Origin of the sequence: Streptomyces sp. S.PNR 29 (assembly GCF_030386795.1) — a bacterium.
In the GTDB taxonomy this organism is placed as follows: Bacteria; Actinomycetota; Actinomycetes; order Streptomycetales; family Streptomycetaceae; genus Streptomyces.
Genome location: NZ_JANUQM010000002.1, coordinates 631352 through 687486, shown reverse-complemented (window position 1 = coordinate 687486; position 56135 = coordinate 631352). Strand labels below are relative to the sequence as shown.

The 56135-nt window shown below is 71.7% G+C and carries 56 protein-coding genes (2 of these 56 running past the window's edge); 25 read left to right on the top strand and 31 right to left on the bottom strand.

All coding sequences use genetic code 11. The features are described from left to right. On the top strand, positions 1-1157 hold the 3' portion of the coding sequence (locus tag NW895_RS07780; protein WP_289934585.1) for an MFS transporter. Its footprint begins 115 nt before the window's first position; 1157 of the gene's 1272 nt are visible here — the last part of the coding sequence; its start codon lies off the left edge, out of view; its stop codon occupies positions 1155-1157. Positions 1158-1293: 136 nt separating this feature from the next. On the opposite strand, the gene NW895_RS07775 is transcribed toward NW895_RS07780, so the two are convergent. The 5 genes from NW895_RS07775 to NW895_RS07755 form a co-directional block, all read right to left on the bottom strand. Continuing rightward, a complete protein-coding gene (locus NW895_RS07775; RefSeq protein WP_289934584.1) occupies positions 1294-2292 on the bottom strand; it encodes a TerC/Alx family metal homeostasis membrane protein in 999 nt (332 codons plus the stop codon). Positions 2293-2589: 297 nt separating this feature from the next. Next, a complete protein-coding gene (locus NW895_RS07770; RefSeq protein ID WP_289934583.1) occupies positions 2590-4623 on the bottom strand; it encodes a TerD family protein in 2034 nt (677 codons plus the stop codon). An 80-nt stretch (positions 4624-4703) separates the two neighbouring features. Next, positions 4704-5279: a TerD family protein gene (locus NW895_RS07765; protein WP_289934582.1), complete on the bottom strand. Its 576-nt coding sequence runs from the start codon at positions 5277-5279 to the stop codon at positions 4704-4706. Positions 5280-5474: 195 nt separating this feature from the next. Continuing rightward, positions 5475-7622, bottom strand: coding sequence for an excinuclease ABC subunit UvrB (gene uvrB, locus NW895_RS07760; RefSeq protein WP_289934581.1), 2148 nt, complete (start codon positions 7620-7622; stop codon positions 5475-5477). A gap of 40 nt (positions 7623-7662) precedes the next feature. Further along, a complete protein-coding gene (locus NW895_RS07755; protein ID WP_289934580.1) occupies positions 7663-8526 on the bottom strand; it encodes an MHYT domain-containing protein in 864 nt (287 codons plus the stop codon). Between the two features lie 277 nt (positions 8527-8803). Between NW895_RS07755 and NW895_RS07750 the strand changes: the two genes are divergently transcribed. Continuing rightward, positions 8804-9679: a glycerophosphodiester phosphodiesterase family protein gene (locus tag NW895_RS07750; RefSeq protein WP_289934579.1), complete on the top strand. Its 876-nt coding sequence runs from the start codon at positions 8804-8806 to the stop codon at positions 9677-9679. Positions 9680-9750: 71 nt separating this feature from the next. Next, on the top strand, positions 9751-10305 hold the full coding sequence (locus NW895_RS07745; RefSeq protein ID WP_289934578.1) for a methylated-DNA--[protein]-cysteine S-methyltransferase: 555 nt from the start codon (positions 9751-9753) through the stop codon (positions 10303-10305). Between the two features lie 91 nt (positions 10306-10396). On the opposite strand, the gene NW895_RS07740 is transcribed toward NW895_RS07745, so the two are convergent. Next, positions 10397-10825: a VOC family protein gene (locus NW895_RS07740; RefSeq protein ID WP_289934577.1), complete on the bottom strand. Its 429-nt coding sequence runs from the start codon at positions 10823-10825 to the stop codon at positions 10397-10399. A 99-nt stretch (positions 10826-10924) separates the two neighbouring features. Here NW895_RS07740 and NW895_RS07735 point away from each other — a divergent pair, with 99 nt between their 5' ends. Both NW895_RS07735 and NW895_RS07730 read left to right on the top strand, forming a co-directional pair. Continuing rightward, positions 10925-11833: a pseudouridine-5'-phosphate glycosidase gene (locus NW895_RS07735; protein ID WP_289934576.1), complete on the top strand. Its 909-nt coding sequence runs from the start codon at positions 10925-10927 to the stop codon at positions 11831-11833. Between the two features lies 1 nt (position 11834). Then, positions 11835-12734 (top strand): sugar kinase, encoded by a 900-nt coding sequence (locus NW895_RS07730; protein WP_289934575.1) that lies wholly within the window; start codon positions 11835-11837, stop codon positions 12732-12734. A gap of 28 nt (positions 12735-12762) precedes the next feature. Here NW895_RS07730 and NW895_RS07725 read toward each other — a convergent pair whose 3' ends face one another. Then, positions 12763-13557 carry a methyltransferase domain-containing protein gene (locus tag NW895_RS07725; RefSeq protein WP_289934574.1) on the bottom strand — a complete coding sequence of 265 codons (795 nt, stop codon included), beginning with the start codon at positions 13555-13557 and terminating at the stop codon, positions 12763-12765. A gap of 305 nt (positions 13558-13862) precedes the next feature. Here NW895_RS07725 and NW895_RS07720 point away from each other — a divergent pair, with 305 nt between their 5' ends. Further along, positions 13863-14990 (top strand): magnesium and cobalt transport protein CorA, encoded by a 1128-nt coding sequence (locus NW895_RS07720; RefSeq protein ID WP_289934573.1) that lies wholly within the window; start codon positions 13863-13865, stop codon positions 14988-14990. Between the two features lie 24 nt (positions 14991-15014). On the opposite strand, the gene NW895_RS07715 is transcribed toward NW895_RS07720, so the two are convergent. From NW895_RS07715 to NW895_RS07705, 3 genes are all read right to left on the bottom strand, one after another. Next, positions 15015-15443, bottom strand: coding sequence for a CBS domain-containing protein (locus tag NW895_RS07715; protein ID WP_289934572.1), 429 nt, complete (start codon positions 15441-15443; stop codon positions 15015-15017). Between the two features lie 127 nt (positions 15444-15570). Continuing rightward, positions 15571-16032, bottom strand: coding sequence for a PPOX class F420-dependent oxidoreductase (locus NW895_RS07710; RefSeq protein ID WP_289934571.1), 462 nt, complete (start codon positions 16030-16032; stop codon positions 15571-15573). Between the two features lie 57 nt (positions 16033-16089). Continuing rightward, on the bottom strand, positions 16090-16722 hold the full coding sequence (locus NW895_RS07705) for a uridine kinase (RefSeq protein WP_289934570.1): 633 nt from the start codon (positions 16720-16722) through the stop codon (positions 16090-16092). Between the two features lie 262 nt (positions 16723-16984). Here NW895_RS07705 and NW895_RS07700 point away from each other — a divergent pair, with 262 nt between their 5' ends. The 3 genes from NW895_RS07700 (at position 16985) to NW895_RS07690 (ending at position 19931) form a co-directional block, all read left to right on the top strand. Continuing rightward, complete coding sequence (locus tag NW895_RS07700) at positions 16985-17686, top strand: DUF2293 domain-containing protein (protein ID WP_289934569.1); 702 nt, start codon at positions 16985-16987, stop codon at positions 17684-17686. A gap of 111 nt (positions 17687-17797) precedes the next feature. Then, positions 17798-18277: an anthrone oxygenase family protein gene (locus NW895_RS07695; protein WP_289934568.1), complete on the top strand. Its 480-nt coding sequence runs from the start codon at positions 17798-17800 to the stop codon at positions 18275-18277. A gap of 163 nt (positions 18278-18440) precedes the next feature. Beyond that, the gene (locus tag NW895_RS07690) at positions 18441-19931 is read left to right on the top strand and encodes a glutamate synthase subunit beta (protein ID WP_289934567.1); all 1491 of its coding nucleotides are present in this window, start codon (positions 18441-18443) and stop codon (positions 19929-19931) included. Positions 19932-19954: 23 nt separating this feature from the next. On the opposite strand, the gene NW895_RS07685 is transcribed toward NW895_RS07690, so the two are convergent. Beyond that, the gene (locus tag NW895_RS07685) at positions 19955-20476 is read right to left on the bottom strand and encodes a carboxymuconolactone decarboxylase family protein (RefSeq protein ID WP_289934566.1); all 522 of its coding nucleotides are present in this window, start codon (positions 20474-20476) and stop codon (positions 19955-19957) included. A 47-nt stretch (positions 20477-20523) separates the two neighbouring features. Between NW895_RS07685 and NW895_RS07680 the strand changes: the two genes are divergently transcribed. From NW895_RS07680 to NW895_RS07665, 4 genes are all read left to right on the top strand, one after another. Further along, positions 20524-21936, top strand: coding sequence for a PLP-dependent aminotransferase family protein (locus NW895_RS07680; protein ID WP_289934565.1), 1413 nt, complete (start codon positions 20524-20526; stop codon positions 21934-21936). A gap of 385 nt (positions 21937-22321) precedes the next feature. Beyond that, positions 22322-24682: a PEP/pyruvate-binding domain-containing protein gene (locus tag NW895_RS07675; protein WP_289934564.1), complete on the top strand. Its 2361-nt coding sequence runs from the start codon at positions 22322-22324 to the stop codon at positions 24680-24682. Further along, entirely contained in the window at positions 24679-25596 is a 918-nt protein-coding gene (locus NW895_RS07670; RefSeq protein WP_289934563.1) for a hypothetical protein, read from the top strand. The genes NW895_RS07675 and NW895_RS07670 overlap by 4 nt, the downstream gene beginning before the upstream one ends. A 101-nt stretch (positions 25597-25697) precedes the next feature. Next, positions 25698-26402 (top strand): dual specificity protein phosphatase family protein, encoded by a 705-nt coding sequence (locus tag NW895_RS07665; protein ID WP_289934826.1) that lies wholly within the window; start codon positions 25698-25700, stop codon positions 26400-26402. A gap of 113 nt (positions 26403-26515) precedes the next feature. Here the strand turns inward: NW895_RS07665 and NW895_RS07660 are convergent, their stop codons facing one another. From NW895_RS07660 to NW895_RS07650, 3 genes are all read right to left on the bottom strand, one after another. Next, positions 26516-27328: an SAM-dependent methyltransferase gene (locus NW895_RS07660; RefSeq protein ID WP_289934562.1), complete on the bottom strand. Its 813-nt coding sequence runs from the start codon at positions 27326-27328 to the stop codon at positions 26516-26518. A gap of 124 nt (positions 27329-27452) precedes the next feature. Further along, complete coding sequence (locus NW895_RS07655; protein ID WP_261682615.1) at positions 27453-27707, bottom strand: DUF397 domain-containing protein; 255 nt, start codon at positions 27705-27707, stop codon at positions 27453-27455. After that, positions 27708-28568, bottom strand: coding sequence for a helix-turn-helix transcriptional regulator (locus NW895_RS07650; protein WP_289934561.1), 861 nt, complete (start codon positions 28566-28568; stop codon positions 27708-27710). Positions 28569-28812: 244 nt separating this feature from the next. On the opposite strand from NW895_RS07650, the gene NW895_RS07645 reads away from it, so the two are divergent. The 3 genes from NW895_RS07645 to NW895_RS07635 all read left to right on the top strand — a co-directional run bounded on the left by NW895_RS07645 (position 28813) and on the right by NW895_RS07635 (position 32163). Next, complete coding sequence (locus tag NW895_RS07645; RefSeq protein ID WP_289934560.1) at positions 28813-29472, top strand: ATP-binding protein; 660 nt, start codon at positions 28813-28815, stop codon at positions 29470-29472. Beyond that, the gene (locus NW895_RS07640) at positions 29469-29903 is read left to right on the top strand and encodes a hypothetical protein (RefSeq protein WP_289934559.1); all 435 of its coding nucleotides are present in this window, start codon (positions 29469-29471) and stop codon (positions 29901-29903) included. The genes NW895_RS07645 and NW895_RS07640 overlap by 4 nt, the downstream gene beginning before the upstream one ends. A gap of 325 nt (positions 29904-30228) precedes the next feature. Further along, positions 30229-32163 (top strand): ABC transporter ATP-binding protein, encoded by a 1935-nt coding sequence (locus NW895_RS07635; RefSeq protein WP_289934558.1) that lies wholly within the window; start codon positions 30229-30231, stop codon positions 32161-32163. Positions 32164-32193: 30 nt separating this feature from the next. On the opposite strand, the gene NW895_RS07630 is transcribed toward NW895_RS07635, so the two are convergent. The 5 genes from NW895_RS07630 to NW895_RS07610 all read right to left on the bottom strand — a co-directional run bounded on the left by NW895_RS07630 (position 32194) and on the right by NW895_RS07610 (position 37205). After that, the gene (locus NW895_RS07630) at positions 32194-32376 is read right to left on the bottom strand and encodes a hypothetical protein (RefSeq protein ID WP_289934557.1); all 183 of its coding nucleotides are present in this window, start codon (positions 32374-32376) and stop codon (positions 32194-32196) included. 247 nt (positions 32377-32623) lie between these two features. Beyond that, positions 32624-34021: an amidohydrolase gene (locus NW895_RS07625; protein WP_289934556.1), complete on the bottom strand. Its 1398-nt coding sequence runs from the start codon at positions 34019-34021 to the stop codon at positions 32624-32626. A 66-nt stretch (positions 34022-34087) separates the two neighbouring features. Continuing rightward, positions 34088-35971 (bottom strand): FUSC family protein, encoded by a 1884-nt coding sequence (locus tag NW895_RS07620; protein ID WP_289934555.1) that lies wholly within the window; start codon positions 35969-35971, stop codon positions 34088-34090. Positions 35972-36137: 166 nt separating this feature from the next. Further along, positions 36138-36926 carry a nucleotidyltransferase domain-containing protein gene (locus NW895_RS07615; RefSeq protein ID WP_289934554.1) on the bottom strand — a complete coding sequence of 263 codons (789 nt, stop codon included), beginning with the start codon at positions 36924-36926 and terminating at the stop codon, positions 36138-36140. Positions 36927-36989: 63 nt separating this feature from the next. Continuing rightward, on the bottom strand, positions 36990-37205 hold the full coding sequence (locus tag NW895_RS07610; RefSeq protein ID WP_354670075.1) for a DUF397 domain-containing protein: 216 nt from the start codon (positions 37203-37205) through the stop codon (positions 36990-36992). A gap of 236 nt (positions 37206-37441) precedes the next feature. Here NW895_RS07610 and NW895_RS07605 point away from each other — a divergent pair, with 236 nt between their 5' ends. The 3 genes from NW895_RS07605 to NW895_RS07595 all read left to right on the top strand — a co-directional run bounded on the left by NW895_RS07605 (position 37442) and on the right by NW895_RS07595 (position 39508). After that, on the top strand, positions 37442-38404 hold the full coding sequence (locus NW895_RS07605; RefSeq protein WP_289934553.1) for an expansin EXLX1 family cellulose-binding protein: 963 nt from the start codon (positions 37442-37444) through the stop codon (positions 38402-38404). 172 nt (positions 38405-38576) lie between these two features. Beyond that, positions 38577-38999, top strand: a complete 423-nt coding sequence (locus NW895_RS07600; RefSeq protein ID WP_289934552.1) for a RidA family protein — start codon at positions 38577-38579, stop codon at positions 38997-38999. Further along, positions 38996-39508 (top strand): GNAT family N-acetyltransferase, encoded by a 513-nt coding sequence (locus NW895_RS07595; protein ID WP_289934551.1) that lies wholly within the window; start codon positions 38996-38998, stop codon positions 39506-39508. The genes NW895_RS07600 and NW895_RS07595 overlap by 4 nt, the downstream gene beginning before the upstream one ends. On the opposite strand, the gene NW895_RS07590 is transcribed toward NW895_RS07595, so the two are convergent. Together NW895_RS07590 and NW895_RS07585 are read right to left on the bottom strand one after the other, a co-directional pair. Then, positions 39457-40176, bottom strand: a complete 720-nt coding sequence (locus tag NW895_RS07590) for an aspartate/glutamate racemase family protein (RefSeq protein WP_289934824.1) — start codon at positions 40174-40176, stop codon at positions 39457-39459. The two genes, NW895_RS07595 and NW895_RS07590, sit on opposite strands and share 52 nt — an antisense overlap. 5 nt (positions 40177-40181) lie before the next feature. Further along, positions 40182-41642 (bottom strand): NCS1 family nucleobase:cation symporter-1, encoded by a 1461-nt coding sequence (locus tag NW895_RS07585; protein WP_289934550.1) that lies wholly within the window; start codon positions 41640-41642, stop codon positions 40182-40184. Positions 41643-41778: 136 nt separating this feature from the next. Between NW895_RS07585 and NW895_RS07580 the strand changes: the two genes are divergently transcribed. Then, entirely contained in the window at positions 41779-42453 is a 675-nt protein-coding gene (locus NW895_RS07580; protein WP_289934549.1) for a GntR family transcriptional regulator, read from the top strand. Here the strand turns inward: NW895_RS07580 and pip are convergent. From pip to NW895_RS07565, 3 genes are read right to left on the bottom strand one after another with little or no spacing between them, the layout of a single operon-like run. Beyond that, the gene (gene pip, locus NW895_RS07575) at positions 42450-43430 is read right to left on the bottom strand and encodes a prolyl aminopeptidase (RefSeq protein ID WP_289934548.1); all 981 of its coding nucleotides are present in this window, start codon (positions 43428-43430) and stop codon (positions 42450-42452) included. The genes NW895_RS07580 and pip overlap by 4 nt on opposite strands. Before the next feature lie 36 nt (positions 43431-43466). Further along, on the bottom strand, positions 43467-44186 hold the full coding sequence (locus NW895_RS07570) for a uracil-DNA glycosylase (protein WP_289934547.1): 720 nt from the start codon (positions 44184-44186) through the stop codon (positions 43467-43469). 33 nt (positions 44187-44219) lie between these two features. Continuing rightward, a complete protein-coding gene (locus NW895_RS07565) occupies positions 44220-45095 on the bottom strand; it encodes an NAD(P)-binding domain-containing protein (RefSeq protein ID WP_289934546.1) in 876 nt (291 codons plus the stop codon). A 157-nt stretch (positions 45096-45252) separates the two neighbouring features. Here NW895_RS07565 and NW895_RS07560 point away from each other — a divergent pair, with 157 nt between their 5' ends. Then, positions 45253-45630, top strand: a complete 378-nt coding sequence (locus tag NW895_RS07560) for a helix-turn-helix domain-containing protein (protein WP_289934545.1) — start codon at positions 45253-45255, stop codon at positions 45628-45630. A 72-nt stretch (positions 45631-45702) separates the two neighbouring features. Beyond that, positions 45703-46323: an RNA-binding S4 domain-containing protein gene (locus NW895_RS07555; protein ID WP_289934544.1), complete on the top strand. Its 621-nt coding sequence runs from the start codon at positions 45703-45705 to the stop codon at positions 46321-46323. 91 nt (positions 46324-46414) lie between these two features. Here the strand turns inward: NW895_RS07555 and NW895_RS07550 are convergent, their stop codons facing one another. The 3 genes from NW895_RS07550 to NW895_RS07540 form a co-directional block, all read right to left on the bottom strand. After that, entirely contained in the window at positions 46415-46852 is a 438-nt protein-coding gene (locus NW895_RS07550; RefSeq protein WP_289934543.1) for a DoxX family protein, read from the bottom strand. Between the two features lie 129 nt (positions 46853-46981). Then, positions 46982-47662: a class I SAM-dependent methyltransferase gene (locus NW895_RS07545; protein ID WP_289934542.1), complete on the bottom strand. Its 681-nt coding sequence runs from the start codon at positions 47660-47662 to the stop codon at positions 46982-46984. A gap of 95 nt (positions 47663-47757) precedes the next feature. Beyond that, entirely contained in the window at positions 47758-48660 is a 903-nt protein-coding gene (locus NW895_RS07540) for an acyltransferase domain-containing protein (RefSeq protein WP_289934541.1), read from the bottom strand. 93 nt (positions 48661-48753) lie between these two features. On the opposite strand from NW895_RS07540, the gene NW895_RS07535 reads away from it, so the two are divergent. Further along, on the top strand, positions 48754-49017 hold the full coding sequence (locus NW895_RS07535; RefSeq protein ID WP_289934823.1) for a DUF6343 family protein: 264 nt from the start codon (positions 48754-48756) through the stop codon (positions 49015-49017). Positions 49018-49030: 13 nt separating this feature from the next. Here the strand turns inward: NW895_RS07535 and NW895_RS07530 are convergent, their stop codons facing one another. The 4 genes from NW895_RS07530 to rpsA all read right to left on the bottom strand — a co-directional run bounded on the left by NW895_RS07530 (position 49031) and on the right by rpsA (position 52890). Next, positions 49031-49411, bottom strand: coding sequence for a tetratricopeptide repeat protein (locus tag NW895_RS07530; RefSeq protein WP_289934540.1), 381 nt, complete (start codon positions 49409-49411; stop codon positions 49031-49033). 49 nt (positions 49412-49460) lie between these two features. After that, a complete protein-coding gene (gene coaE, locus NW895_RS07525) occupies positions 49461-50081 on the bottom strand; it encodes a dephospho-CoA kinase (protein ID WP_289934539.1) in 621 nt (206 codons plus the stop codon). A 214-nt stretch (positions 50082-50295) separates the two neighbouring features. After that, positions 50296-51234, bottom strand: a complete 939-nt coding sequence (locus NW895_RS07520; protein WP_289934538.1) for a PAC2 family protein — start codon at positions 51232-51234, stop codon at positions 50296-50298. A 165-nt stretch (positions 51235-51399) separates the two neighbouring features. Then, positions 51400-52890, bottom strand: a complete 1491-nt coding sequence (rpsA, locus tag NW895_RS07515) for a 30S ribosomal protein S1 (RefSeq protein WP_289934537.1) — start codon at positions 52888-52890, stop codon at positions 51400-51402. A gap of 346 nt (positions 52891-53236) precedes the next feature. Between rpsA and NW895_RS07510 the strand changes: the two genes are divergently transcribed. Further along, positions 53237-54067 carry a class I SAM-dependent methyltransferase gene (locus tag NW895_RS07510; RefSeq protein WP_289934822.1) on the top strand — a complete coding sequence of 277 codons (831 nt, stop codon included), beginning with the start codon at positions 53237-53239 and terminating at the stop codon, positions 54065-54067. A 48-nt stretch (positions 54068-54115) separates the two neighbouring features. After that, positions 54116-56135, top strand: partial view of an ATP-dependent helicase HrpB gene (gene hrpB / locus NW895_RS07505; protein WP_289934536.1) — the 5' portion only. The gene runs 497 nt beyond the window's last position; the window shows 2020 of its 2517 coding nt (coding positions 1-2020); the start codon lies at positions 54116-54118; its stop codon lies off the right edge, out of view.

Genomic DNA, 56135 nt, shown 5'->3' with positions numbered 1-56135 from the left:
CGCCCCTGGCGGGGACACTGGCCGCCTTCGCGGCGTTCGGGGTCGGTTTCGTGGCGCGGCCGCTGGGCTCGGTGCTCTTCGGGCATATCGGGGACCGGCGCGGGCGGCGGCCGGTCCTCGTCGCGTCCCTGTTGCTGACGGGCTCGGCGACGGTGGCGGTCGGCTGCCTGCCGACGTACGGGACGATCGGTGTGGCCGCTCCCCTGCTGCTCGTCGTGCTGCGTTTCCTGCAGGGGCTGGGGCTCGGCGGGGAGTGGGGCGGGGCCGTGCTGCTGACCGCGGAGCACGCGCCCGCCGAACGGCGCGCGTTGTGGTCGAGTTTTCCGCAGGTGGGACCCGCGCTGGGCTTCCTGCTCGCCAACGGTGTGATGCTGGCGCTGTCGGCGACGCTGTCCGACGCGCAGTTCGCGCAGTGGGGGTGGCGGGTGCCGTTCTGGATGGCGGGCGTGCTGGCCGTGGTGGGGCTGTGGCTGCGTTCATCGCTGGTGGAGAGCCCAAGTTTCCTGGAAATCGACGACCACGCGCGTGTGCCGCTGGCCGAGGTCGTGCGCGATCACTGGCGGCTCGTCCTGCTGACCGCCGGGGCGCTCGCGGTGGGGTACGCGATCTTCTACACCGTGACGACCTGGTCCCTGGCCTACGCGACGGAGCGGCTCGGGGTGAGCCGCAGTGTGATGCTGGTCTGCATCATGGCCGCGGTGGTGGTGAAGGGCGCGCTGACGCCACTGGCGGCGCTGTTCGGCGACCGTTACGGGCGGCGGCCGATGTGCCTGGCGGGGTGCGGGGCCGCCGCCCTGTGGATGTTCCCGATGGTCGCGCTGCTGGCGACGGGCGCGCCGCTGTTGATGTTTCTCGGGTTCCTGGGGGCGATGATCGCCTTCATCACGATGTTCGCGGTGATCGCCGCCTATCTGCCGGAGTTGTACGAGCCCCGGGTGCGCTGCACGGGCGCCGCCGTCGGCTACAACCTCGGCGGAGTTGTCGGTGGTGCGCTCACCCCGATCGTGGCGACGGCGCTTGCCGAGCAGGGCGGGCGGGTGCCCTGGGGTGTGGGCGCGTATCTGACGGGGATCGCGTTGCTCAGTCTGGGGTGCTTCGCGCTGCTGCCGGAGACGCGTCCGGTGCCGCTGGCGGCGGCGGAGCCGGCTTCGGGATGACGCTCAGACGAACGCCAGGGCGATGGCGGGATGGTCAGATCGATGCCGGCCATCGACGAACCGACCGCCAGGGAGCGGTGACCGGCACTGCGCCGCGCACCGCCCCCGGGGGTCGTTGTGTCTCCGCCCGACGTGGTCAGACGTCGATGCGGTCCTTCGCAGCACCCTCGCTCTGCCCGTGCGCCGCCTCGGCCGCCTGCTTCCGGGAGGCCCGCAGGCTGGTGATCGTGGTGACGATCAGGACCGAGCAGATGACGCCGAGCGAGACGGGGATGCTGATCTCGGGGACGTGCACCCCGGACTCGTGCAGCGCGTGCAGCACCAGCTTGACGCCGATGAAGCCGAGGATGATCGACAGGCCGTAGCTCAGGTGGACCAGCTTCCTCAGCAGACCCCCGATGAGGAAGTACAGCTGCCTCAGACCCATCAGCGCGAAGGCGTTGGCCGTGAACACGATGTACGGGTCCTGCGTCAGACCGAAGATCGCGGGGATCGAGTCCAGCGCGAAGAGGACGTCGGTGGTGCCGATGGCGAGCATCACGACGAGCATCGGCGTCATGACGCGCTTGCCGTTCTGCTGGATCCACAGCTTGGTGCCGTGGTAGCGGTCGGCCACGCCGAAGCGGCGCTCGGCGGCCTTGAGCAGCTTGTTCTCCTCGTACTCCTCGTCCTCCTCCTCTGCCCGGGCCTCCACGATCAGCTTCCAGGCGGTCCAGATCAGGAAGGCACCGAAGAGGTAGAAGACCCAGGAGAAGCTGGCGATGATCGCGGCACCCGCGGCGATGAAGACGGCACGCAGGACCAGGGCTATCAGTACGCCGATGAGCAGCACTCGCTGCTGGTACTGCGAGGGCACCGCGAACTTCGCCATGATCAGGACGAAGACGAACAGGTTGTCCACGCTGAGCGACTTCTCGGTGATGAAGCCCGCGAAGAACTCGCCGGCGGGCTGGCCGCCGCCGAAGACGAACAGGCCGAGCCCGAACAGACCGGCCAGGGCGATCCAGACGACCGTCCAGATCCCCGCTTCCTTGATCGACACGTCATGGGGCTTGCGGCCGATGAAGAAATCGACCGCGATCAGGGCACACAGGCCCACGATGGTGAGAACCCACAGGTTCAGGGAAACATCCACAGTGCCTCCGGCAGTACGTCACGGCAAACAGGTCGTCGTCACAACCGGAGGTCTCTTCCACCAGGGCTTCCGCGCATCGCGCGCCTCTGAAGCCGCAGGCCGACGCCCCGGGACCCGAACGGATCCGTACTGACGGGCACGCCGCTAACAGACAGGGAGTACTCCCCTCCGTGAGAAGAACAGTACCCCAATCACCAAGGAAAGGTAAAGAGCTTGGCAAAGGAAGAGCCAAGTGTGCAGGTCAGTGGCGCTTTACCGATGCTTGGTGACTTTACGAATGCTTGGTACTGGCGGAGGTCAGCGGTTCCACGTACGGCGGGCGGCGGCGACCTGGGACAGCACCTGCTGGAGCACCTGGCTGCCGGGCGGCACGAGCGAGGGCTCGTACGTCCAGGCATGCCCGACCCACGGATCGGCGAGGTGGTCGTCCGGCACCGGAGTCAGTCGCAGCAGCGAACGCCACAGCGGGTCGAGCAACGGTCCGTAGCCGGCGGACTCCTCGCGGTCGGCCACCATCATCAGGTGGACGCCGACGGCGGGGCCCTCGTCGGCGAGGTAGCGGAGCTGGTTCACGGCCCGGTCGTCGAAGCCGTGCGGGAAGTCGTTGACGATCAGCAGCTGCTCGGAGGTGTCGAGGCCGGGCGGCAGCGAGTCGGCCGCACCGCCGCGCACCGCCATCTGCACCAGGTCGACGCGCTGGGTGAGCCGGGCCAGCACATCCGCCACGCCCGCGGCGCCGAGGGCGGGCGGAGCCGCGAGCACACCGGTCTGCACGAGCGGCGCCAGCGCCTGTGCCCCCGAGCCGGCCGGGTCGATGACGTGCACGGTGAACTCGCCCGCCGGGTAGACGGCGAGCAGCCGGGCCGCGTGCGCCACCGCCGTGTCCAGTGCGAGGCGCCGCAGTTCGTGCGAGTCGGCGAAGGAGCCGTCGAGCGATCCGGCACGCCCGCTGTCGATCCACAGCCCGCGCTCCAGCGGCAGCCGGACCAGCATCGGGATGCGTATCTGTGCGGCCTCGGGCAGATGGAGATCGCCCAGGCGCAGGGCCATGGGTATCTCCATCGGCACCCGGTAGCCCTGCCACACAGGGTTGTCCCAGCGCGCGTACGCCAGGGGCAGCGCGGGCTCGACCACCTCGGACTCGGCGACGAGCTGGGCGAGGTCCCGGTCGAGCGCCTCTTTGGCCTGCGCGACGAGCTGGGTGCGCCGGGCGCGGGCTGCCTCGCGCGCCGCGTCGCCCTGTCCGCCGATCCGGCTGCGCGGGTCGGACAGGACCTGGTCGAGCTCCTTCTCCATGCGCGAGTCGGCGAAGTCGACGGCGCTGCGGTAGGCGGCCGTGGTGCGGGCCAGGTCCTCGAACATGCCCCACACCTGGTTGTAGAGCCGCTCGTCCATGGACCAGCCGGTCGCGTCGCCCGCGACAGGCCGTGCGGGCTGTCCGGGCCGGGCCGGGGGCGCGGTCGGCGGAGGCGGGGGCGGGGCGGCGGTCTGGCGGCCGGGGTGGCTGTAGTTGACCGGGCCGCCGGCCGTGGGCGCGGACGTCGGGGTGACGGCGGAGGAGTCGCCCGTCCCGGCACCGCCCGGATACGGCGACTGCGGCGCGGGCTGTCCGGGCGACTGGGGGCCGTGCTGCGGGTCGTACGGAGGGACCGGCGGTACGGGGCCCGGGGCGCCTTGGGGCGCGGCGCCGCTGGAGTCCGGGCCGAGCGCCGGCGCGGCCGCCTGCCGGGAACGGTCGCCGTCCGTGTGGGGCGGGGGCGGCGGCACCGAGCGGGCCAGGCCGCGCGCCACCGCGTCGTTGATGCTGTCCGCCAGGTCGCGGGCCTGGGGCAGAGCCTGGTCGGTGAAGAGCTCGGCGAGGCCGCCGGCGTACCCCTGACCGACGGCGCGCACCTTCCAGGCGCCCTGCCGCCGGTAGAGCTCCAGGGCGACGACGGCGGCCTCGGTGTCCAGGCCGGTGATCGTGTAACTGACGACCTCCGCGCCGTCGAGTCCGGTGACGGCGACGAAGGGGGCGGCGACGGCACCGAAGCGGACCGGGCCTCCCCCGTCGGCGGCGGGCAGGGCGAGCAGCACGTTGACGCGGTGCACGGCGTCCGGCACGGCGTCCAGGTCCACCGCGAGGCGATGGTCGGCGGCGGCCTGCCGGGAGACCTCCAGGCCCGGCAGCACAGGTGAGCCCGGGTGGGCCACCCACTCGACGCCGTGCACCTTCCCGTTCTCGTCGCCGAGCGTGGCTGCGGTCACGATCGGCGTGCCGGCCGAGACCCGGATCTCGAGACGGGCCTGGGAGAGCGGGTGGTTCTGCCCCCGCACCAGCTCGGCCGTCATCGCCTCAGTCCCCCTGTGTCACTCGTGTGTGTCGTGTGCCGCTCGCGGCGACGTCTTGCGGGAGCGCGGGCCGGTCCGCCTTACAGGACCGGCAGGATCGCCGGCATGAGGTCCTGGAATGTGCGCCCGTTGGCCGGGCTGCCGAGGGCGGTCATCGTCCAGCCCGGGCCCGACCGGTGGACCTTCGCCATGATCTGGGCCGTGTAGGCGCCGCCGCCGGCCAGCGTGTAGCGGGCGAGCTCCTGGCCGTTGGTCTCGTCGACCAGGCGGCAGAACGCGTTCTGCACCTCCTGGAAGGTCTGGCCCGTGAAGGAGTTGACGGTGAAGACGATCTGGTCGATGTGGACCGGCACGCGCGCCAGGTCCACGAGGATCGCCTCGTCGTCGCCCTGGCCGACACCGCCGACGAGGTTGTCACCGGTGTGGCGCACCGAGCCGTCGTCGCTCACCAGGTGACGGAAGAAGACGACGTCGACCGGCTGCTTGTCCGCGAACAGGACGGCGGAGGCGTCCAGGTCGATCTCCCGGGTACGCGAGCCGAACAGGCCGCGCCGGGGAGCCGCCTGCCAGCCGAGACCCATGCGCACCGCGGTCAGGCTGCCGCCGTCGTTCTTCTGCAGACTGATGGCCTGACCCTTGGTCATGTTGACGGTCACGCGCTGATTCCCCTCTCAAGCTGTCCCCTGTTGCCGCGGAGCCCGCGGTTGACCTGAACACTACGCAGGGGTACTGACAGTGACGCACCCAGGCCCGCACTTTGTGTCGGTCTTGCAACACAGCGCGTGCCCGGCGGGGTTACCGGGACGGATGGGCGGCGCCGGTCCCGGTGGACCGGCGCCCGCGCGGGCCCGTCAGGACAGGCCCGCCTCCTGCATCTGGCGCAGTTCCTTCTTCATCTCCGAGACCTCGTCGCGCAGTCGGGCCGCGATCTCGAACTGGAGGTCCGCCGCGGCGGCCCGCATGCGGGCGGTGAGTTCCTCGATCTGCTCGGCGAGTTCGGCCGCGGGACGGTCGGTGGGAACCGTCTCCGCCGCCTTGCCCTTGGCGGGCTTGGTGCCCTTGGCCGCCTTGGGCGCCTTGCCGCCGAGGGCGGGCACGGGAGCCTTGGCGCCCTTGCCGTCCTTCGACTTGCGGTAGCCGGAGCCGAGCAGTTGCTCCGTGTCGATGTCCTCGCGGGCGATCTGCGCCACGATGTCGTTGATCTTCTTGCGGAGGGGCTGGGGGTCGATGCCGTTGGCCTTGTTGTACGCGATCTGCTTCTCGCGGCGGCGGTTGGTCTCCTCGATGGCCTTCTCCATCGCCGGGGTGATCTTGTCGGCGTACATGTGGACCTGACCGGAGACATTGCGCGCCGCGCGGCCGATGGTCTGGATCAGGGAGGTGCCGGAGCGCAGGAAGCCCTCCTTGTCCGCGTCGAGGATCGCCACCAGGGACACCTCGGGCAGGTCGAGGCCCTCCCTCAGGAGGTTGATGCCGACCAGGACGTCGAACTCGCCGGAGCGCAGCTCACGCAGCAGCTCGACACGGCGCAGGGTGTCGACGTCGCTGTGCAGATAGCGCACCTGGATGCCGAGTTCCAGGAAGTAGTCGGTGAGGTCCTCGGCCATCTTCTTGGTGAGGGTGGTGACGAGGACACGCTCGTCCTTCTCGACGCGCGCCCGGATCTCGTGCACCAGGTCGTCGATCTGGCCCTCGGTGGGCTTGACGACGACCTCCGGGTCGACGAGACCGGTGGGGCGGATGATCTGCTCGACGGCTCCGTCCGCGCGGGAGAGCTCGTAAGGCCCCGGGGTCGCCGACAGGTAGACGGTCTGCCCGATGCGCTCCTGGAACTCCTCCCACTTGAGGGGGCGGTTGTCCAGGGCGGACGGCAGCCGGAAGCCGTGGTCGACCAGGGTGCGCTTGCGGGAGGCGTCGCCCTCGTACATGGCGCCGATCTGCGGGACGGTGACGTGCGACTCGTCGATGACGAGGAGGAAGTCGTCCGGGAAGTAGTCGAGCAGGGTGTTCGGCGGGGAGCCGGGCGAGCGGCCGTCGAAGTGCATCGAGTAGTTCTCCACGCCGGAGCAGGTGCCGATCTGGCGGAGCATCTCGATGTCGTACGTCGTCCGCATCCTCAGACGCTGGGCCTCCAGGAGCTTGCCCTGCTTCTCCAGCTCGGCCAGGCGCTCGCCCAGCTCCTTCTCGATGTCGTTGACGGCCCGTTCCATGCGCTCGGGGCCCGCGACGTAGTGGGAGGCCGGGAAGATGTACAGCTGCTGGTCGTCGCTGAGGATCTCCCCGGTGACGGGGTGGAGGGTGGAGAGGGCCTCGATCTCGTCGCCGAACATCTCGATGCGGACGGCGAGTTCTTCGTAGACCGGGAAGATCTCGATGGTGTCGCCGCGGACCCGGAAGGTGCCGCGGGTGAACGCCATGTCGTTGCGCGTGTACTGGATGTCCACGAAGCGCCGCAGCAGCTCGTCCCGGTCGATCTCCTCGCCGACCTTGAGGGTGACCATGCGGTCGACGTACTCCTGCGGAGTACCGAGGCCGTAGATGCAGGAGACCGAGGCGACCACGACGACATCGCGGCGGGTGAGCAGCGAGTTGGTCGCCGAGTGACGCAGGCGTTCGACCTCCTCGTTGATCGAGGAGTCCTTCTCGATGTAGGTGTCCGACTGCGGGACGTACGCCTCGGGCTGGTAGTAGTCGTAGTACGAGACGAAGTACTCGACGGCGTTGTTCGGCAGCAGCTCGCGGAACTCGTTCGCCAGCTGGGCGGCCAGCGTCTTGTTCGGCGCCATCACGAGGGTGGGGCGCTGGAGCTTCTCGATCATCCACGCGGTGGTCGCGGACTTGCCGGTGCCGGTCGCGCCGAGCAGCACGACGTCCTTCTCACCGGCGTCGATGCGCCGGGCGAGCTCGGCGATGGCCTGCGGCTGGTCGCCGCTCGGCTGGTAGGGGCTGACGACCTCGAAGGGCGCCACCGTGCGTTCGATGTGGGAAACGGGCCGCATGGAATCCACGGTACGACCCCCCACTGACAACCGGGTCTGATCAGCGGTTCTGCGGGGTGCGGGAGTGGTGCCCGAGGCTCCGGCGGGTGCGGAGCTGAGGCCCGTGGGACGGGTGGTGGGCGATGGTGTGGGCCGGGATGCCCGGTTTGTGCTCGGTGGGGGTCCAGGTGGGTTTGCCCATGACCATCATCGGGTCGAACAGCACCACGACGCCGGCGAGGAGCAGGAAGGCGAGCGGGCCGATCAGCATGGGCGCGAGCAGGGCGGCGGGCGATTCGCCCGACGAGGGCTCGGCCGTGCCGTGCAGGTGGACCGTGAGGGCGGCCATGCCGGTGTAGTGCATGCCGCTGACGGCGAGTCCCATGACGAGACTCGCGCCCACGCTCCACAGGAAGCCCCTGATCTGCCCGGCCGCCCACAGGGCCGCGGTGGCGGCGGCCATGCCTATGGCGACGGACGCGGCGACGGTGAGCGTGTTGTATTCGAGTTTTCCGTCGAGGCGCATGCTGGCCATGCCCAGGTAGTGCATCGAGGCGATGCCCAGGCCTGTGATGGTTCCTCCGGTGAACAGGGCTGTTCCCCTGGCGCCCCGGTAGCCGACGATGAAGATCCCGATGCCCACCATGACGATGGCGACGGCCAGACTCGCGAACGTCATCGGCTTGTCGTAGTGGATCGGCGTGCCCCTGACCGTGAACCCCATCATCGCGATGAAGTGCATGGTCCATATGCCGGAGCCGATCGCCGCCGAGCCGAGGGCGAGCCATCCGGGGCGCCAGGACTGGGCGACCAGCATGGACCTGGTGGTGCAGCGCAGGCCGAGGGCCCCGCCGAGGCAGGCCATGAGGTAGGCCACCAGCGGTGTGACGAGTCCGTAGCTGAATCCGTCGACCGTGCCTTGCATGCGCGGCTGCCCTTCCGCCCTCGTGCGTCGTGGATTTCCCTGATGTGCGCCCCCTCCCAGGACCGCACGAGCGGTCGGGGTTGAGGCAGAGTATGACTCCCACCGGAATGGTCGAACGACTTTCCGGCAAAGAATCACGGCCTTGCCCCAGTTGTGCGGCCCGAGTGAGCACGCTTGGGCAACTCCATTCATTGTGTGGCCATCCTGTACCCCTCTGTCGTTGACTCTCTGCTGTCACAGTTGAGCTGTCCGTGATAGCTCGACGCGAGGAGTACGCATGCATGCGCGCGCAGTTGCGGCCACGGCCACCGCGCTCCTTGGAACCGCCACGCTCCTGCTTCCCACCTCACCCGTCCAGGCCGTCGACAGCGGTGAGCAGCCCTGGATCATCGCGCACCGCGGCGCCTCGGGGTACGCGCCCGAGAACACCCTGGCGGCCGTCGACAAGGCGGCCGAGCTGGGCATCCGCTGGGTGGAGAACGATGTACAGCGCACCAAGGACGGCGAGCTCGTCGTCCTGCACGACGACAACCTGCAGCGCACCACGGATGTCGAGGAGGTCTTTCCCGGCCGGGCGCCCTGGAAGGTGAAGGACTTCACGGCCGCCGAGATCGCGCGGCTGGACGCGGGGAGCTGGTTCGGTCCCGCCTTCGCGGGCGCGCGCGTGCCGGCGTTGAAGCAGTACGTGGAGCGTGTGGAGCACCATCACCAGAAGCTGCTCCTGGAGATCAAGAATCCCGAGCTGTACCCCGGCATCGAGCAGCAGGCGTTGAAGGTTCTCGGCAACGAGGGGTGGCTCGACCGGCGGCATGTGGCGAGCCGGCTGATCGTGCAGAGCTTCAGCGCGGACAGCCTGCGGACCGTGCACGACCTGAAGCCGGCCGTCAGGACCGGTTTCCTCGGTACGCCGTCCGTGGCGGACCTGCCCGCTTACGCGCGCTTCGCCGACCAGATCAATCCGTCGTACCGCTCCCTCTCGCTGGGTTATGTCTCCACCGTCCACGCGTTCAAGGGGCCGCACGGCAGGCCGTTGCAGGTCCTCACCTGGACCGTCGACGACGCGGACGCCGCCCGGCGGGTCGCCGGGTACGGCGTCGACGGCATCATCACCAACCGGCCCGACGTGGTGCGGGACGCGCTGCGCGAGGAATGACCCCGCCGGGCCGGGGAGTGGCCGGGGTTCGCCGTCCGGGCGTTGTCAGTGGCAGGTCGTACGGTGGGCGCATGAGCAGCCATGGGCAGTACGAGCAGCAGGTCGTGTGGACCGTTGTCGGCACCGGCATCGGCCCACTGCTGCTGGCCGCGACCCGCGAGGGCCTGGTCAACGTCGTGTTCCACGCCACGGACGAGGTGCGTGACAGGGCGCTCGACCACCTCGCGTCCCGGCTGGGCACGCGGCCCGTCGAGGCGCCCGGCTCCCCGCTGCTGGCCGAGGCGATACGGCAGGTCCAGGCGTACTTCGCGGGTGAGCGGCACGACTTCGACCTGCCGCTGGACTGGTCGCTGATCACGGGCTTCAACCGTGAGGTGCTGCGGGAACTGGCCGCGGGTGTTCCGTACGGCACGGTCGTCGGCTACGGCGATCTCGCCGGGCGGGTCGGCCAGCCCGGCGCCGCGCAGGCCGTGGGGACGGCGATGGGCTCCAACCCGCTGCCGGTCGTCGTCCCCTGCCACCGGGTCGTCGAGAGCGGCGGCGGGATCGGCGGGTTCGGGGGCGGCCTGGAGACCAAGCGGAAGCTGCTCGCGCTGGAGGGCGTGCTGCCCGAGCCGTTGTTCTGAGAGTTCGGGGCATGCGTGTCCTGGGGGTTTCGCACACGCATGCCCCGGGCTCGGATGCGGAGGCGACGGCTCTGGGAGCCCGGTGCCCTGGCTACTCGTAGTGGCGGGCCTCGAAGACGTTGCCGTCCGGGTCGCGGAAGTAGAAGCTGCGCCTGGCCAGGCCACGGGCGCCGTAGGAGTCGTACAGGTAGTCCGAGACGGGGACCGACCGTTCTTCCAGGCGGCTGCGCAGCGTCTGGAAGGCGTCCGCCGACAGGGACAGGCAGACGTGGTTCACGGGATGGCCCGCGCTGTCGGCGGCGCCGGGGACCATGGTCATGTGCTCCGCGAGGGTGAGCGGTGCGAGGTCGAAGATGGTCTCGTCGTTGAGGCGCACGGAGGGGAAGGAGACGGTCCCCGCGGCGAACTCGGTGACGCGCAGGGGCTCCATCCCGACCGCCTTCTCGTAGAAGTCGGCCGAGGCGAGCGGGTCGCGCACCCAGAGGACGACGTGGTCGAGACGTGGCGTGTTGTCCGTCATGTCCCCCAGGCTCATGCCATCCCCCACGGGCCGCAAGGGTTTGACCGGGTGCGCCGCCCGCCAGAGATGAGGGAGAGCCGACAGACAGGAGGCAGGCGCGTGGTGCTGGTGGTGTCGCAAGAGGTGCGGGAGGCGGTCGACGCGCGTCGCCCCGTGGTGGCCCTGGAGTCCACGATCATCGCGCACGGGCTGCCGCGTCCGCGGAATCTGCAGGTGGCACTGGAGTTGGAGCAGACGGTACGGCAGGAGGGAGCCGTGCCGGCGACGATCGCCGTGCTGGAGGGGCGGCCGCATGTCGGCCTGGACAAGGAGCAATTGGAGCGGGTCGCCAACGAGGACGGCATCCGCAAGCTGGGCCATCGCGACCTGCCGCTCGCGGTGGCCTCCGGGGCGAGCGGGGCGACCACGGTGTCGGCGACCGCGCTGCTGGCGGCCCTGGCCGGGGTGCGTGTGTTCGCGACCGGTGGGCTGGGCGGGGTGCACCGGGAGTGGACGGTGACGCAGGACGAGTCGGCCGACCTGGGCCTGCTGGCGCGCACCCGGATCACGGTGGTGTGCGCGGGCGTGAAGTCGATTCTGGACGTGCCGGCGACCCTGCAGCGTCTGGAGACGCTGGGTGTCGCGGTGGCCGGATACGGCACGGACCGCTTTCCCGGCTTCTATCTGTCCGACTCGGGACATCCGGTGGACTGGACGCTGGACACCCCGGAGCAGGTGGCGGGGGTCATGCGGGCGCAGGACGCGCTCGGTGTGCCCGCATCGGCGCTGATCGTCGCCAATCCGGTCCCCGAGGAGGAGCAGCTGGATCCCGGGCTGCACGCGCGCGTGCTCGCCGACGCGCTGCACGCGTGCGAGGCGGAGGGGATCTCCGGCCAGGCGGTCACGCCGTTCCTGCTCGACTACCTGGTACGGCACACCGACGGGGCCTCGCTGAGCGCCAATCTCGCGGCGGTGCGCGGCAACGTACGGCTGGCGGGGCGGATCGCGGCGGCCTGGACCGGGGCGTGAGGTGGGGCCGGGCGGCGCGCTGCTGGTCGTGGGGGACGTCGTCACGGACGTCGTGGCCCGGCACCGCGGGCCGCTCGCCACGGGCACCGACACGGCTGCCGTGATCCGGACGCTGCCGGGCGGCGCCGGCGCCAACGTGGCCTGCTGGGCCGCCCATCGGGGTTGCCCGGAGGTGCGGCTGCTCGGGCGGGTGGGCGCGGACGCGGCGGGCCGGCACGAGCGGGACCTGGCCGCCTGCGGGGTACGCCCCTTCCTTGTCGTCGATCCCGAGGCGCCGACCGGGACGGTGATCTGCCTGGTCGACACGGGCGCCTCGGCCGAGCGGACGTTCCTCACGGACAGCGGCGCGTCACTGCGGCTGGAACCCGGTGACTGGTCCGACACGCTGCTCGACGGTGTGGCGTGGCTGCACCTGTCCGGCTACCTCCTGTTCTCCGAACCGAGCCGCGCGCTGGTGGCGGTCGCCCTGCAGGCGGCACGCGCGCGTGGAGTGCCGGTGAGCCTCGATCCGGCGTCGGCGGGCTTCCTCGCGGAGTTGGGCGTCGGCCGTTTCCTGTCCCTCGCCGACGGGCTGGACGTCCTGCTGCCCAGCCGTGACGAGGCCTGCCTGCTGACGGGGCTGCCGGACGCGGCGGACGCGGCGGCCGAGCTGAGCCGGCATGTCCCGCTCGTGGTCGCCAAGCAGGGGGCGGAGGGTGCGCTGGTGGCCCGGTCCGGCATCGTGTGCGCCCGCGTTCCCGCCGCCCGGGTGACGCCCCGGGACACCACGGGCGCCGGCGACGCCTTCACGGGCGCGTTCCTCGCCTCCCTGCTCGCGGGCGCCGAACCCGAGGAGGCGGCGGCGCAGGGCTGCCGGGCCGGAGCGCTGGCGGTGCAACGGGTGGGCGGCAGACCAGGCTGACGGCGACCGGTCGAGACCGGTACGCGTCCTACGCTTTGCGTCCCCACGCCGAGATCATCGGAGCCGTCGTGAGGTCCAGGGACCCGGACGCGACGTTGGCCAGGTGCCGGTCGATCTCCTGGTCCGTGGCGAGTCCCGCGGTGACGAGTTGGTCGCGGATCTGGCGGATCGTGGCCAACTCCAGGGCAGCGCAGGCGGGCGAGGTGAGCGGGAAGTAGGCGTCGGCCTGCACCCGGCTCAGGCCGGCATCGCGCAGCAGACGGGGGAGTCTGCGGCCGAAGGCGAGGTCGGCCCCGCGGTCGGCGAGCAGTTGGCGGAAGCCGTTCCGCAGCCGGTTCGCCAGTTGCTGCTCGGGGCCGTGCTGGTCGGGGCAGGACAGGGGCTGCAGTGCGGGATCGGCGTCCTCGACCAGGATGCGTCCGCCGGGGCGCAGGGATGTGACCATCGACCGCAACGCCCGCTCCCGGTCGGGCACATGGACGAGGACGAGGCGGGCGTGCACCAGGTCGAAGTCCTCCCCCGGCGGTTCGTGCGCGCCCACGTCGTGCACGCGTACCTCGACCGGCGGACGGGCGGCAGGGACGACCCGTGAGGTGTCGATGTCGGTGGCGACGACCCGTCCGGTCCGGCCGACCTTCTTGGCCAGCCAGGAGACCACGGAGGTGCCGCCGGCCCCGACCTCCCAGCAGCGCCAGCCGGGTCCGACGCCGAGGGCCGTGAGGTGCCGGAACGTCGTGGGGTCGAACAGGTCGGCGAAGGCGTCGAAGCGTTCTGCCGCCTCGGTCTGCCGGTTGTCGAGGAGATACCCGTCGGTTCGCGTCATGCCGCGATCATCCCAGTTGCCCCGCTTATCGCGAGGGGTCGACGCTCCGGTGCGCGGAGCCGTCGGCGGCGGTCGCTGCGCAGCGGCCGTGGCTCGGCGCCGGGCGGGCCCGTCGGCCCGGGTCTGGGCGTCGCGACCCCGGATCTCCTGTCCGGCGAGGGGCAGGACCGTCCGTCCACAGGCGGGAACAAAGCGGAATCTTCCGTTTCCACAGGCTTACCCGCTGCTCACGCCGACCTGGCAGACTGGCGCGCCAAGGCGCAGGAGCGCGGTGCTGCGAAGGGGTCCACGCAAGGAGATCCAGGATGTCCATGGCAGGGAATCTGCGGAAGGTCACGAGCCTCGGCACGGTCGGTGGCCTCCGCAAGGTGGCTCGGCTGGCCCGGCGGCGACCGCGGGTCGACCTGAGTCACCCTGCCCGCTCCCCGCTGGGTTCCTCGGTGGTGAACTGCGTGACCTACCGGGAGGGCGTTCGCGCCCCGGCGGACGGTGATCTGGTCGACGCCGTGGAGCGGGTGCGCAAGCGAGGTGACGGTTTCGTCTGGCTCGGTCTGCACGAGCCGACCGACCAGGAGTTCGCGGGCATCGCCGATCTCTTCGACCTGCACCCACTGGCGGTCGAGGACGCGATCGAGGCCCACCAGCGCCCGAAGCTGGAGCGGTACGGCGAGACGCTCTTCGCGGTGTTCAAGACCGTCTGCTACGTCGAGCACGAGGAACTCACGGCCACGAGCGAGGTGGTGAACACCGGCGAGATCATGGTGTTCGTCGGCCAGGACTTCGTGATCACGGTGCGGCACGGACGGCACGGCTCGCTGGGCCCGCTGCGCGAGGAGCTGGAGTCCGATCCCCAGCAGCTCGCCAAGGGGCCGTCCGCGGTGCTGCACGCGATCGCGGACCATGTGGTCGACGACTATCTGACCGTCATCGACTCGGTGCAGGCGGACATCGACCAGGTGGAGACGGACGTGTTCGCGGAGGCCGGCGCGCGGGCCGACCCGGGCCGCATCTACCAGCTCAAGCGAGAGCTCCTCGAACTGAAGCGGGCAGTGGTGCCCCTGGGCCGTCCGCTGGAGGATCTGGCCACCCGGCCGATCCGGGTGGTGGACCCCGAGATACAGGCCTACTTCCGCGACGTCCGCGACCACCTGCTGCGGGCCACGGAGCAGATCGCAGCGTTCGACGAGCTGCTCAACTCGATCCTGCAGGCACACCTCGCCCAGGTCACGGTGGCGCAGAACGAGGACATGCGGAAGATCACGGCCTGGGCCGCGATAGTCGCCGTTCCGACGATGGTGTGCGGGGTGTACGGGATGAACTTCGACCACATGCCGGAGCTGCACTGGCGGTACGGCTACGGCATGGTCATCGGCGTCATATCCGTCGCCTGCCTGGCGCTGTACCGGGGCTTCCGGCGCAACGGCTGGCTCTGAGGCACGCATGCGGGCCGGACCGGGTCAGCGGGTCGTGCTCCTGGCGTAGACGCTCTCCGCCCAGGTCGCGATCTGGTCCTCCGTCAGGTGCCGGGCAAGGTCGGACTCGCTGATCATGCCGACCAGGCGCTTGTTGTCGATGACGGGGAGCCGGCGGATCTGGTGCTCCTGCATCTCGTGGAGTACGTCGCCGACATCGGCGTCCGCGTCGATCCAGCGCGGTGTGCCCTTGGCCATGTCGCCCGCGGTGACCTTGGACGGGTCGTGTCCCATGGCCACGCAGCCCACGACGATGTCGCGGTCGGTGAGGATGCCGCAGAGCCGTTCGTTCCGGTCACTGATGGGCAGGGCCCCCACACCCAGCTCGTGCATCAGCTGGGCGGCGCGGTCGAGGGTTTCGTGGGCGGGGATCCACTGGACGCCACGGTGCATGATGTCTCGGGCGGTGGTCATGTCGTACCTCCCGGCTGCCGGACGGCCGACGCGGCGCGGGACGCACCGCTGGTCCCGGCGCCTACATTCTCGCCGCGGCGCCCGGCCCATGCACCCGGGGCTCCCGGCGGCGGGGCGCCCGGGAGGTTCAGGCGGAGAAACCCACGATCTTCCGCGGCACGACGCGGATGATCACGCGGACCTCGTCGTCCTTCTCGGCGGGCGGGTCGATGCCGAGGTACTTGTGCGCGAGCTCGTACGGGAGTCGCTTGCCCTCGTCCGGGAGGATCTCGGCGGTGCCGCGGATCTCGACCGAGGTGTAGGGATTGGCGAGGTCGAAGACCGACAGGCTGATGCGGGGGTCACGGCGGAGGTTGCGCACCTTCTGACGCCCGTCGGTGGAGGAGAAGACCACGGTGTCGCCCTCGCGCTTGATCCAGACGACCGAGTTCTGGGGGGAGCCGTCGGGGCCGAGGGTGGCGACGCTGGCGAAGTTCTTGCCGTCGAGGAGGGCGCGAACCGTGTCGTCGAAGGAGACGGAGGGAGACGTGGGGGACGCGGGGGACGTGGAGGACGTCGCGGAGGTCTCGGAGGTCGAGGAGGTCATCATGGCTACAGGCTAGTTACATGCACGCGCATATAAAAGGGCTTTGACATTTCTCCGGGGTCAGCCGTTCCACGCCGGATGACGCGGGTCGTCGGCCCGCACCAGGACGCCGGCGGTTCGGGCCGGGTCGGTCTCCTGCTCGTAGCGCTCGAAGGCAGGGAGGGTCCAGTGCTCGTCCTCAGGAGTGCGGCGGCGCAGTGCGGCCGAGGAGAGGAGCACGTGAACGCTGAGGTCGAAGGGGAACCAGTGGCGCAGGAGGAAGGGACCGTGCAGGAGGAGGACGCCGCCGGGCGGGAGGTGGACGTAGGCGCTTCGGGTGGCGCGGTCGGTGACCGGATCCCACAGGTCGGGCAGCACGCGTCCGTCGCCGCCGGGTTCGAGGGGGCCGAAGACCTCGCGCCAGAGTGCGCCGGTGTCGTACCAACCGCTGTAGTACGCCTCGACGTCCTGGCGGCCGTACTCCAGGCGGAGGGAGGCGGGCCGCAGGAAGCCGTCCGTGCCCACGACGAGCGAGGGGCGGCCGTGTATGCGCAGTGCCTCACTGACACGCTCGGCCAGGTCGCCCGGGCGTGCGGCGGGAGCGCCGTCGAAGGCGATGCGCGCCCAGGGACTGCCGTCGGCCGGCTCCAGGTCGAGCAGGCGCTCTGCGAGCAGGTCGCCGAGCCGGTCCCAGGTGATCGCTTCGAGTCGCACAGGGCCCATGATGCGTCAGCCACCGGTCAGAACGCCGGGCGGCGGTACGGGCGGTACCGCCTCGGCGGCGAGCGGGTGCCCGACGGGCACCTGGCCTGTCGTACACGGACCGGGCCGTGGCGGTGCTCGACGAGATCCGGACGCCGACGCGGAACCGTCCGCGGGCGCCGGAGCTCGGGGTCGGGCAGCGCGGGCCGGGGGCCGAAGCGGTGACCGAGCGGGGATGAGTGGGGTGCGCCCCCGCCAGGGGAATGAACCGTTCATGGCAGCTCCCGCATCCTCCCCGTCGGGCACCGGACCTGTCGTCGTCCAGCCGCTCAAGCGGCGGCACTGCGCGGAGTGCCGGGGCGGGCCACTGCCGCTGCTCGTCGTCGAAGACGGCACGCCACGGTGTCTCGACTGTGCCGACCTCGGGCATCTGGTGTTCCTGCCACGCGGCGACACCGCGCTGACGCGCAGGTCACGGGAGGAGAGCGCCCTGTCGGCGGTGGTGGTGCGGTTCAACCGGCGCCGGGGCCGGTACGAGCGGCAGGGCGTGCTGGTCGAGGAGGCGGCGCTCGCCCGGGCCGAGCAGCGGTGCCTGGCGGACGCCGAGGCACGGCGGCGACGCCGGGTGCGGGACGCGCGGCGGCGGGCGGCGGAGGACCTGCGGTTCACCGACGCGTTCGCGACGGAGATCCGGCGGCTGTTCCCCGGCTGCCCGGCCGACCGGGCGCAGGCGATCGCCGCCCACGCCTCCGTGCGGGGCAGCGGGCGGGTCGGCCGCAGCGCGGCGGGGCGGGCACTCACCGAGGGGGCGGTGACATCGGCGGTCGTGGCGTCCGTACGGCATCTGGACACGCCGTACGACCAGCTGCTGATGAGCGGGGTGCCCCGCCACGAGGCGCGGCGGCGGATCGCGGCGATGGTGCAGACGGTGCTGCGGGGATGGCGGGCGGAGGGGGTGGGCAGGGAGGCGGGCTGAGAGGGCCAAGGGAGAGGCAAGAGCCACGGTCACCGTGGTCGTACAGGATTTCACTTGTGGTGACGGGCGGCGCCGGGCAGGATCTCGGCTCGACGGGCGGGAGACGTTGACATGATCGATGGGCCGTACTTCGTACTGACGGTGCTGGGTGTGCTCGGGACCGGTCTGGTGGCCGGGGTCTTCTGCGCCTTCTCGACCTTCGTCATGCGAGGGCTCGCCGCGCTGCCGCCCGCCCAGGGCGTCGCCGCGATGAACGCGATCAATGTGGCCGCGGTGATGCCGGCGTTCATGGTCGTGTTCGCCGGGACGGCGGTGCTGTGCGCGGTGATCGCTGTGGTGACGTTCGTGCTGTGGCCGGAGCAGGGCACGGTCGAGCTGCTGGTGGGCAGCGGGCTGTATCTGTTCGGGTCGTTCGGGCTGACCATGGTCGCCAACGTGCCGCGCAACGACGTCCTGCTCCGCCTGGACCCCGGCACGCCGGAGGCGGCGTCGTACTGGCCCGCCTACGTCCGCGAGTGGACCATGTGGAACCACGCCCGCGCGGTCGCCTCGGCCGCGGCGGCGGTGGCGTACGTACTGGCTCTCACGTAAGGCCGCACGCCGAATCCGCACAAGCGTCACACCCTGTCCCAACCTGCGAGAAAGCGCTGTCCGGGTCTCTGCCTGAGGGGCCGCTGGACGTATCGTGGCCGGGAGAGTGCCGCCCGACGACGCACGGCCTGCCCCACGCACGCGTACGCAAGGAAAGACGGCCATGGGCGATCCCAAGGGTTTCATGACCACCCCGCGCCAGGACTGGCCTCGCAGGCCCGTCGAGGAGCGCGTCCGGGACTGGAACGAGGTGTATGTCCCGGGAGCGCTGCTGCCCATCATCAACAAGCAGGCCGACCGCTGCATGGACTGCGGCATCCCCTTCTGCCATGAAGCCTGCCCGCTCGGCAACCTGATCCCCGAGTGGAACGACCTGGTCTCCCGCGACGACTGGCGGGCGGCGAGCGACCGGCTGCACGCCACGAACAACTTCCCCGAGTTCACGGGCCGGTTGTGCCCGGCGCCGTGCGAGGCGGGCTGTGTGCTCGCCATCAACCAGCCCGCGGTCACCATCAAGAACGTCGAGTGCGCCATCGCCGACAGGGCCTGGCAGGAGGGCTTCACGCCGCCACGCCCGCCGGAACGGCTGTCCGGGCGGACGGTCGCGGTGATCGGGTCGGGGCCGACCGGACTCGCCGCGGCACAGCAGCTGACCCGCGCCGGACACACGGTCGCCGTGTACGAGAAGGACGACCGGATCGGCGGGCTGATGCGGTACGGCATCCCCGAGTTCAAGATGGAGAAGCACCATCTGGAGCGGCGGATCGAGCAGATGCGGGCCGAGGGGACGAAGTTCCGTACGTCGACGGCGGTCGGGCGGGACATCGGCGCCGAGGAGCTGCGGGCCCGCTACGACGCCGTCGTGATCGCCACGGGAGCGACCGCCTGGCGGGAACTGGACGTGCCGGGGCGGGAGTTGGCCGGGATCCATCAGGCGATGGAGTACCTGCCGCTGGCCAACCGGGTCTGCGAGGGCGACCTGGAGAGCTCCCCGCTGTCCGCCGCCGGGAAGCATGTCGTCATCGTCGGCGGCGGTGACACGGGCGCGGACTGCCTGGGCACGGCGGTGCGGGAAGGGGCCGCGTCCGTGACCCAGCTGGACATCTACGCCCAGGCGGGCACGGAACGCGACGAGGACACCGATCCCTGGCCGACGTATCCACGGCTCTACCGGCTGTCGGCCGCGCACGAGGAGGCGCGCGATCTGCGGACCGCGCCGGCGGCGGACGCGGACGCGCGGCTGTTCGCGGCGTCCACGCTCCGCTTCACCGGCGACGCCGAGGGCCACGTCCAGGAGCTTCACCTGGTCGAGGTGGACTCGCTGCGCCGCCCGCTGCTGGGCACCGGCCGGACGCTGCCCACCGACCTCGTGCTGCTCGCCCTCGGCTTCTCGGGGCCCGACCGGGAGGACGGACTCGTCGACCAGCTGGGGCTGGGGCTTACGCCGCGCGGCACGGTCGCGCGGGACGCCGGGTTCGCCACGAACGTGCCCGGCGTGTTCGCCGCGGGGGACGCCGCCCGCGGGCAGTCCCTCATCGTGTGGGCGATCGCCGAGGGGAGGGCCGTGGCGGCGGCCGTCGACCGTTATCTGTCCGGCGGTGCCACGCGGCTGCCGGCACCGATAGGACCGTACGACCGGCCGATGACGGTCTAGCCGGGAACCAGGACCTGACAGGCCTAGCGTCGCTCGTCCGTGCCCGCCACCTTCCCCGTCGACAGGGCCAGCCGGTTCCAGGTGTTGATGGTGAAGATCAGGGCCAGGACGTGCGCCAGTTCCTGCTCGTCGAAGTGGGCCGCGGCCTCGGCGTAGACGTCGTCCGGGACGCCGTCGTCGGCGACCAGGGTGACCGCCTCCGTGAGGGCGAGGGCCGCCTGTTCCCTCTCGGTGAAGAAGTGCCGGGCCTCCCGCCACACGGCGACCATGTGCAGCCGGTCCTCGCTCTCGCCGGCCTTGCGGGCGTCGTTGGTGTGCATGTGAAGGCAGTACGCGCAGTGGTTGAGGTGCGAGGCGCGGATCTGGATCAGCTCGACGAGGGCCGGGTCGAGGCCCTCGCGGGCGGCGGCGTCGAAGCCGACGATGGCGCGGAAGACCTTGGGGGCGGCCTTGGCGAAGTCGAGGCGGTTGCGTTCGGCCAGTGCGGCGGCCACCCCACGGGGAGAGGCCGAAGTACCGGTGGTCACAGTCGTGTTCGTCGTCATGTCCTTCAACCTACGGGCCGGAAAGACCGGTTGTAGGGTGCATTTCCATGGCGACATCGTGGGTCAATTCCGCGGAGCGGGTCGGCGCCGACCTGCATCTGGAGCTGTCCGGGCCGGGCGGGCGGCGAGCCGCGCTGATCCGCGCGCTGCGCGAGGCCGTGCGCAGCGGGCGGCTCGCTCCCGGCACGCGGCTGCCGCCGTACCGCTCGCTCGCCGCCGACCTCGGGGTCGCCCGCAACACGGTCGCCGACGCGTACGCGGAGCTCGTCGCGGAGGGCTGGCTCACCGCCCGCCAAGGCTCCGGTACGCGCGTTGCCGAGCGGACGCAGCCGCTGCGACACATCGCACGCGTGCCGCGAAAGGCGCCTCCACGCGCGCGTGGGCCACGGCACGACCTGCGGCAGGGCACCCCGGACGCGTCGGCGTTCCCGCGCGCGGCGTGGCTCGCCTCCTACCGGCGGGCCCTTCAGCAGGCGCCGAACGAGGTGTTCGGCCCCGGTGCCCCTGCGGGCCGCATCGAGCTGCGGGAGGCGCTCACCGAGTACCTGGCACGCGCGCGTGGCGTACGCACCGAGCCGGGCCGGATCGTGATCTGCTCCGGCTTCGCGCACGCGCTGCGGCTGCTGTTCGGTGCGGGAGTGCTGCGGGGTCCGCTGGCCGTGGAGGCGTACGGGCTGGGCTTCCACCGGGAACTCCTCGCCACCACCGGGGTACGGACCGTGCCGCTCCCCCTGGACGATCACGGCGCCCGCGTCGACCGGCTGGCGCGGGAACGGGCCGTGCTGCTCACGCCCGCACACCAGTTCCCGACCGGCGGTCCGCTGCACCCGGAGCGCCGGGCCGCCGTGGTCGACTGGGCACGCGCGCGTGGCGGGGTGGTTGTGGAGGACGACTACGACGGGGAGTTCCGCTACGACCGCAAGCCCGTCGGCGCGCTGCAGGGGCTGGACCCCGAGCGGGTGATCTTCATCGGTTCGGTCAGCAAGAGCCTGTCGCCGGCGGTGCGGCTGGGCTGGATGGTGCTGCCCGGGCAGTACGTCGACGGGGTGCTCGCGGCCAAGGGCGACCGCGAGGCATGGGCGAGCGTCCTCGACCAGCTGAGCCTCGCCGACTTCCTGGCCTGCGGATCGTACGACCGTCATGTGCGGCGGATGCGGCAGCGGTACCGGAGCCGCCGGGACCGCCTCGTCGAGGCGCTCGCCGCGCACGCGCCACACGTCGGGGTCACCGGGGTCGCGGCCGGGCTGCACGCGGTGCTGTCGCTGCCGCCGGGCACCGAACCGTCCACCGTCAAGGCCGCCGCCTGGCAGGGCATCGCCCTGGACGGGCTCGCCGGGTTCCGGCACCCGGAGACGGACATGGCAGCCCGTGACGGGCTCGTCGTCGGGTACGCGACGCCCTCGGAGCACGCGTACGGGGCGGCGCTGGAGGCGCTGTGCGGGGTGCTGCCGCCGGGGTGAGCCGTGCGGCTCCGCTGCCGGCCGCGCCCCGCCGCGCCGGGCGGCACGCCGCGGCACCACGCCCGAGGGCACCGCCGGTGCGTGTCCCGGCACGAGCGCCACCGCACCGGCTTCCGCGCCCGTGCGGGCCACGCCGTACCGCCCGTGGCGGTGCCGCCCGCCGCGCCGTCGTACCCGGTCGGGAATTCGTTGCGCGACCGGCCCGAAAGCGGCTTCCGCCGGTCGCGGAACACGCCATGGGTGGGACCATTGAACAAGGAGGTGCGCCGCCGTCGTACCCGGAGCCCGGGTCGGCAGCGGCCCGCCCCCATCCTTCGTTCCGCCGTCAGGCGCAGGGCAAGCCCCGCGCGTCCCCCCTGTTGGCGGCCGGTCCTGGAGGGTGCTGATGACGACGCTCGACGAACGTCGCGGAGAAGGCGCACGAGACGGACGAGGGCCCCGGGACGCGGCCTCCCGCCCGGTCGGGACGCATGGCCCGGCCGCCGTCCCGCTGGACCAGCCCGCCGCCGTACTGCCCCGGCTCGCGGGGTCCAAGGCGGCGAACCTGGCCCGCGCGGCCCGTGCCGGGCTGCCGGTGCTCCCCGGGTTCGTGATCCCTCAAGGAAGCGCCGACGCGGCCGTGCCCCGTCGGGGCCGCCCCGACCGCGCGGGCGACGGCTCGACGGCTCTGCGGCAGGCCTGGCAGGAGCTCTCCGACGGCGGCACCCGTCCGCTGGTCGTACGGTCCTCCTCGCCGCAGGAGGACACGGAGGAGTCGTCGCTGGCGGGCCGGTTCGTGTCCGTGCTCGACGTGCGCGGCTGGCAGGACTTCCGTACGGCCGTGCACGCCGTGCTCGACTCGGCGCACCGGCCCGACGGGTCCACGGCGCCCATGGCGGTGCTCGTGCAGCCGATGCTGGCGGCGCGTGCCGGCGGGGTGATGTTCGGTGCCGACCCGGTCGAGGGGCGCGCCGACCGGATGCTGGTCAGCGCGGTCCACGGCGGGCCGGACAGCCTGGTCAGCGGCGCCCAGGCCGGAACCAGCTACTGGCTGGGCAGGTCCGGGCGGCTGCTGCGCACGGAACCGCCGGAGCCCGACGGCCTGCTGGGCCGCGCCGAACTGTTGCGGCTGGCGCGGCTCGCGCGACGCGTCCGCAGGGTGTTCGGCGGGCCACAGGACATCGAGTTCGGGTTCGACGCGGAGGGGCGGCTGTGGCTGTTCCAGAGCCGCCCGATCACGGCGATGGCGGCGCGGCCGCCGCGCGGGGCACGGCTGCTCGGGCCCGGCCCGGTCGCGGAGACCCTGCCGGAGCAGCTGCAGCCGCTGGAGGAGGACCTGTGGGTGGCGCCCATGGCCCGGGGCCTCGCCGCCGTGCTCGACATCGGGGGCAGCGCGCCGCGCCGGCTGCTGCGGACGGTGCCGGTGATCACTACCGTCGGCGGGCGGCCGGCCGCCGATCTGCGCCTTCTCGGTGCCGTACCGCCGAGTCACCGGTGGCTCGCACTGCTCAATCCGGCGCCGGCGGCGCGCCGTCTCGCCGCGTCCTGGCGGCTGGGCCGTCTCACCGCGGCACTGCCGGGCCTGGCGAGGGACCTCACTGCGGACATCGACCGCCGTCTGGCGGAGATCCCGCCGCCCGCCCGGCTCTCCGGCTCCGACCTCGCCGCCACGCTCCGCTGGACCCGCACCGCCCTGGTCTCCCTGCACGCCCAGGAGTCCCTCGCCGGCTCCCTCCTGCCTGAACCGCCTCAGGGCCGCACGGCGGCAGGCGCGGCCCTGACCGCGCTGGCTCAGGCCCGCGCCCGGGGCGTGCCCGACGAGCGCGCCGTGGCCGACGCCCCGCTGATCCTCGCCCTCACCGCACCGAGCCTGCGCGGCCGGGGACGACTGCCGCAGAACCTTGCGCCGGGTCCCGCGGGCACCGGAGCGGACCGGGGGCGGATGGCTGCCGAACCGGAGCAGGCGCCGACGACCACCGGGCCAGACCAGGAGACCGCCACCGCGCACCACGGGCCGGCAACCACCACGCACCACGGGCCGGCAACCACCACGCACCACGGCCCGACAACCACCCCTCCCCCGGGCACACCGACGCCTCAGGGACACGGTCGCCCGGCCTCCGCCGGAGCGTCCGACCACGGCACGGCGGCCACGGTCGTGGTCGCCCCACATGTCTTCCCCGCCCCCGCCCTCCCGCCCCGCGAAGCACTCCGTCTCCGCATCCGCTGGGTGCACGAGCTGCAGGTACGGCTGGTGCGGGAGGCGGCCCGGCGGCATGGGGTCGATGCCCAGCGGGCCGGGATGCTGCGCTGGCCGGAGCTGCTCGCCGTGCTGGGCGGCGGTGCGCTGCCCGCCGGCCTCGACGAGCGGGTGCCGGCTGTCGCGTCGCCGCCGTTGCCGGACGCCTTCCGGCTCGCGGACGGCGGTGTCGTCGTCGCCGAGCGGACCGGTCGTACGCGCGACGGTGCGCGCGGCGTGTCCGGCGGGCGTGCGGTCGGCATCGCCTGGGACGGCACGGGCCACCGGCCCGCCGACGCGGTGCTCGTCGTGCGCACCCTCGATCCGGCGCTCGCCCCGCTGCTGCCCGGCCTGACCGGACTCGTCGCGCAGACCGGCAGCCCCCTGTCCCACCTCGCCGTGCTGGCCCGCGAGTGCGGGGTGCCCGCGGTGGTCGGCGCCACGAACGCCGTACGCCGCTTCCCGCCCGGCACCCGCCTCACCCTCGACGGCAGCACCGGCCAAGTACAGCGGGGGGACGCGCCATGAGGCGGATCGCGTACGTGTTCGGCGGCCTGGCCGCCGCCGGGGCCGGGACGTACTTCGTCGTCTACCTGTACCGGTGGCAGTGGCAGCGGGCCCTGCTGTGCGGGGTGCTGCTGCTGGTCGTCGAGGTACTGCTGCTCGGCATCGTGCTGCTCGGCAGGCTGGCGCGGATCGAGACACGGCTGCGCGACACCGACCGGCGGCAGCGGGAGCCGGCGGCGCGGCAGGACGACGTGCCGGCCGGGCTGCGGCGGACGCCGGAGGAGAACGACCGGGCCCGGTTCCGCTGGCTGGAGGACACGGCGGACCGGACGTACGTCTTCGTGCCGGTCCTCATGGTCACCGGTGTGCTGCTGTCCGGGCTCGCCTGGCTGGTGCAGCGGATCGCGGCGTCCGTGTCCGGCCCGGCCGAGCGGCGGCTCGCGGGACGGCTGGCCGTGCTCGCCGCGCCCGACCCGGCGGCCGACCGTGACCTGGACGACCTCCCGCCGCCGGGCGCACCGCGTCCGCCGGGCCGCACCGCGCGCCTGGTCGCCGTCGGAGGCGTCGTCGCGGCCCTGCTCGGCGCGCTCGTCGTCGGGATCGCCGACCTCACCCAGACCCGGAAGGAGAGCGGCGACGGCAGCGCGGCGACCTCCCTGATCGTCCGGCTCGACATGCGCGGCCCCGGCCTGACGGAGGAACGCCGGTCCCTGGCCGCGCGGCAGATCTGGGAGCGGTGCCGGGACTCGACCTCCGTGCCGCTGACCCACGCCACCCTCGGTGACCTGGGCGACGACCTGTTCGCCGGGGTCGTACGGCCCGCGCTCACCGACCACGACCGCTTGCGGCTGCGCGGCTGCCTGGAGGACTCCACCCTCGACCGTGCCCACCTCACGATGGTCGGCATCGGGGACGCCGACCCGGACGACGACTGACCCGGCCGCACCCCTCGTCGCACGTACACGGACAAACAGGACATCTGCGGACGGGTTACCATTCGAACGCGTCCTCGTCTCCTAACCCCCCTGGCTTGCCCGTGGCTGTCATCTCCGCGTACCTCCCTCGACCTGTTCTGCCGAAAGGCCGGCTCACACGCCGTATCCGCCGGATCGTCGTCGGCGTGATCCTCGGTTATCTCGCCCTGTGGGCCACCGGCGCACTGGGCATCATGGCCGCGTCGTACTGGGTACGTGAGGAGACTCCGCCGCCCGCAGGGGCCCATGCCGTGCGTGGCATTCATCACTTCCAGCCGGTGGACACCGACCGGCACCTGTGGCGCGGCGCCGCCCCCTCCCCCGCCGGATACCGGGAGCTGGCGCGCCTGGGCTTCACCACGGTCGTCGATCTGCGCGCCGAGGACCTGAGCGCGGCCCAGCTCGACTCGCCCAAGAAGGCCGGGCTGAACGTCGTCCGCATGCCCATCCGGGACGGGCAGACGCCGAGGCCGGAGCAGGTGCGGCACTTCCTCGACGTGGTCAAGGGGGCGCACGGCCCGGTGTTCGTGCACTGCGGCGCGGGTGTCGGCCGTACGGGCACGATGGCGGCCGCCTACCTGGTGCGGACCGGCGAGGAGTCGTCCAGGGCGGCGGTGCGGCGCAACCTCGCGGTCGGGCCGCCGTCGATCGAGCAGATCTACTACGGGCTGAACCTCGCCCGGGACCGGGCACAGCAGCCGCCGTTCGCCGTGGAGGCGATCAGCCGGCTGGTGGACGCGCCTCGGCGGATGTGGTCGTGGCTGTGACGCCCTGAAGGGGCGGGAGAGGGCGCGAGGAGCGGAACGAACGGGCAAGGGGCGGGAGAACGCGCGGGGCCCTGTGACTGCACAGAGCCGTAGGGCCCACGACGTGCGGGAGGTTACGGCTTGCGCCCCACCGCCCCGTACCCCGGGATCACCCCGTCGTCCTGCCCGGGGACGGGTTCGCCCAGCTCGGGGTGCCACAGGTGGGGCACCTCGACACCGGGTTCGACGAGATCGAGGCCGTCGAAGAACCGGGTGAACTCCTCGCGGGAACGCAGGGCCAGGGTGACGCCCGCGGCCCTGAGCTTCTCGGTGGCGGCCTTCGACTCCTCGGGGGTGAAGTCGGCCGTCGCGTGGGTCACCACCAGGTAGCTGCCGGAGGGCAGCTCGCCGAGCAGCCGGCGGACCAGCTCGTGCGCGCCGTCCTCGTCGGAGACGAAGTGCAGCAGCGCGATGAGCGAGAGGGCCACCGGACGGGTGAAGTCCAGGACCTTCCGCGCGCCCTCGATGATGGCCTTCGGGTCCCGCGCGTCGGCCTGCAGGTACTCGGTCACCCCTTCGTCCGTGCCGCGCAGCAGGGCGGCCGCGTGGGCCAGCACGACGGGGTCGTTGTCGCAGTAGACGACGCGCGCCTCGGGCGCGATCCGCTGGGCGACCTGGTGGAGGTTGGGTTCGGTCGGGATGCCGGTGCCGATGTCCAGGAACTGCCGTACTCCGTTCTCGGTCAGCCAGCGCGTGGCCCGGTGCATGAACGCACGGTTGACGCGCGCCATCACCGGCACTCGCGGGTCGAGGGCCAGCATCTGCCGGCCCATCTCCTCGTCGACCGGGTAGTTGTCCTTTCCGCCGAGATACCAGTCGTACATCCGCGCGGGATGCGGCCGGCTCGTGTCGATCCCGACGGCCGATGTGGGGTCCTGCCCGGTCATGAGGCACTCCGTAAGACACGAGGGGTGATCAATTCAGCACCATGAATAAGCACCATGAATAAGGAAGTCGAGCGCAAGAGGTCGAACTCAAGACAGTGAGTGAGCCAGAGAAGATGCAATCGCGTCAGGACAGCAGGAAGTCCGCCTCCCCGGCCTTCGCTCCCTCGATGAAGGCCGTCATCTCGTCGGTGGTGTAGATCAGGGCCGGACCGTCCGGGTCGGTGGACTGGCGAACGGCGATCCGGCCGTCGGCGAGCTTCATCGCCTCCAGGCAGTTCCCGCCGTTGCCGCCGCTCCACGGCTTGTGCCAGCCTTCGCTGCCCAAGTCACGCGCGGGCATGCCGTTGTAGACCTGTTTGCGCGGCTTGATGCGATCCATTCACAGCTCCTTGCGGAGATCCCGGAGGATCTCCTTCGTGCGATGTGCCGTAGCGGCCTGCGCCGCCATGCGGTCCATGACCTCGAGGTGAGTCGCCACCTCGGCGCGCGCGTCGAGGTAGACGGCGCCGGTCAGGTACTCGCTGTAGACCATGTCCGGGAGTTCCGGCATGGCGAATCGGAACAGCACGAAGGGCCCGTAGGTGCCGGGGTGCGGACCGCCCGCGAAGGGGGCGACCTGCAAGGTCACGTTGGGCAGCTTCGTGGCGTCGAGCAGTCTGTCGATCTGGGCACGCATCACCTCCGGACCGCCGACGGGGCGGCGCAGCGCGGTCTCCTCCATCACGACCCACAGCCTGGGCGCGTCCTCGCGGGTGAGCAGTTCCTGACGCCGCATGCGCAGCGCGACATGGCGCTCGATGTCCTCGGGCCGGGCCTGGCCGATGGCACCCGACTCCAGCACGCCGCGCGCGTATTCCTCGGTCTGCAGCAGCCCGGGGACGAAATGCGGGTCGTAACTGCGGATGAGGCTGGCCGCGCCCTCCAGGCTGACGTACATGGAGAACCAGTTCGGCAGGATGTCGTGGAACCGCTGCCACCAGCCGGGCTTGTTGGCCTCCTCGGCCAGCTGCACGAAGGAGTCGGCCTCCTGGTCGGAGACGCCGTAGGCCTTCAGGAGAAGCTGGAGGTACGGGATTTTGAGGGCGACCTCGGCCATCTCCATGCGGCGGACCGTGGCGGGGGCGACGCGGAGGATACGGGCGGCCTCCTCCCGCTTGAGCCCGGCGCGCTCCCGCAGGTCCAGCAGGCGTCGGCCGAGGACGACCTGACCGACCGTCGGCGCGGACCGCGGTTCGCTCACGCTCCCACCTCCACAGGGCTTCTGACGGGCCGACGGGAAGTCGACGGGCCCACCGCGAAAGAATGCTGACAGCCCGGCGGCGCCATTCGAAGATCTTTTCGAAAATCCGGTCGGACCTTCGGCGATCTCAACTGGCGCCGCTCGACGTGCTGTTGCGAGCAGTGTGCCACGGCCCCTCACCGCGTCACACAGCACTCTGCAATTTTCAGAGTGACACTTGCCAAGTGTTCACTGCACGGCGATAGTGGCAAGCGTGATTCCGCCCGCGCCCTTAGGAACAGACGCCGCCGCAGGCCGCCGCGGCCTCGGTGCCACCACGGCAGCCCATCCCTCCGGGCCCGCTGCCGAGCGCCGGTTCCGCTTCGAGCTGGCCGCTCATCCGGGCTCTCCCGCCCAGGCCAGGCACCTGACGCGGGCCCGGCTGACCGGCTGGTCGGTGTGCGAGGACACCTGCGACACCGCGGCCCTGGTGGTCTCTGAGCTGGTCACCAACGCGATCGTGCACACGGCGAGCCGCCACATAGTGTGTGAGGTGCACGACAGTGACGACCTGGTGCGCATAGCCGTGCGCGACGAGGGCTGCTCACCCGGCCAGCCGCAGACCTCGGCCCGTCAGCGGCCCGAGGAGGAGCACGGGAGGGGACTGCTGCTCGTCGACGCGCTGTGCCATGCCTGGGGTGCCCAGGAGCACGGTCCCGGACTGCTCGTCTGGGCCGAGCTGCCGCGCGAGACCGACGCTCCCCGCGACCCGTGCGCGCCCCACGACGACCTGGGCTGGGGCGCCCGCCCGAAGCCGGGCCAGTCCGGCGGCACGGACGACCGCGACGAGACGGAAGCGCGGCACGGAACGGCGGCCGTGGGGGTCCCCCCGAGCGAGCCGAGCCGCGATCGGGGGAGGGTGTGAGGGCCGCGTCCGGCGCCCGGGTCCTCAGTCTGGACACCCTGGTCCGCCTCCAGCGCGGACGGCACACGCCGGCGACGCCGCTCCGGCTGCCCGTGCCGGACGGCATGACGGCCCCGCTGGGCTGCGACGCGGTGGCGGTACCCGCCCGCTTCGGCCCGCTGCTGCTGCCCCGGCTGCCGCGCGTGGGATGCGTCTACGCCGACGAGGCGCACTGGTGGTGGATCGTTCCGTCCGACTCCGACTACGCCCTTGAGTGGCCCGCGCCCGCCCACTACACCACCGGCGCGATCGTCCCGGACGCCCCAGGTGTCCCGGCCCTGATCCACCGCCCCGACGGCACCGTCCCCTACACCCCGCCGATCCCGCTCTACCTGGCCCTGTGCCGGGTGACGGGGACTGCGCCGGGGTGGTCGCGGGCGGTCAGCGCGTAGGGGCCTGCCGGGAGGGCGCACTGGTGCCGACCGGGGCGTCTGTCGGGCGGAGCGCACGTTCGGCTGACGACGCCCCCCCGATCCAGAGCGCACTGCCAGCCAACAAGCCCCCGCGCGCAGCGCGCGCCCCCTCACGGCGGCTCTCGGTCGGTTCACGCGCCCCCATCGCACCTCTCCCCCACCCGCGCGCCCACTTCCGCGGCGCCTCTCGCCCCCCTCCTCCGGCGTGCGCCCGCGCGCTTCCGCCTCCCCGCACTGCGCCCTGCCCCGGGGAGGTCCGCCGCCGCGATAGTGGCCGTTCGTCCACGATCGGGGGAGGTCGACGGTGGGGAAGAAGCCGGGCGCGCCGGAGACGTCGGAGTCGGAGCGGCTGTTGTTCGGGGGGCCGCTGCGCTACGACATGGGCTGGAACCAGCACGCCGACGCGTTCCTGGAACTGAACTTCCGGGCCATGATCACCCGGCTGCCGTCCCTGCTGGCGTCCAGCCTGCGGCTCGCCCGGCAGGCCGACAGACGCGCCGCGCGCACCGTGCTGGCCGCGGAGGCGGGCCGGGGTGTGGCGCAGGCGGTGAGTCTGCTCGCGGTCAACAGCGTGCTGGGCCGGCTGATGGCGGGCGGTCCGATCGAGGACCGGCTGCGCGGAGCCGTCCCCGCGCTGGTCACCGTGGCTGCCGTGATGCTGGTCGCGGCGCGGCTGCGGGCGGCGACGACGTACGCCACCGGGCGTCTGGAGCCCAAGGTGGAGCGGGTGGCGACGGAGCTGTACCTGGAGCGGGCGGCGGCCGTGGAACTGGCCGCGATCGAGGACCACGCCTTCCACAAGCTGCTGGACACGGCCCAGTACGGCGCCGCCTCGGCCCGCCGGATGATCATGTACGGGACGCGTGTGATCAACGCGATGATCTCGCTGGTCGCGGCGGCCGGCGTGCTGACCGTGCTGCACCCGGCGCTGCTCCCGCTGCTGGTGACGATGACGCTGCCGAGCGCGTGGAGCGCGCTGACCGTCGCACGGCGGCGTTACGAGTCCTTCCACGCCTGGGTGCAGCACGCGCGCGCGGGGCGGCTGCTCGGCAACCTGCTCATCGAGCCGGAGGCGGCCCCCGAGATCCGCGTCCACGGGGTGGGCGCGTTCCTGCTGCGGCACTTCCGCGCCATGTCGGAGACGGCGGAGGCGGAGCAGGCGCGGCTGGCCCGGCTGGCGGCCCGTACGGGCCTGTTCGCGGCGGCGTGGACGGGCCTGGCGACGGTGGCGACGTACGCCACGCTCGGCGGGCTGCTGCTGGCGGGCGCGATGGCGCTGTCGGTGGCGGGGACGGCCGTGATCGCGATCCGCACGGGCTCGCAGAGCCTGGACACGCTCGTCGTGGAGGTCAACGCGCTGCACGAGGAGGCCCTGTTCGTCGGCGATCTGCAGCGGCTGTACACCGAGGCGGCCGAGCGGGCGATCCCCGTCGGCGGGAAGCCGCTGCCCGAGGAACCGAAGGAGATCCGCTTCCAGAACGTCACGTTCCGTTACCCGGGCGACTCCGCCCGTCCCGCCCTCGACGACGTCACCCTCAGCCTGCCGCTCGGCCGGATCGTGGCGCTCGTCGGCGAGAACGGCTCCGGCAAGACGACCCTGGTCAAGCTGCTCGCGGGGCTGTACACCCCGGACCGGGGCAGCATCCTGTGGGACGGCGTCGACGCGGCGACCGCGGACCGGCGGGAGCTCGCCGACCGCATCGCGATGGTGGCGCAGGACTTCAAACGGTGGCCGTTCACGGCCCGTGTGAACGTCGCGATCGGCCGCTCCTCGGCACCCATGGACGAGGCGCGTCTGGCCGGCGCGATCGCCGAGGCCGGCGCCACGGACGTGGTGGCGGACCTGCCGCGGGGCCTGGACACGCTGCTCGCCCGCAACTTCAGCGGCGGGCACGAGCTGTCCGGCGGCCAGTGGCAACGGCTCGGCATCGCCCGCGCCGCGTACCGGCGCGGGCGCATCCTCATCGTCGACGAGCCGACGGCGGCCCTGGACGCCCGGGCCGAGCTGGAGGTCTTCGAGAAGATCCGCGCCCTGGCCGACAGCGGCCAGACCGTCATCCTCATCACGCACCGTCTGGCGTCCGTGCGCCACGCGGACCTGGTGCACGTCCTCGACCAGGGACGGCTCGTGGAGTCCGGAACCCCCGACGAGCTCCTCGCCACCGGTGGCGTCTACGCGGAGCTGTACTCCCTCCAAGCGGACCAGTTCACGAAGGTGCCCGCCCCCAAGGCGGGCTGAACCGCATGCCGGGCCCTCCCCGGCGACGGCTCAGGCGACGGCGTCACCGGGAGCGTCGCTCCGCACGATCACCAGGAACATGTCCGTCGCGAGGTCCATGACAACCTCGGCGGGCAGGCCCTCCAGACGCCGCGCCTGCGCGAACTCCTCCGCCGGCCACGACCCGCGCGGCCCACCTGCGGGAAAGCTCGCGAGCACCGTTCGCCCGTTCACCCTGCACCTCCATGTAGCGCTGTCCTCGTAGAGTTAAACGCCAACCATGGGGTGAACGCCTCGTGTAGTGACGGTACTGAGACGTAGTTGACATTTGTTCACCCGTAAGTGTGAGGAGCGTCTCAGCTTATCGCCCGGTTCGCTCACGCTGTGTCGTCACTCCGGCGCCCTTCGTCATGTCGCGTGAACCCACCTCATCGCAGCCGCCTCAGTAGCCGACGCACGCCTCTGAGGCAGGAGTCCGTGCTCACGTGTCGTATTCCTGGATACGCCGGCCGTGGCTGCGGTCCACGAGCGCCGGCAGCCGCTCCCCCAGCTCCCGGACCACCGCGGGCACGTCCAGCGTGAGCAGTTCCCGGTCGCGCATGAGGACCCGCCCGTCGACGATCGTCGTGCGGACGTCGGCGGAGCGGGCGCTGTGCACCAGGGTGGCGGCGAGGTCGTGGACGGGCTGGGTGTGCGGGCCGGTGAGGTCGACCAGCACGATGTCGGCCCGTCGGCCCGGCGCGATACTGCCGACGACGTCACCGAGCCCGACCGCGCGGGCGCTCTGCAGTGTGGCGTGGTGCAAGGCCTGCCGGGAGGTCAGCCACCGCGGGTCGCCCTCGGTGGACTTCTGGATGAGGGAGGTCAGCGCCATCGACTCCCACACGTCCAGGGAGTTGTTGGAGGCGGCGCCGTCCGTGGCGAGTCCGACGGGGATGCCGAGGTCGCGCAGGGCGCGGACGGGGGTGGTGGTGGGCCAGGCGAACTTGAGGTAGCCGCGGGGCGCGGTGGCCACGGCCGTACGTCCTCCCGCGCGCGCGAGGACGGGCAGGTCGCGGTCGACGATGCCGGTGCCGTGCGCGATGAGTACGTCCGTGTCGAGGATGCCGGTGCGCCGCAGGACCTCGATCGGCGTGACGCCGTGCCGGGCGAGACTGGTGTCGGTCTGGTCGCGGTTCTCGGCGGCGTGGATGTGCACGGGCAGACCGTGCTCGCGGGCGAGGTCCGCGGTGGCGGTGAGGTCGTCGTCGTCCACGGTGTAGGGGGCGTGCGGGGCGAGAGCGGTGGTGATGCGGCCACCCGCGCCACCCCGGTGCCGTAGGGCGAACTCAAGTGAGGTCTCCCGGCCTCGCGGCCCCTGCGAGGAGAAGTAGGCCTCCCCCAGGTGGGCCCGCAACCCGCACTCGGCGACGACGGCTGCGACCGCGTCCATGGCGAAGTAGTGGTCCGCGAAGCAGGTCACGCCCCCGCGGATCATCTCGGCACAGGCCAGCCGGGCCCCCAACTCGACGTCCCGCTCGCTGAGGTTGGACTCGACGGGCCAGACGACGTCGTTGAACCACTCCTCGGTGGGCAGGTCCTCGGCGAGACCGCGCAGCGCGACCATCGGCGCGTGGGTGTGGCAGTTGATCAGCCCGGGCAGGGCGACCTGCCCGCGCGCCTCGACGCGTTCGGCGGCGGCGAGATCGCCGGCCGCGGCGGCGGTCGTCACGGACTCGACGACCCCGTTCCGTACGACGACGGCCGCGTCCTCCTCGAACCCGATCCGCTCGTCACCGTCGTGCACGAGGACGGTGCATCCGGTGATGACGAGGTCGGCGGGAGCCGCGGTTGCGGGAAGGCCGGTTCCGGGAAGGTCGGTTCCGGGAAGGTCGGTCATCACGTCAACGTACGACGCGGTCGCCGTACCACGTGGGCCGAACCGCACAATGCTCCGCGCCCGGCACTACCCGGCGAGCGGCAGCTCGGGCAGTCGCAGTTCCGCGCGGTCGCGCCGCTTGGTGAGTTCGTCGCGCAGCTGGGCGAGCTGCTCGGTGTGCCGGGGCGAGAGCCGGCCGGTGTCGTCGAGGTGCACGGCGCACGCGGTGATGGTGTCGACGAGCCGTTCGAGCGTGGCGGCGATCTCGTCCGCGCCCTCCGTGTGCCGGGCGAGCGCGGGGAGTTCGGCGGAGGCGAGGGCGATCGCGGCACGGGCCTCGGCGAGCCTCCGGTAGGCCTCACGGCGCAGGGTCCAACGGGTGGCGCGGTCGTCGGACTCGCTCAGCACGTGCGCCAGGTACGCCTGGGCAGCGCCGCTCGCCGCCGCGAGCCGGGCGCGCACGCCCCCGCCCCGATGCCCCGGCATCGGCAGATGTCCGGCGCCCAGCACGATCGCGCAGGCCAGCAGCGTCTCGCCGATCCGGCTGGCGGAGGCCTGCGGCTCACCCCCGACCATCACCAGGGCGAGGACGAGGACGGTGACGACGGCGGTCTGGGCGGCGAAGTGCCGCGTGGCGACGGGGATGAGCGCCCCGCTGAGGGCCACCAGCGCGATGAGCCCCTCCGGCCGGGGCAGCACGGCGGCGAACCCGGCGAAGACGAGCGCCCCCAGAACCGTCCCGGCCGCGCGGTTCAGCACGCGGGAGGCGAGCGGCCCGAGGTCGGGCTTGACGAGGAAGACGGCGGTGGCGGGCAGCCAGTACCAGTGCTCGTGCTGCCCGTACCAGTGGGTGTGGTGCAGCGCCTGGGAGACGGCGACGCTCACCCCGAAGCAGAGGGCGACGCGCAGCCCGTACTCCCGCCCGCCGTCGCCGAGGACGGTACGGACCCGGTCCCTCACCGAACGCCGGCGCGTGTGCAGGTCGCCGCCTCCCTTGGTCCCTCCCTTGGCCCCTCCCTCGGCCCGGTCGAAGGCTTCGGCGGCGTGCAGGAGGGCGTCGTCGAGGGCGCGCAGGGCGGGCGCCGAGCGCATGGGCGCGGGCAGCGGCCCGGTAGGGGTGTTGCCGCGTACGGCCGCTGCCAGGCGCCGGGGGCCTTCGGACGCGCGCGCGGGCAGGGGGTCCCCCGCCCAGGCGAGCGCGGTCGCGGCCTCGGCGAGCGGCAGCGCCGCGGCGTACTGCGTGTGCAGCCGCCGCTCGGCCGCGGAGCTGGCGTACCGCCGCAGCCGGGGCCCGGTGAGCGCGTCCTGCGCGTGATCCAGGGCGGCGGTCAGCGCGGCACGCCGGGCGATGGCCTGCTCCGTACCGGCCGCGTCGAGCAGCGTGGCGATGGCGTCGTACACGTCGGCGACGGCGTCCCGCTCCCCGTCGAACCGGAAGTCCCCGGCGATGGCCCCGGGCGTGGGCAGCACCAGCCGCAGCCCGAGCAGCCACCCCGCCCCGGTGAGGAAGACCAGGGCACGCGCCCACCCGGCCTCGGGCAACGGCATCCCGGCCCCGACGGCCGCGGCCACGAGGAGCTGCGTACCGGCTGCGGAGGCGACGGGCCCGACGGCACTGACGCCACCGGCGACGAGCCCGAGACCCGTGAGGAGCAGCGTCAGCGGTACGGCTCCGGTGTGCTCCCCCGCATACGTGCCGACGAACATCCCTGCCGCCCCCGCCAGCGCGGGCACCCCGATCCGCTTCACCGACGCCCGCCGGCTGCCCGGCCGGTCGTTGATCCCGGCGAGCATGGCGGCGATCGCGGCGACGACGCCGAGGGAGGTGCGGCCGGCGAGCACGGAGGCCAGCAGCAGTGGCCCGGCCGCCAGCGCCCCCCGCGTCACCGCACTCCAGGGCACCGGCCCACGCTGGGCACGGAGTGCGTGGGCGAGCCAGGGCGGAAGGTGCAGGGCGGCGGGGCGGGACACGGGGCTCCTGTCGTCTCGTCGAGGGCAGGGGTGAGCCTTCGGGCGACGGTGGCCGGGCTGTGGGGTGTGAGGTCTCCACGGTAGGCGGCGTTCCCCGGGGCGATGGAACGGCCGTGTTTCCGGGAGGTGACGATCGGCTGGAGGGGTGTGTTCTTTATGAACGCAATCACTCGGTGACCGCGCCTCGCCGGGCGGCCTTAACGGCTCGCCCGCACAGCGCTTCCGCCTCCGCCACGGACTGGGCGAGAGCATCCGGATCCGGCGCGAGCTTCCCGACGATGCCGTCGACTTCGCGCAGCCCGGCCCTCTCGACAAGCCCCTTGTCGTTGGTGACCCACTCCCCGCGCGCCGCCAGCACCGCGTGCGCCGTCTGCGTCGCGGCGAGCGCGATCGCGCCGGCCACCTGGGTGAGGGCGCCCTTCGGGGCGTGGCCGGCCTTTGCGTAGGCGAGGGTCGCGGTGGCCATGCCGTACCAGCGCTCGGGGGCGGTCCTGCGCAGCGCCTCCGGATAGGCGGGGCGAGGCAGTTCGCCCCGCAGCACCTCGTTGATGGCGAGTTCGGCGACGATCAGGTAGGTCGGGATGCCCGCCAGGTGGAACATCAGTGGCTCGATCCGGAAGCGTCCCTGCTCGGCCTGCGCGAGCTCGTGCTCGACCACTTCGAGGTCGCGGTAGTGCACGTCGACCCGTCGCCCGTCGATCGTCAGCCACCCGCCCCCGTTGAACACACCTCCACCCCAACCGCCGACCTCGGAGACCTCGCCCTCCCACCCGAGGGCCCGGAGGTCGGCGGGGTCGAAGGGCCCGCGGTAGTAGACGGCCAGGTCCCAGTCGCTGCCGGGGCCGTGGGTGCCCTGGGCACGGGAGCCGCCGAGGGCGACGGCCCGGACGGTGGGGAGGGCGGCGAGGCGGTCGGCGGTGGTGTCGAGGAAGGCGGGGTCGGTGAGGGAAGGCATGGTGTGGGCTCCAACCGGTCGGAGAGCCCCGTCAGGCACTGACCTGATGAGGGCTCTGCCCTGTCAAAGCGCCGCGAACCGCACAAACGCAGCCCAGGACCCGGACCGTATGGTCCGCGCGGGCCGGGCTGTGTCCTTCGGGTCGCGGACGTGCACTGCGTCAGGGCCAGCGGCGACTGCTACGCACTCGCCACCCGAACCCGTGCGGTAACTGCTTCTGAACCAAGCCGACTCGGCACGGACTGTCCGGGCTCTTCGACGTTCATCTCTCTCCAGCAACTTCTCGACGAGGGCGCTGACGGCTGTCCTTGTACGCCTCCACGTACGCGATCCTCTGCCCTTTCCGGGTCTCGATCAAGGTGAAGGGGCCTTCCGATCCACCATGCTCCTCTCACCGCGAACGCCCCGCCGCTGAATTCCCGGCAACCTTTGCGGCCCCTGCGACCACTGGTGAGTCGGAAGCGCGTGTTCTCGCGTACCCACGTACGGATCCGAAGGACGCAAAGGACTCACCCGTGGCATCCTCATCCCACCGCCGCCCCGTCCCCAGACGACGCAGGGCCCTCCTCTCCGCAGTCGCCGTGGCATCCGCGGGAATCCTCATAGCGTTGGTGATGGTGCTCCGTCCCGACGGCGAGCCCCGGACGGTGCAAGCCGCCGCCACGCCCGTCGCGAGCACCCGGCCGAGCGTGTCGCACTCGGCGCCGAAGCCGACGAGGCCGAAGCAGTCCACGGCGTCTGCGACCGCGACGCCCACCAAGACCACCCCGAAGCCGACCAAGACCCCCACCACATCGGGGGCGTGGCCCTCGCCCGCCCGCACCCCCGCGTCCACCTCGCGGCCGGCGTCCGGCACGGCGTCTCTGGCGGGGCGGATCAAGCCCGGTGTCACGTACAGCGGAGTCGCCACCCACTACGACGCCGCGGACGGCGACGGTGCCTGCCTGTACGGCCCGAGCCCCGACCTGATGGTCGCGGCGATGAACCACACGGACTACGAGACGGCCCAAGCGTGCGGGGCGTACATACAGGTCCGCGCGGCGAACGGCGCCTCCGTCACGGTGCGGATCACCAACGAGTGCCCCGAATGCGCACCCGGGCACGTGGACCTCAGCAAGCAGGCCTTCGCGAAGATCGCGGCCCTCTCCGCCGGCCGGATCCCGGTCACCTGGAGCCTGTTGAGCCCCAGCACGTCCGACACGGTCTCGATCCGCTACAAGACCGGCTCCAGCACCCACTGGTGCGGCATCCAGGCGCTCGGCCACCGCAACCCGCTGGCCCGGCTGGAGGTCAGCACCGGCGGCGGCTGGCGGCAGCTCACCCGTACCGAATACAACTACTTCCTCTCCGAGGACGGCACCGGCTGCGGCGGCCCTCTCAGGCTCACCGACATCTACGGAGAGCAGCTGACCGTCAACGGCATCGCCGTACGCCCGGACGCCGTCCAGGCGACCCGCGTCCAGTTCGCCCGGCACTGAAGCAGTCGCTGTTCAGCCGCGGCTGGAGCTTCTCCTGTGTGTGTACGAACGCCTGGCGGAACGCACGGAGTCAAGCCCCTCGCCTTCGGAGCACCGTGGAAAATCGGATGCGGACGCCGGCGGCCGGAACCGATGATCGGCAGGTTGACCCTTGCCTGCCCCAGGAGCCCCCGTGATCCAGCGCGTCACCGTGCCCGGTCTCTTTCCGCCGCCCACCTACTCGCATGCCTCGGTCGTGGAGGCCGGGACGAAGCTCGCCTTCCTCGCCGGGTCCGTGCCGCTGGACGCCGAGGGGAAGCTGGTCGGAGAGGGGGATCCGGTGCGGCAGGCCGAGCAGGTGATCGCGAATCTGACGGAGCAGCTGCGGGCGGTGGGCAGCGACCTGGCGCATGTGGTGTCGACCGACGTGTATGTCGTGAGCGGCGAAACGGCGGTGCTGTCGGCCGTCTGGGACGTCGTCGAGGGCTCCGGGCTCAGCGTCGGCCCGCATGCGTCGACGCTGATCGGGGTGGCGTGCCTCGGGTACACCGGCCAGCTGGTGGAGATCACGGCGACGGCCGTCGTACCGGCGGCACCACAGCAAGAGCGCCCGTGAGTCCCGAGCCGACGGTCCGGCTTCGCCGGGCGGCCGGTCAGGACGCCGCCGCCTCGGCCGATGTCTGGCTGCGTTCCTTCGCCGCCGCGCTGCCGGCCGTCGTGCGGCCCCGCTCCGATGACGAGGTGCGGGCGTACTTCCGGGACGTACTGGTGCCGCTGCGCGAGACGTGGGTCGCCGAGACGGCGGGCGACGGCGTCATCGGGGTGATGGTGCTCGATGAGGGGGAGTTGTCGCAGCTCTACCTCGCCCCCGAGTGGCGCGGCCATGGACTCGGCGACCGGTTCGTCGCGCTCGCCAAGCAGCGCCGGCCGCACGCGCTGAGCCTGTGGACCTTCCAGGTCAACAAGCCCGCCCACCGCTTCTACGAGCGGCACGGTTTCGTCGCCGTCGAGTGGACGGACGGCAGCGGGAACGAGGAGCGCGAGCCGGACGTCCGGTACCTCTGGCGTCCCGGTCACCCCACGGGTGGTCCCCACACCCGCCGCTTGGGCAACGGCTCGGCGTAACTCCCCACCTTGCTCGTGGTCAGCCCCAGCCCCACCAGCGACTCCGCCAGCTTCACCGCCGCGGCCACCCCGTCCACGACCGGCAGCCCCAGCTTGTCCCCCACGGCTCGCTGCAACCCCGTCATGCCTGCGCACCCCAGCACAAGCACCTCCGCCCCGGCCGCGCACGCCCGCTCGGCGGCCACCAGGAACGCGGCCTCGGTCCGCTCACCGTCAGCGAGGTCCAGCACGTTCAGGCCCGTGCCGACCACGGCGGCGCAGTTCCGCCCGACCCCGGCCGTCTCCAGACTGTCCTCGATCTGCCCGCACGACCGCTCCAGGGTGGTGACGACGCCGTACCGCCGCCCCAGCAGGCAGGCCAGATGCGCGGCGGCCTCGGTGATGTCGACGACCGGCACGTCCACCAGTTCCCGTACGCCCTCCCGCCCGTGCTCCCCGAAGCCGGCCATGACGACCGCGTCGTACGCCGGACCGTCGTACGTCCGCAGCGTGTCGATGACCGCCGCGGCCGACAGATAACTGTCGAGCCAGCCCTCCGCCGACTGGGGCCCCCAGGCCGGGGTCAGCCCGATCACGGTGGTGCCCGGACCTGCGGCGGCCCGGGCACCTCGTACGATCTCCTCGGTCATCTCCTGCGTGGTGTTGCAGTTGGTGACGACGATCCGCACTCCGCTCATACCTCCGCGGGCTCGGGAGCCCTGCGCTCACTCCGGCACAGGACCAGGTACAGCCCGGCCGCCAGGGCCGTTCCGATGAACCACGAGTACGGCGCCACGTCGCTGAACGTCTTCACCAGCGCGAGCACCGCCGCGACCGCCGCCGACGGCAGGAACGCCCACAGCGCCTTGGGGTTGACGCCCTTGCGGTAGTAGTAGCGGGAGCCGGGATCGGCGTTGAAGAGCTGGTCGACGTCGATACGGCCCCGCTTGATCCAGTAGTAGTCGACCATGATCACGCCGAACAGCGGGCCGAGGAAGGCGCCGAGACCGCCCAGGAAGTAGTTGACGACCGTGGGGTTGGAGAAGAGGTTCCAGGGGGTGACGACCAGCGCCGCGACCGTGCTGATCATGCCGCCGACCTTGAAGGTGATCTTCTGCGGCCAGACGTTGGCCAGGTCGTAGGCCGGCGAGACGAAGTTGGCGACGATGTTGACGCCCATGGTGGCGATGGCGAACGTCAGCGCGCCCAGCACCAGCACCCACGTGTTGCCGATCTCCGCGACCAGGTAGGCGGGGTCGGTGATCTCCTTGCCGAACACCTCGAAGGCGCCGGCCGTCACGACGACCGACACGATCACGAAGGCCGTGGAGTTGACCGGCAGACCCCAGAAGTTGCCCCGCCTGACCGTCTTGTAGTCGGGCGCGAAGCGGGAGAAGTCGCAGAAGTTGAGCATCAGCGTGCCGTAGGTGGCGAGGACGAGGCCGATCGCGCCGAACCACTGGCGCCACTGCTCTCCGACGGAGACGGGGTGCGGGGTGGAGGTGAGCGAGATGGTCCAGCCCGCCTTGGCGAGAATCCAGACGGCGAGCGCGATCATCACCAGCCAGATGGCCGGACCGCAGAAGTCCTGGAACTTGCGCACCGACTCCATGCCCCGGCTGATGATCAGCGCCTGGATCACCCACAGGGCGATGAAGGACACCCAGCCGAGCGCGTCCAGGCCCAGGAAGGAGCTGTGCGTCCAGGACTTCAGGTCCGGGAAGGCCGCCAGCAGCATCACGTTGACGGCGACGGAGGCGAGGTAGGTCTGGATGCCGTACCACATGATGGCGATGACGGCCCTGATCAGCGCCGGGATGTTGGCGCCCCACACACCGAAGGCGATGCGGCTGACGACCGGGAAGGGCACACCGTGGCGCTGCCCGACCTTCCCCATCCAGTTCATGCCGATGTAGATGATCACGAATCCCACGAGCAGGGAGGTGAAGATCTGCCAGACGTTCATGCCGAGGAAGAGCAGTCCGGCGGCGAAGGTGTAGTTGCCGAGGTTGTGGACGTCGGACATCCACATGGCGAAGAGGTCGAAGACCTTCCAGTTGCGCTTGCGGGCGGGCGCGAGGTCTTCGTTGGTGAGCCGGGGATCGGGGACGAACGCTGGTGTGCCGGTGGCTTCGGCACGGTCGGCGAGGGACACGGGGCCTCCACGAACAGGGGGACGGGGGGCGGCAGCCGTTTGGTATACCAAACTGCCGACATGGTCCTCCCGTCAAGCGTTCGGACAGATATCGCTGCTGTTAACGCTTCGTAAAACGCGCGCCGGGTCGGCGAAGATGGCTTCCATGACGAAGATCGAACCCCTCGGAGCAGTGCGTGAACGCGTCCTGGCCGAGCTGCGGCAGGAGATCATCGCGGGCCGCCTCCGCCCGGGCGACCGATTGGTCGAGCGAGACCTGGCCGACCGTTACGGGGTCTCCCGGGTCCCGGTCCGCGAGGCGATCCGCGCGCTGGTCGCCGAGGGGTTCGTCCACTTCGAGACGCCGCGCCGCGCGGTCGTCCGCCGGCTCACCCCGACCGACGTCAAGGAACTCTTCGAACTGCGCGAAGCGCTGGAGGTCTACGCGGCCGGACTCGCCGCGGCCCGCGCGACCCCCCAGGGCCTGGCCGAGGTCGAAGAACTCCTCGACCTCGCAGCCACCGCGACCGAGGCAGGGGACGCCGAGGCGATCACCGACATCAACAGCCGCCTCCACGACCGCATCGTGGCGATGTCCGGCAACACGCTGCTGACAGCCGCCCTGGAACCGGTCGCCGGCCGCCTGCGCTGGATGACCCGACGGAACGAGGAGTGGCCCCAACTCCTCATAGAACACCGCGAGTTGTACGAGGCGATCGCCTCAGGCGATCCGGAGCGCGCCCGCGCGCACGCGCTGGCCCACGTGCAGACCAACTACCGCTCGACGGTACGGCAGTTGTTCGGCGAGGACAGTTCCGGCGAGGACCGCTAGGACGAGGAACCGCGTCGGCGAACGGCGTACTTGTCCGTCGCCGCCACCAGCGCCTCGCCCACTCCGGGCGCCCCCGCGTCGTGCCCGACCTCATCGACGACGACCAGTTCGCTGCCGGGCCAGGCGTGATGCAGCCGCCAGACGATGCCGAGCAGGTTGCCGAAGTCGAGGCTGCCCTGGACCAGGGTGCCGGGGATGTCCTTGAGCAGGTACGCGTCGCGCAGGACGACGCCCTCGTCGTTGCCCTCGCCCATGAAGTGGTCGTTGCCGAAGTAGTGCGTGACCATGCGCGCGAAGCCCATACGGAAGACGGGGTCCTCGAAACGCTTCACCGACCGTGGCGGCGCGGGGATGGTCGCCGTCTCCCAGTCCGTCCAGGCACGCGCCGCCCGCGCCCGCACCTCGGGGTCGGGCGACTCCAGCAGCCGGTTGTACGCGGCGGCCGGGTTCCCGTCGCGCTCGCCCTCCGGCAGTGCGGCGAGGAACCGCTCGAAGGCCTCCGGAAAGATCTTCCCCAGCCCCCTGGTCAGCAGGGCCACCTCCGCGTTCGAGCCGGTCGCGACCCCCGTCAGCACCAGTTCGGACACGACACCGGGATGCGTCTGCGCGTACCGCAGCCCCAGCACCGACCCCCACGACACGCCCCACACCAGCCACCGCTCGATCCCCAGGTGCGCTCGCAGCAGCTCCAGGTCGGCGATGACATGAGCGGTCGTGTTGACGCTCATGTCGGTGTCGTACGCGCTCGCGAGCGGTGTCGACAGTCCACAGCCACGCTGGTCGAGCAGCACGATCCGGTACGCGGCCGGGTCGAAGAGCCGCCGGAAGTACGGGGTGCAGCCGGACCCGGGCCCGCCGTGCAGTACCACCGCCGGCTTGCCGCGCGGGTTCCCGCAGACCTCCCAGTACACGCGGTTGCCGTCACCGACGTCGAGCATTCCGTGGTCGTACGGTTCGATCTGCGGATACAGGCCCATCCGGGCACGGTACGTCCGTACCGCCGCACGGTCGCCTCATTTTCCCGTGGCACCGGCGGGCCCCGTGGGCAGCCCCGCCGCCTCCGCCGCCGTGCGCAGCACCTCCCGGAGCATCTCGGGCGTGAGCCTGCCGGTGAACGTGTTGCGCTGGCTGACGTGGAAGCATCCGAAGAGGTCGAGGCCGTCGAGCGAGACCCGCGCCCCGTGCGCGAAGGCGGGCCGCGGCCTCGGTATCTTCCATCCCGCCTCGGCGAGCGCGGGCAGCGCGGCCTGCCAGCCGAAGGCGCCGAGCACGACCACGGTCCGCAGCGTCGGCCGCAGCAGCCTCAGCTCCTGGACGAGCCACGGCCGGCAGGTGTCCCGCTCCTCGGGAGTGGGCTTGTTGGCGGGCGGGGCGCAGTGCACCGGCGCCGTGACGCGCACGCCGCGCAGCTCCAGACCGTCGCCGGCGGACACCGAGGTGGGCTGTGACGCGAGGCCCACGTCGTACAGCGCCCGGTACAGGACGTCCCCGGAGCGGTCGCCGGTGAACATCCGGCCCGTGCGGTTCCCGCCGTGAGCCGCCGGCGCGAGCCCCACGATCAGCAGTCGCGCGTCCGACGGCCCGAACCCCGGCACCGGCCGGCCCCAGTACGCCCAGTCGGCGAAGGCGGCACGCTTGGTACGGGCGACCTCCTCACGCCAGCCGACCAGCCGCGGACAGGCCCGGCAGTCCGCGATCCGCTGATCGAGCCCGGCGAGGCTGCTGCTCTCCATGCCTCCACGGTAGGGCCACCGCGATCAGGCCCCTCAGCCCGGCTGCCTGATGCTCTCGATGATGCGGGCGAAGCCTTCCGCTCCACGGCCCGCGTCGACCTGGCGTCGTATGAGCCGCTGGACCATGTCGACCACCTCAGTGCTGATGCCCTGGTCGGAACTGGCGGCCAGTAGGTCACCGAGGTCGGAGAACGCGAGGCTCTGCTGCCCCGCAACGGTGTAGTCCCCGCCGTCGATGACCGCGGCGAACCCCTGGAAGGCGCCGGTCATGGCGGTCAGCCAAGGTGCGGCCATCGCAGCGAACTCGCCCGCCGTCACACCGGCCGGCGCCACCATGGCGGCCCCGTGCAGGAATCCGGCGAACATCACGTACATGCCCGCGAGGAGCGCGAGGTCGTGCAGCGCCGCCAGCCCCGCATCCTCGCCGAAGTAGGTACTGGTTCCCCAAAGATCGAGCAGCGGCTCGTACTGACGGAAGACGTCCGCCGATCCGCTGTAGAGGACCGACGCCCCGGGCTGACCGATCATGTGCGGTACGGCCATGATGCCGCCGTCCAGATAGGCCACCCCGGCACGGGCGGCCCAGGCGGCCGTCTCCCGTGACTGAGCCGGTGTCGTCGTGGTGACGTTGATCAAGGTCCGCCCGGCCAGCTCAGGGGAGAGCGGATCGAGCACCTCATGGACCGACGCGTGGTCCAGCAGGCATGCGATCACCAGCTGTCCGGCACGGACCGCGTCGCCCGCTGTGGCAGCCGCCTGCGCGCCCTGCGCAACGAGGTCGTCCGCCTTTCCCGGTGAGCGGTTCCAGACCGTTGTCGTGTACCCGGCCTTCACCAAGGCAGCTGCCAGGGCGCTTCCCATCGCCCCCAGCCCGAGAACACTCACCTGGGCGCTGTGGTCGGTTGTCATGTGTGGGCTCCCCCTCGTCCTTGTCAGCCCGCCTTTGCCGGCACTTCGTTCGACCTGATCCTCTCCGCTGCCGTTAGGGTTGACCAGTACGGACTAATTAGTGAGGTACTCACCTTCTGGTAAGTACGGTGGTAGATACGGCTCGAAGGGGGGCGGGATGGCACCGTCGGCACGACGTGGGCCTTACTTCTGCGGCATCGACGCGGCGATGGACGTGGTCGCCGGCAAGTGGAAGTCACTGATCCTCTGGGAACTGCACCACTACGGCACGCGCCGGTTCGCCGAGCTTCGACGCGGTCTGCCCGGCGTCAGCGAGAAGATGCTGGTTCAGCATCTGCGGGAGATGGAAGAAGACGGGCTCGTGCATCGCGAGGTGTACCGCGAGGTGCCTCCGAAGGTCGAGTACTCCCTGACGGAGCATGGTGTCTCACTCAACGCCGCCCTGGCTTCCCTGGGAGAATGGGGCACTGAACGCATGCGGCGGATCGGGGCCGAAAAGGTCTCCGTCGACGTTGACTCGGCAGAGCGGCGGTAGAAATGAATCCGGCGGACCGTGAACACGGTGCTGTGGCAACGGTGCCGCGCAAAAGACTCTAAGGTCAGGGGCATGGCTTCCGAGCGTGACGCGTACAGGGGCGACAACGAGAACGCCGGGGCGGCCGACGTCGGGGCCGCTGACCGGAGGTCCGCCGACGCCAAGGCCGAGGGCCCGAAGGGCTCGGACTCGAAGGCCGCCGGCCCGAAGGCCGAGGAACCGAAGGGCGAGGACCCGAAGATCGCCGCCGCGGTGGCCGCCGCCGAGGCAGCCGGTCCCAAGAACGGCGAGAACGTCCGCATCGACAGCTGGATCTGGGCCGTACGTCTGGTCAAGACGCGCTCCATCGGCGCGACCGCCTGCCGGGGCGGCCATGTCCGCGTGAACGGCGAGCGTGTGAAGCCCGCCCACTCCGTACGCGTGGGCGACGAGGTGCGCCTGCGCCATGAGGGCCGGGAACGGGTGGTCGTCGTCAAACGGCTGATCCGTAAGCGGGTCGGCGCCCCGGTCGCGGCCCAGTGCTACATCGACAACTCTCCCCCTCCCCCGCCCCGCGAGGCCGTCGCCCCCATCGGCATCCGCGACCGCGGCACGGGCCGCCCGACCAAGCGGGACCGGCGCGAAATCGAACGCCTTCGGGGGTTGGGAGGGCCGGGCGGGCCGGGCGGAGCGTTCGGAAAACCGAGGCCGTGAGGGGGCCTCCCCCCTCCCCCTCCCCCTCCCCCTCCTCCCTCCCTCCCCGACAGGCCACATGACCGGCGGCCCGACCAACAGCTCGCCCCCATCAGCCCCGTCGTCGCACCAGCCGCAGCAGCTCCGCGTTGTTCCCCCGCCGCGCCCAGGCGATGAGGAGGAGCGGCACCATCAGGATGAGCGGCGTCGCCGCGTACTGCCCGTCGAAGACGGCGAGCTGGACGACGAACGCGCCCACCATCAACGCGCTCAGCGCGACCGCCGCCACCGACTGCAGCACCGGTGTCAGGAGCGCAACCGCCCCGGCCAGTTCGAGCACGCCGATGATGTACATCCCCGTGCTGCCCCAGCCGATCTTGTCGAACGACTCGACCGCCGACGAGTGCGCGATCAGCTTGGGCAGGGCACTCGCGATCCCGAAGACGAGCGCGAGCAGCACCTGCAGCACGCGCAGGGCGATCCGGGCGGCTCGCCGGCTGGCGGACGGAGCGGAGGTGGTGGAGGTGGCGGAAGCGGTGGTCTCGGACATGGAGGTCTCCTTGGGGAAGCGGTCCGTGGTGCTGTCACAGAGGGAGACCGCCCCTCGCCCACGAACTCATCGCTTCCCAGCCGGATTTCTCCATGGCGTGCTACGACCTGCTGTTCCGAACGAACCCGCTCAAGCCACCGGAACCGCCCTCACCCATGTCCGGTCCTCCGTCAGATACCGGTCCACCCTCAGACCCGCCTCCCCCAGCGCCTCCTCGAACTGCTCCTTCGTCAGCGGCCGCGCCAGGAACGTCTGTGTCCAGGTCGCGTCCGGGAACTCGTACTCGGCGTACACCGAGTTGACCCCGTCGCCGACCGGCTCCGCCGACACGATCCGCACGGTGAAGCCGCTGGGGTCGACCCGCTCACGGGGCAGGTTGGTGTGGTAGTCCTCGCCCTCCCGCTGGATGAGGACGCAGCCGCCCTCCGCGACATGCCGTACGCAGGTGCGTAGCAGACCCCGCCGCACGTTGGCGTCCCCGGCGTGCACGAGGAACGACGCGAGCATCACGACGTCGAACCTCTCGTCCAGGTCGAGGTCCTCGATGGGGCTGCATATCGTCCGTGTCCCCCGGACGCGCTTGAGCATCTCGGCGGACTCGTCCACAGCCGTCACCCTGAATCCCCGGTCCAGCAGCGCGTGAGTCACCCGTCCCACGCCGCTGCCGAGTTCCAGGATGTGCGCGCCCGCGGGCACGGCCGCGGCGATGATGTCCGGCTCGGCTGCGACGGGCAGGCGTGAGTAGAGCTCGACCGCGCAGCCGTCCGGGGTGATCGGCCCGGGCCCCGTCCCGTGGTATCCCGCTCGCATCTTCATCTCCATGCCCGTTCAACGGGCCCGGCCCGCACGCCCGTTCCCGCGGGAGGCGGGTTCACCCGACCGAGTGACGAGCGACGGATCGCGGGTCACAGTGGAAACCAGCCGTGCCCGATGTACCAGTGGCCGCCCGCCCGCAGATGGTCCCCCACGGCACGTTCCACCGAGGTGCGCCGCGGCAGGCTTTCCACCGGCAGGTCGGGGTCGCCGAACACGAACCGGATCGGTTCGGTGTCGGCGGGCTCGGTGTCCTCGTGGGCCGTCCGGAAGCGTTCCTGGAACCGGAGGATGTTGGAGTGCTCGGGCAGGTATCGCCTGAGCTGGCGGTCGAGCAGCCAGGAGTGGCACGTCGCGACGCGTTGCCGCTCCTCGGGAAAGTGCCGGACGAAGAACTCCCGGGCCAGCGTGAGGGACCGGTCGCAGGCAGCCGGTGACAGTGGTCCGCTGCAGTCGGGGATGTGCAGGTTCAGGCACGGCGTGCCCGGGGCCACGTCCAGTCCGGCCGCGGCGATGCCCTGCCCCGTGCGCTGCCCGAGCCGTGCCCGCTGGAACTGCAGTCGCCCCAGCTGGTACAGCTCCCCGCGGAAGTGGAGGGTGAGCCATCGCGGCGTCTTCATTCCTGCCCCACCCGTCCGCCGGCGGTGAGCCGCGATGTTCCGTCCCAGGTCGGCGAGGGTGCGCCGGGTGACATCGGCGGGGATGCCGCGCTCGCGGTGGTAGGCGCGCGTGTGCGGCAGTGCGGCGACGAACACGTACGCGGGGAAGTAGGGTCCCAGCGCCGCCGGAGCCTCGGTGAGGCGCTCGTCGAGCCGGACCTCTCTGCCGATCTCCCCGATGTCCCGCAGCAACTCCTCGACGCATTCCTTCAGAAGCCGCATGGTCCCGGCGTCCGAGACGAGCGTCCGCCGTAGTGCGACCATGTCGTTGATGTCCTCGTGGGGTACCGCGAGGTCGAGCAGGATCTCGGGCAGTTCGTCGGTGTCCGGCAGCACGGCTCGGTGTTCCCCCTTGGCTCGACCGCTTCAGTGACCGCTTTGGTACGCGTCCGCTCGAAGAGTACGTTGCAAGCAGGAGTGGTGGTCATGATGCGTACGGGCAGTGAGCCGGTCACCGCACGCAGTGCGCTGCGGGCACGTCTGTGGCTGAGCATCTGGGGAGCGGTCTGGGCGATCGTGGGAACGACGGTGTTCGCGCTCGTCGGGCGCCCCGGGTGGGCGGCTGCCTGTGGAGTGCTGTGGCTGGTGATCACCGTCGACCTGGCCGTGATCGTCAGGCATATCCGGCAGGGCCCGCACTACCAGCCGGGCCCGGACGTCCCGCCGTACCGGCCGCCGGACGTCCGCCCGTAGGGTGGGCCGGCCTTCATGAGTCGAAGCGTGCTCGCTGCAGGTACTGCGGGTTGGGGTCGAGGGCCGCTGCCAGCCGGAAGTGGCGCCTGGCCTGGTCGGGGCGTCCCTGGCGTTCGTAGGTGCGGGCGAGTGCGAAGTGCGCGAAGGCGTTGTCCGGCTCGCGTTCCAGGACGATGGTGAACTCCAGCTCGGCGGGCCTCAATTGTGCGGCTGCGAAGAAGGCTCGCGCGCGCAGCAGTCGCGCGGCGGTGTTCTCCGGGTGCGCGGCGATGACTCCGTCGAGCAGCTTCACCGCGCCCCGCGGGTCCCGTGCGGCGAGCAGTTGCTCGGCGGCACGGAAGTCGATGACGTGCGTCTCCGGAGTGCGTCCGGTGGAACCGCTGGTCTCGGGCACGGCAGAGTCCTTCCCTCGCTGGAGGGGTTCAACGCCCTGAGGGGTATCGCTATTCCGCAGGTGGCTGCTGGGACGCGTGTGCCCTGCGGTGGAGCTCGGCCCACACTTCCTTGACGCGCTGCTCCAGCCGCTCCAGGGGTACGTCGTTGTCGATGACGATGTCCGCGATCTTCAGGCGCTGCTCGCGCGTCGCCTGGGCGGCCATGCGCGCGCGTGCGTCCTGCTCGGTCATGCCGCGCAGCCGTACCAGCCGGTCGAGCTGGGTGGTGGGGGGAGCGTCGACGACGACCACGACGTCGTACAGCGGGGCCAGGCCGTTCTCGGTGAGGAGGGGGACGTCGTGGACGACGACGGCGTCCTCGGCGGCCGCCTCTTCGAGCTCGCGGGAGCGGGCGCCCACCAGGGGGTGGACGATCGAGTTGAGGACGGCCAGCTTTTCCGGGTCGGCGAAGACGATCGAGCCCAGCGCGGGCCGGTTCAGGGTGCCGTCCTCGGCGAGTATCTCCTCACCGAAGGCCTCGACGACCGCGGCGAGGCCGGGGGTGCCCGGCGCGACGACTTCGCGTGCGATGCGGTCGGCGTCGATCAGTACGGCTCCGCACTCGACGAGCAGCCGTGACACCTCGCTCTTGCCGGCGCCGATCCCGCCGGTCAGGCCTACCTTCAGCATGAGCGGAAGCTTAGGGCCTGTCCGTGACACGGACCCGGCGGGAGGCCGGACCGGCGCTGGTGCCAGCGGCAGGCGACGTTCGCCCCGTCGCGGCGCCCGGCACGCACTCTCGCGGCACCGGGCGCCGCTCCGTGAGGGGCTGCACGCACCAGGCCCCGCTCGGGTCGGCGGGAAGGCGCCGTGACTGCAGCCGGCCTGAGCCAAACGACAGGGCCTAGTTGTCTCCCTCTCGCTCCGCCAGGAACCGTTCGAACTCCTGCCCGATCTCGTCCGCCGACGGGATGTCGACGGGCTCGGCGAGCATGTTGCCGCGGGTCTCGGCGCCCGCTGCGGCGTCGTACTGGTGCTCCAGGCCCTGGACGAGCGCGGTGAGTTCGTCGTCGCCCTCCCGGATCTGCCGCTCGATCTCCGTCTGCGTGCGGTGTGCGTCCGTGCGCAGGGAGTGTGCGATGCCGGGCAGGACCAGTCCGGTGGCCGCCGTGATGGCCTCCAGGACGGTCAGTGCCGCGTCCGGGTACGGGGAGCGGGCGATGTAGTGCGGCACGTGCGCGGCGACGCCGAGGACCTCGTGCCCGGCCTGCATGAGGCGGTACTCGACGAGGGCCTCGGTGCTGCCGGGCACCTGCGCCTCCTCGAAGGGGCTGCGGTGGCCGGGGACGAGGTCGGTGCGGTTGCCGTGCGGGGTGAGGCCGACGGGGCGGGTGTGGGGGACGCCCATGGGGATGCCGTGGAAGTTCACGGACAGGCGGACGCCGAGCCGCTCGACGATCTGCTGGACGGCCGCGGCGAAGCGCTCCCACTCCACGTCCGGCTCGGGGCCGGACAGCAGCAGGAAGGGTGCTCCGGTGGCGTCCTGGACGAGCCGTACCTCGATGGCGGGCTCCTCGTAGTCCGTCCAGCGGTCGCGCTGGAAGGTCAGCAGCGGGCGGCGGGCGCGGTAGTCCACGAGCCGGTCGTGGTCGAAGCGCGCGACGACCTGGTGGGGCAACGAGTCGAGCAGCCGGTCGACGATCTGGTCGCCGGTCTCGCCCGCGTCGATGTATCCGTCGAAGTGGTAGAGCATGACAAGGCCGGCCGACTCCTGGGTGAGCGCCATGTCGACGACGGCCAGGCCCTTCGGCTCCCATGCGTACAAACCCTGCGGATCAAGCACTGTGACCGCTCCTCCTTGTGTCCGTACTGCACAACGACCATACGGGCGTGGGCATTCCCCCCGAGGACGTGAGTCGTGATCTTGACGGCGCTCGTCGAGCACGCCGAAGGGGCCGCACCCCGAAAGGTACGGCCCCTCCAGTCAGGAGCTACTGATCAGTGGGCGTCAGCTCTGCCCACCCGCCAGCTTCTCGCGCAGTGCGGCCAGCGCCTCGTCCGACGCCAGGGCGCCGGAGTTGTCGCCGCCCTCGGAGGAGTACGAACCGCCGGACGCGGCCGGAGCGGCGGCCTCGCCACCCTCGGCAGCGGCCTGGGCGTCCGCCTCGCGGGACTTGATGACCTGCGCCTGGTGCTGCTCGAAGCGGGCCTGCGCCTCGGCGTACTGGCGCTCCCACTCCTCGCGCTGCTTCTCGTAGCCCGGCAGCCAGTCGTTGGTCTCCGGGTCGAAGCCCTCGGGGTAGATGTAGTTGCCCTGGTCGTCGTAGGACGCGGCCATGCCGTACAGGGTCGGGTCGAACTCGACCGCGGACGGGTCGGCACCGAAGGACTCGTTGGCCTGCTTCAGCGAGAGGCTGATGCGACGGCGCTCGAGGTCGATGTCGATGACCTTGACGAAGATCTCGTCGTTGACCTGGACGACCTGCTCCGGGATCTCCACGTGGCGCTCGGCCAGCTCGGAGATGTGGACCAGACCCTCGATGCCCTCGTCGACGCGGACGAACGCACCGAACGGAACCAGCTTCGTGACCTTGCCGGGCACGACCTGGCCGATCTGGTGGGTGCGGGCGAACTGCTGCCACGGGTCTTCCTGGGTCGCCTTCAGCGACAGGGAGACACGCTCGCGGTCCATGTCGACGTCGAGGACCTCGACGGTGACCTCCTGGCCGACCTCGACGACCTCGGAGGGGTGGTCGATGTGCTTCCAGGACAGCTCGGAGACGTGGACCAGACCGTCGACGCCACCCAGGTCCACGAAGGCACCGAAGTTGACGATCGAGGAGACCACACCGGACCGCACCTGACCCTTCTGGAGGGTGGTGAGGAAGGTCTGGCGGACCTCGGACTGGGTCTGCTCCAGCCAGGCACGGCGGGACAGGACCACGTTGTTGCGGTTCTTGTCCAGCTCGATGATCTTCGCCTCGAGCTCCTTGCCCACGTAGGGCTGGAGGTCGCGGACGCGGCGCATCTCGACCAGGGAGGCGGGAAGGAAGCCACGGAGGCCGATGTCGAGGATGAGACCACCCTTGACGACCTCGATGACGGTACCGGTGACGATGCCGTCCTCTTCCTTGATCTTCTCGATGGTGCCCCAGGCACGCTCGTACTGGGCGCGCTTCTTCGAGAGGATCAGGCGGCCTTCCTTGTCCTCCTTCTGGAGGACCAGGGCCTCGATCTCGTCGCCGACGGCGACGACCTCGTTCGGGTCGACGTCGTGCTTGATCGAGAGCTCGCGGCTCGGGATGACACCTTCGGTCTTGTAACCGATGTCGAGCAGGACCTCGTCCCGGTCGACCTTCACGATGACGCCGTCGACGATGTCGCCGTCGTTGAAGTACTTGATCGTCTCGTCGATCGCTGCGAGGAACGCTTCCTCGTTACCGATGTCGTTGACCGCTACCTGCGGGGTGGTGGCGGTGGTCTCGGTGCTGCTCGTCATGTGGAAAAGGGCTCCGGTACGGACATTGAAGTCGTAGGTACTGCTCACGCTGGAGCCCGTTTCGCTCTGCAGAAGCCGGACAGCCAAGGAAGCGCCCCACCAGTACTGGTGATGGCGCCTCGACAACCGAGGGGACATACAACAGATGCGAGCGCAGCCTGCTACGTCTGAGGTGCGCAGGCCCGCAGCGCAACTTGTAGCATACGGGGGCAGCCGGGCAGGGTCAATGCGCGAAGCCGCCCACCCGGGGCGGATTGCCGCATAACCGGCACACAACCTGTCCTTCGAGGCCACGCAGGCCGCGCGGCACCCCTTTCGCGACGCCGCCGGACGGGTCGGACGGAAGATTACGACGAGGGAGCCGATCATCCAAGAGCCCGCAGCGTCCGAGCCGGAGGCCACCCGGCGTGACGCGGATGTCACGGAGAGCGCCCGGGCCAACCGGGGCTGGTGGGACCGCAACGCGGACGAGTACCAGATCGAGCACGGCACGTTCCTCGGCGACGACCGTTTCGTCTGGGGCCCGGAGGGCCTGGACGAGGTGGAGGCCGAGCTGCTCGGCCCGCCGGAGGAGCTGAAGGGCAAGGACGTCCTGGAGATCGGCGCGGGCGCGGCGCAGTGCTCCCGCTGGCTGGCCGGCCAGGGCGCCCGCCCGGTGGCCCTGGACATCTCGCACCGGCAGTTGCAGCACGCGCTGCGCATCGGCGGGTCGTTCCCCCTGGTGTGCGCCGACGCGGGTGCGCTGCCCTTCGCGGACGGCTCCTTCGACGTGGCGTGCTCGGCGTACGGAGCGTTGCCGTTCGTGGCCGATCCTCGGCTGGTGCTGCGCGAGGTGCACCGGGTGCTGCGCCCCGGGGGCCGTCTCGTCTTCTCGGTGACCCATCCGATCCGGTGGGCGTTCCCGGACGAGCCGGGGCCGGAGGGGCTGAGCGTGTCGGCCTCCTACTTCGACCGCACGCCGTACGTCGAGCAGGCCGAGGACGGTCGCGCGGTGTACGTCGAGCACCACAGGACGCTCGGTGACCGGGTGCGGGACGTGGTGGCGTCGGGCTTCCGGCTGGTGGACCTGGTGGAGCCGGAGTGGCCGGCCTGGAACACCTCCGAGTGGGGCGGCTGGTCGCCGCTGCGGGGCAACCTCATCCCGGGGACGGCGATCTTCGTGTGCGAGCGGGACTGACGCACGCGCGCGTGATGGTCGTTCTCCCGGGCGTACGACACTGAGGGCGTGATCCGTTACGACGCCCTGGACGCCCTGCCCGTACGCGGTGCCCTGCCTGCCCTGAGCGATGCCCTGGAGGGGCACGGCACCGCCGTTCTCGTCGCGCCGCCCGGCACCGGCAAGACGACCCTGGTGCCTCTGGCCCTGGCGGGGCTGCTGGGTCAGGGGTCCGCGCGGCGGGTGGTCGTGGCGGAGCCGCGGCGTATCGCGGCGCGGGCGGCGGCGCGGCGGATGGCGTGGCTGCTCGGTGAGAGGGTCGGCTCAAGCGTCGGGTACACCGTGCGCGGGGAGCGGGTCGTGGGGCGCCGCGCGCGCGTGGAGGTCGTCACGACGGGTGTGCTGCTGCAGCGGCTGCAGCGGGATCAGGAGCTGGCCGGGGTCGACGTGGTGGTGCTCGACGAGTGCCATGAGCGGCATCTGGACGCGGACACGGCGGCGGCGTTCCTGTGGGACGTACGGCAGGCGCTGCGGCCGGAGCTGCGTCTGGTCGCCGCGTCGGCGACGACGGACGCGGAGGGCTGGGCGCGGCTGCTGGGCGGAGCGCCGGTGGTGGCGGCGGAGGGCGTCTCGTACCCGGTCGGGGTGGTCTGGGCGCCCCCGGCGCGTCCTGTGCGGCCGCCGCACGGCATGTGGGTCGATCCGGCGCTCCTGGCGCATGTGGCGTCGGTGGTGCGGCGGGCGCTGGCCGAGCGTGAGGGGGACGTGCTGTGTTTTCTGCCGGGTGTGGGTGAGATCGCGCGGGTGGCGGGGCAGCTCGGGGACCTGGGTGACGTGGATGTGCTCCAGGTGCACGGGCGGGCGCCGGCGGCCGTGCAGGACGCGGTGCTGGCGCCTGGGGAGCGGCGCCGGGTGGTGCTGGCGACCTCTGTGGCGGAGTCGTCCTTGACGGTGCCGGGCGTGCGGGTGGTCGTGGACGCGGGGCTGGCGCGGGAGCCGCGGGTGGACCATGCGCGTGGGCTGAGCGCGCTGACGACGGTACGGGCCTCGCAGGCTGCGGCGCGGCAGCGTGCGGGGCGGGCCGGGCGTGAGGCGCCGGGTGTGGTGTACCGCTGCTGGACGGAGGCCGAGGACGTTCGGCTGCCGCGTTTCCCGTCGCCGGAGATCAAGGTGGCCGATCTGACGGCGTTCGCCCTGCAGGCGGCCTGCTGGGGGGATCCGGAGGCGTCGGGGCTGGCGTTGCTGGATCCGCCGCCGGGCGGGGCGATGGCGGCGGCGCGGTCGGTGCTGGCGGCCGTGGGGGCGGTGGACCGGGCCGGCCGGGCCACGGAGCGGGGGCAGCGTCTGTCGCGGCTGGGGGTGCACCCTCGGCTGGGGCGGGCGTTGCTGGACGCGGTGCCGTTGGTGGGGGTCGAGCGGGCGGCGGAGGTTGTGGCGCTGCTCAGTGAAGAGGCGCCGCGGGAGTACGGGGACGACCTGGCGTCCGCGGTGCGGGCTGCGCGGCGTGGGGGCGACGCCTACAGCGGGCGGTGGCGTGCCGAGGTGCGGCGGTTGCGGGCGGTGGTGGAGGAGCCTGCCGGGCCGCCCGCCGGTGGTGCGTGGGCGGACGGCGGTGCGGACGGTGTCGCCGGGCTCGTCGCCGCCCTCGCCTTCCCCGAGCGGGTCGCGAAGGCCGACGGCGGCTCGTATCTCATGGTGTCGGGGACGCGCGCCGAGGCCGGTGAAGGGACGGGGCTGCGGGGGGCTTCCTGGATCGCCGTCGCCGTGGCCGACCGGCCCGTCGGCAGGGGGCACGCGCGTGTGCGGCTGGGTGCGGCCGTCGACGAGGGGATCGCGCGGCTCGCGGCGGGGGCGCTGCTGGAGGAGCGGGACGAGGTCCACTGGGGTGACGGGGACGTCGTGGCGCGGCGGGTCGAGCGGCTGGGGGCCGTGGAGCTGGCGGTGCGTCCGTTGAAGGAGGCCGATCCGGTGCTCGTACGCGAGGCGCTGCGCGAAGGGCTGCGGCGGGAAGGGTTCGGGCTGCTGCGGTGGTCGGCGGAGGCCGGTGTGCTGCGGCGGCGGCTGGCCTTTCTGCGGCTGCACCGGGGTG

Excerpts from the sequence above, each read along its gene's own strand:
- NW895_RS07770 (WP_289934583.1), bottom strand. The coding sequence starts at position 4,623 with ATGACGGCCGAGCTGGTGCGGGGGCAGAACCACCCGCTCTCCCAGGCC.
- uvrB (WP_289934581.1), bottom strand. The coding sequence starts at position 7,622 with ATGCGGCCCGTTTCCCACATCGAACGCACGGTGGCGCCCTTCGAGGTC.
- NW895_RS07755 (WP_289934580.1), bottom strand. The coding sequence starts at position 8,526 with ATGCAAGGCACGGTCGACGGATTCAGCTACGGACTCGTCACACCGCTG.
- NW895_RS07750 (WP_289934579.1), top strand. The coding sequence starts at position 8,804 with ATGCATGCGCGCGCAGTTGCGGCCACGGCCACCGCGCTCCTTGGAACC.
- NW895_RS07745 (WP_289934578.1), top strand. The coding sequence starts at position 9,751 with ATGAGCAGCCATGGGCAGTACGAGCAGCAGGTCGTGTGGACCGTTGTC.
- NW895_RS07740 (WP_289934577.1), bottom strand. The coding sequence starts at position 10,825 with ATGACGGACAACACGCCACGTCTCGACCACGTCGTCCTCTGGGTGCGC.
- NW895_RS07725 (WP_289934574.1), bottom strand. The coding sequence starts at position 13,557 with ATGACGCGAACCGACGGGTATCTCCTCGACAACCGGCAGACCGAGGCG.
- NW895_RS07720 (WP_289934573.1), top strand. The coding sequence starts at position 13,863 with ATGTCCATGGCAGGGAATCTGCGGAAGGTCACGAGCCTCGGCACGGTC.
- NW895_RS07715 (WP_289934572.1), bottom strand. The coding sequence starts at position 15,443 with ATGACCACCGCCCGAGACATCATGCACCGTGGCGTCCAGTGGATCCCC.
- NW895_RS07710 (WP_289934571.1), bottom strand. The coding sequence starts at position 16,032 with ATGATGACCTCCTCGACCTCCGAGACCTCCGCGACGTCCTCCACGTCC.
- NW895_RS07700 (WP_289934569.1), top strand. The coding sequence starts at position 16,985 with ATGGCAGCTCCCGCATCCTCCCCGTCGGGCACCGGACCTGTCGTCGTC.
- NW895_RS07695 (WP_289934568.1), top strand. The coding sequence starts at position 17,798 with ATGATCGATGGGCCGTACTTCGTACTGACGGTGCTGGGTGTGCTCGGG.
- NW895_RS07690 (WP_289934567.1), top strand. The coding sequence starts at position 18,441 with ATGGGCGATCCCAAGGGTTTCATGACCACCCCGCGCCAGGACTGGCCT.
- NW895_RS07685 (WP_289934566.1), bottom strand. The coding sequence starts at position 20,476 with ATGACGACGAACACGACTGTGACCACCGGTACTTCGGCCTCTCCCCGT.
- NW895_RS07680 (WP_289934565.1), top strand. The coding sequence starts at position 20,524 with ATGGCGACATCGTGGGTCAATTCCGCGGAGCGGGTCGGCGCCGACCTG.
- NW895_RS07675 (WP_289934564.1), top strand. The coding sequence starts at position 22,322 with ATGACGACGCTCGACGAACGTCGCGGAGAAGGCGCACGAGACGGACGA.
- NW895_RS07670 (WP_289934563.1), top strand. The coding sequence starts at position 24,679 with ATGAGGCGGATCGCGTACGTGTTCGGCGGCCTGGCCGCCGCCGGGGCC.
- NW895_RS07660 (WP_289934562.1), bottom strand. The coding sequence starts at position 27,328 with ATGACCGGGCAGGACCCCACATCGGCCGTCGGGATCGACACGAGCCGG.
- NW895_RS07655 (WP_261682615.1), bottom strand. The coding sequence starts at position 27,707 with ATGGATCGCATCAAGCCGCGCAAACAGGTCTACAACGGCATGCCCGCG.
- NW895_RS07625 (WP_289934556.1), bottom strand. The coding sequence starts at position 34,021 with ATGACCGACCTTCCCGGAACCGACCTTCCCGGAACCGGCCTTCCCGCA.
- NW895_RS07615 (WP_289934554.1), bottom strand. The coding sequence starts at position 36,926 with ATGCCTTCCCTCACCGACCCCGCCTTCCTCGACACCACCGCCGACCGC.
- NW895_RS07580 (WP_289934549.1), top strand. The coding sequence starts at position 41,779 with ATGGCTTCCATGACGAAGATCGAACCCCTCGGAGCAGTGCGTGAACGC.
- pip (WP_289934548.1), bottom strand. The coding sequence starts at position 43,430 with ATGGGCCTGTATCCGCAGATCGAACCGTACGACCACGGAATGCTCGAC.
- NW895_RS07570 (WP_289934547.1), bottom strand. The coding sequence starts at position 44,186 with ATGGAGAGCAGCAGCCTCGCCGGGCTCGATCAGCGGATCGCGGACTGC.
- NW895_RS07565 (WP_289934546.1), bottom strand. The coding sequence starts at position 45,095 with ATGACAACCGACCACAGCGCCCAGGTGAGTGTTCTCGGGCTGGGGGCG.
- NW895_RS07560 (WP_289934545.1), top strand. The coding sequence starts at position 45,253 with ATGGCACCGTCGGCACGACGTGGGCCTTACTTCTGCGGCATCGACGCG.
- NW895_RS07555 (WP_289934544.1), top strand. The coding sequence starts at position 45,703 with ATGGCTTCCGAGCGTGACGCGTACAGGGGCGACAACGAGAACGCCGGG.
- NW895_RS07550 (WP_289934543.1), bottom strand. The coding sequence starts at position 46,852 with ATGTCCGAGACCACCGCTTCCGCCACCTCCACCACCTCCGCTCCGTCC.
- NW895_RS07545 (WP_289934542.1), bottom strand. The coding sequence starts at position 47,662 with ATGCGAGCGGGATACCACGGGACGGGGCCCGGGCCGATCACCCCGGAC.
- NW895_RS07535 (WP_289934823.1), top strand. The coding sequence starts at position 48,754 with ATGCGTACGGGCAGTGAGCCGGTCACCGCACGCAGTGCGCTGCGGGCA.
- coaE (WP_289934539.1), bottom strand. The coding sequence starts at position 50,081 with ATGCTGAAGGTAGGCCTGACCGGCGGGATCGGCGCCGGCAAGAGCGAG.
- rpsA (WP_289934537.1), bottom strand. The coding sequence starts at position 52,890 with ATGACGAGCAGCACCGAGACCACCGCCACCACCCCGCAGGTAGCGGTC.